52 protein-coding genes, 1 tRNA gene and 1 pseudogene (1 of these 54 only partly in view) are annotated in these 57,184 nt (G+C 59.7%); 22 read left to right on the top strand and 32 right to left on the bottom strand.

Translation table 11 applies throughout. From position 1 onward, the window contains the following. On the bottom strand, window positions 1-1,251 hold the 5' portion of the coding sequence (locus tag BN77_RS18610) for a hypothetical protein (protein ID WP_007534722.1). The gene continues 567 nt to the left of window position 1, outside the view; the window shows 1,251 of its 1,818 coding nt (coding positions 1-1,251); it begins with the start codon at window positions 1,249-1,251; the stop codon falls past the left edge of the window. Between the two features lie 77 nt (window positions 1,252-1,328). Next, window positions 1,329-2,066, bottom strand: a complete 738-nt coding sequence (locus BN77_RS18605; RefSeq protein ID WP_007534721.1) for a ribonuclease T2 family protein — start codon at window positions 2,064-2,066, stop codon at window positions 1,329-1,331. A 157-nt stretch (window positions 2,067-2,223) separates the two neighbouring features. Between BN77_RS18605 and BN77_RS18600 the strand changes: the two genes are divergently transcribed. From BN77_RS18600 to BN77_RS18585, 4 genes are read left to right on the top strand one after another with little or no spacing between them, the layout of a single operon-like run. After that, window positions 2,224-3,153 (top strand): alpha/beta fold hydrolase, encoded by a 930-nt coding sequence (locus BN77_RS18600; RefSeq protein WP_007534718.1) that lies wholly within the window; start codon window positions 2,224-2,226, stop codon window positions 3,151-3,153. Between the two features lie 16 nt (window positions 3,154-3,169). Further along, window positions 3,170-4,126, top strand: coding sequence for a DMT family transporter (locus BN77_RS18595; protein ID WP_007534714.1), 957 nt, complete (start codon window positions 3,170-3,172; stop codon window positions 4,124-4,126). Between the two features lie 18 nt (window positions 4,127-4,144). Next, window positions 4,145-5,347, top strand: coding sequence for a succinate--glutarate CoA-transferase (gene caiB / locus BN77_RS18590; RefSeq protein WP_007534711.1), 1,203 nt, complete (start codon window positions 4,145-4,147; stop codon window positions 5,345-5,347). Beyond that, entirely contained in the window at window positions 5,344-7,002 is a 1,659-nt protein-coding gene (locus BN77_RS18585) for a thiamine pyrophosphate-binding protein (RefSeq protein ID WP_007534709.1), read from the top strand. The genes caiB and BN77_RS18585 overlap by 4 nt, the downstream gene beginning before the upstream one ends. A 39-nt stretch (window positions 7,003-7,041) precedes the next feature. Here the strand turns inward: BN77_RS18585 and BN77_RS18580 are convergent, their stop codons facing one another. The 3 genes from BN77_RS18580 to BN77_RS18570 all read right to left on the bottom strand — a co-directional run bounded on the left by BN77_RS18580 (window position 7,042) and on the right by BN77_RS18570 (window position 8,707). Beyond that, window positions 7,042-7,386 carry a RidA family protein gene (locus BN77_RS18580; RefSeq protein WP_007534707.1) on the bottom strand — a complete coding sequence of 115 codons (345 nt, stop codon included), beginning with the start codon at window positions 7,384-7,386 and terminating at the stop codon, window positions 7,042-7,044. Between the two features lie 73 nt (window positions 7,387-7,459). After that, entirely contained in the window at window positions 7,460-7,798 is a 339-nt protein-coding gene (locus tag BN77_RS18575; protein WP_007534704.1) for a protein tyrosine phosphatase family protein, read from the bottom strand. A 69-nt stretch (window positions 7,799-7,867) separates the two neighbouring features. Next, on the bottom strand, window positions 7,868-8,707 hold the full coding sequence (locus tag BN77_RS18570) for a DUF4432 family protein (protein ID WP_007534701.1): 840 nt from the start codon (window positions 8,705-8,707) through the stop codon (window positions 7,868-7,870). A gap of 209 nt (window positions 8,708-8,916) precedes the next feature. Between BN77_RS18570 and BN77_RS18565 the strand changes: the two genes are divergently transcribed. Then, window positions 8,917-10,266, top strand: coding sequence for a L,D-transpeptidase family protein (locus BN77_RS18565; RefSeq protein WP_007534699.1), 1,350 nt, complete (start codon window positions 8,917-8,919; stop codon window positions 10,264-10,266). 67 nt (window positions 10,267-10,333) lie between these two features. Here the strand turns inward: BN77_RS18565 and BN77_RS18560 are convergent, their stop codons facing one another. The 6 genes from BN77_RS18560 to BN77_RS18535 all read right to left on the bottom strand — a co-directional run bounded on the left by BN77_RS18560 (window position 10,334) and on the right by BN77_RS18535 (window position 17,886). Further along, window positions 10,334-11,047 (bottom strand): ParA family protein, encoded by a 714-nt coding sequence (locus tag BN77_RS18560; RefSeq protein ID WP_007534698.1) that lies wholly within the window; start codon window positions 11,045-11,047, stop codon window positions 10,334-10,336. A 228-nt stretch (window positions 11,048-11,275) separates the two neighbouring features. Then, window positions 11,276-12,427 carry an iron-containing alcohol dehydrogenase gene (locus tag BN77_RS18555; RefSeq protein ID WP_007534696.1) on the bottom strand — a complete coding sequence of 384 codons (1,152 nt, stop codon included), beginning with the start codon at window positions 12,425-12,427 and terminating at the stop codon, window positions 11,276-11,278. Next, window positions 12,424-13,809 (bottom strand): aldehyde dehydrogenase family protein, encoded by a 1,386-nt coding sequence (locus tag BN77_RS18550; RefSeq protein ID WP_007534693.1) that lies wholly within the window; start codon window positions 13,807-13,809, stop codon window positions 12,424-12,426. Before BN77_RS18550 ends, BN77_RS18555 begins: the two co-directional genes overlap by 4 nt. A gap of 109 nt (window positions 13,810-13,918) precedes the next feature. Continuing rightward, window positions 13,919-15,286, bottom strand: a complete 1,368-nt coding sequence (locus BN77_RS18545) for a glutamine synthetase family protein (RefSeq protein WP_007534692.1) — start codon at window positions 15,284-15,286, stop codon at window positions 13,919-13,921. Window positions 15,287-15,432: 146 nt separating this feature from the next. Next, window positions 15,433-16,986, bottom strand: coding sequence for an amino acid permease (locus BN77_RS18540; RefSeq protein WP_007534691.1), 1,554 nt, complete (start codon window positions 16,984-16,986; stop codon window positions 15,433-15,435). A gap of 126 nt (window positions 16,987-17,112) precedes the next feature. Continuing rightward, window positions 17,113-17,886: an N-formylglutamate amidohydrolase gene (locus BN77_RS18535; RefSeq protein ID WP_007534690.1), complete on the bottom strand. Its 774-nt coding sequence runs from the start codon at window positions 17,884-17,886 to the stop codon at window positions 17,113-17,115. Between the two features lie 179 nt (window positions 17,887-18,065). Here BN77_RS18535 and BN77_RS18530 point away from each other — a divergent pair, with 179 nt between their 5' ends. From BN77_RS18530 to BN77_RS18510, 5 genes are all read left to right on the top strand, one after another. Next, window positions 18,066-18,938, top strand: coding sequence for a MurR/RpiR family transcriptional regulator (locus BN77_RS18530; RefSeq protein ID WP_007534689.1), 873 nt, complete (start codon window positions 18,066-18,068; stop codon window positions 18,936-18,938). 193 nt (window positions 18,939-19,131) lie between these two features. Further along, window positions 19,132-20,214, top strand: a complete 1,083-nt coding sequence (locus BN77_RS18525; protein WP_425280242.1) for an ABC transporter substrate-binding protein — start codon at window positions 19,132-19,134, stop codon at window positions 20,212-20,214. A gap of 74 nt (window positions 20,215-20,288) precedes the next feature. Beyond that, window positions 20,289-21,182 carry an ABC transporter permease gene (locus BN77_RS18520; protein WP_007534687.1) on the top strand — a complete coding sequence of 298 codons (894 nt, stop codon included), beginning with the start codon at window positions 20,289-20,291 and terminating at the stop codon, window positions 21,180-21,182. After that, a complete protein-coding gene (locus tag BN77_RS18515) occupies window positions 21,179-21,967 on the top strand; it encodes an ABC transporter permease (RefSeq protein WP_007534685.1) in 789 nt (262 codons plus the stop codon). Before BN77_RS18520 ends, BN77_RS18515 begins: the two co-directional genes overlap by 4 nt. A 14-nt stretch (window positions 21,968-21,981) precedes the next feature. Next, window positions 21,982-23,043: an ABC transporter ATP-binding protein gene (locus BN77_RS18510; RefSeq protein WP_007534683.1), complete on the top strand. Its 1,062-nt coding sequence runs from the start codon at window positions 21,982-21,984 to the stop codon at window positions 23,041-23,043. Window positions 23,044-23,208: 165 nt separating this feature from the next. On the opposite strand, the gene BN77_RS18505 is transcribed toward BN77_RS18510, so the two are convergent. The 5 genes from BN77_RS18505 to BN77_RS18485 form a co-directional block, all read right to left on the bottom strand. After that, a complete protein-coding gene (locus tag BN77_RS18505; protein ID WP_007534681.1) occupies window positions 23,209-24,225 on the bottom strand; it encodes an ABC transporter ATP-binding protein in 1,017 nt (338 codons plus the stop codon). Window positions 24,226-24,237: 12 nt separating this feature from the next. After that, window positions 24,238-25,320: a Gfo/Idh/MocA family protein gene (locus BN77_RS18500; RefSeq protein ID WP_007534678.1), complete on the bottom strand. Its 1,083-nt coding sequence runs from the start codon at window positions 25,318-25,320 to the stop codon at window positions 24,238-24,240. Then, a complete protein-coding gene (locus BN77_RS18495) occupies window positions 25,317-26,156 on the bottom strand; it encodes a carbohydrate ABC transporter permease (RefSeq protein ID WP_007534676.1) in 840 nt (279 codons plus the stop codon). Before BN77_RS18495 ends, BN77_RS18500 begins: the two co-directional genes overlap by 4 nt. Window positions 26,157-26,168: 12 nt before the next feature. After that, the gene (locus tag BN77_RS18490; protein WP_007534674.1) at window positions 26,169-27,116 is read right to left on the bottom strand and encodes a carbohydrate ABC transporter permease; all 948 of its coding nucleotides are present in this window, start codon (window positions 27,114-27,116) and stop codon (window positions 26,169-26,171) included. Between the two features lie 237 nt (window positions 27,117-27,353). Beyond that, entirely contained in the window at window positions 27,354-28,613 is a 1,260-nt protein-coding gene (locus BN77_RS18485; RefSeq protein ID WP_007534672.1) for an ABC transporter substrate-binding protein, read from the bottom strand. Between the two features lie 523 nt (window positions 28,614-29,136). Here BN77_RS18485 and BN77_RS18480 point away from each other — a divergent pair. From BN77_RS18480 to BN77_RS18470, 3 genes are read left to right on the top strand one after another with little or no spacing between them, the layout of a single operon-like run. Then, window positions 29,137-30,021, top strand: a complete 885-nt coding sequence (locus tag BN77_RS18480) for a glucosamine kinase nucleotide-binding domain-containing protein (RefSeq protein ID WP_007534670.1) — start codon at window positions 29,137-29,139, stop codon at window positions 30,019-30,021. Beyond that, window positions 30,018-30,782 (top strand): GntR family transcriptional regulator, encoded by a 765-nt coding sequence (locus tag BN77_RS18475; RefSeq protein ID WP_007534668.1) that lies wholly within the window; start codon window positions 30,018-30,020, stop codon window positions 30,780-30,782. Before BN77_RS18480 ends, BN77_RS18475 begins: the two co-directional genes overlap by 4 nt. Window positions 30,783-30,830: 48 nt before the next feature. Next, window positions 30,831-31,706, top strand: a complete 876-nt coding sequence (locus tag BN77_RS18470; RefSeq protein ID WP_007534666.1) for a PP2C family serine/threonine-protein phosphatase — start codon at window positions 30,831-30,833, stop codon at window positions 31,704-31,706. A gap of 90 nt (window positions 31,707-31,796) precedes the next feature. On the opposite strand, the gene metH is transcribed toward BN77_RS18470, so the two are convergent. Continuing rightward, entirely contained in the window at window positions 31,797-35,570 is a 3,774-nt protein-coding gene (metH, locus tag BN77_RS18465; RefSeq protein WP_007534664.1) for a methionine synthase, read from the bottom strand. A gap of 172 nt (window positions 35,571-35,742) precedes the next feature. Here metH and BN77_RS18460 point away from each other — a divergent pair, with 172 nt between their 5' ends. Both BN77_RS18460 and BN77_RS18455 read left to right on the top strand, forming a co-directional pair. Continuing rightward, complete coding sequence (locus tag BN77_RS18460; protein WP_007534661.1) at window positions 35,743-37,002, top strand: AGE family epimerase/isomerase; 1,260 nt, start codon at window positions 35,743-35,745, stop codon at window positions 37,000-37,002. A gap of 157 nt (window positions 37,003-37,159) precedes the next feature. Next, on the top strand, window positions 37,160-38,422 hold the full coding sequence (locus tag BN77_RS18455; protein ID WP_007534660.1) for a D-arabinono-1,4-lactone oxidase: 1,263 nt from the start codon (window positions 37,160-37,162) through the stop codon (window positions 38,420-38,422). Between the two features lie 98 nt (window positions 38,423-38,520). On the opposite strand, the gene BN77_RS18450 is transcribed toward BN77_RS18455, so the two are convergent. From BN77_RS18450 to BN77_RS18420, 7 genes and pseudogenes are all read right to left on the bottom strand, one after another. Further along, window positions 38,521-39,006, bottom strand: coding sequence for a heme-degrading domain-containing protein (locus BN77_RS18450; RefSeq protein ID WP_425280241.1), 486 nt, complete (start codon window positions 39,004-39,006; stop codon window positions 38,521-38,523). A 92-nt stretch (window positions 39,007-39,098) separates the two neighbouring features. Then, window positions 39,099-39,710, bottom strand: coding sequence for a flavin reductase family protein (locus BN77_RS18445; RefSeq protein ID WP_007534656.1), 612 nt, complete (start codon window positions 39,708-39,710; stop codon window positions 39,099-39,101). Window positions 39,711-39,713: 3 nt separating this feature from the next. Next, a complete protein-coding gene (locus BN77_RS18440; RefSeq protein ID WP_007534653.1) occupies window positions 39,714-40,454 on the bottom strand; it encodes an aspartate/glutamate racemase family protein in 741 nt (246 codons plus the stop codon). Window positions 40,455-40,458: 4 nt separating this feature from the next. After that, entirely contained in the window at window positions 40,459-41,280 is an 822-nt protein-coding gene (locus BN77_RS18435) for an ABC transporter permease (protein ID WP_007534651.1), read from the bottom strand. A 1-nt stretch (window position 41,281) separates the two neighbouring features. Continuing rightward, window positions 41,282-42,118: pseudogene (locus BN77_RS18430) on the bottom strand (ABC transporter permease); the annotation flags it as partial. A 151-nt stretch (window positions 42,119-42,269) separates the two neighbouring features. Continuing rightward, window positions 42,270-43,568, bottom strand: coding sequence for an ABC transporter substrate-binding protein (locus BN77_RS18425; RefSeq protein WP_007534647.1), 1,299 nt, complete (start codon window positions 43,566-43,568; stop codon window positions 42,270-42,272). Window positions 43,569-43,597: 29 nt separating this feature from the next. Further along, window positions 43,598-44,680 carry an ABC transporter ATP-binding protein gene (locus BN77_RS18420; protein ID WP_007534645.1) on the bottom strand — a complete coding sequence of 361 codons (1,083 nt, stop codon included), beginning with the start codon at window positions 44,678-44,680 and terminating at the stop codon, window positions 43,598-43,600. Window positions 44,681-44,947: 267 nt separating this feature from the next. Between BN77_RS18420 and BN77_RS18415 the strand changes: the two genes are divergently transcribed. After that, window positions 44,948-45,661 carry a GntR family transcriptional regulator gene (locus tag BN77_RS18415; protein WP_007534644.1) on the top strand — a complete coding sequence of 238 codons (714 nt, stop codon included), beginning with the start codon at window positions 44,948-44,950 and terminating at the stop codon, window positions 45,659-45,661. 52 nt (window positions 45,662-45,713) lie between these two features. Here the strand turns inward: BN77_RS18415 and BN77_RS18410 are convergent, their stop codons facing one another. Together BN77_RS18410 and BN77_RS18405 are read right to left on the bottom strand one after the other, a co-directional pair. Further along, window positions 45,714-46,097 carry a BRA0787 family protein gene (locus tag BN77_RS18410; protein ID WP_007534643.1) on the bottom strand — a complete coding sequence of 128 codons (384 nt, stop codon included), beginning with the start codon at window positions 46,095-46,097 and terminating at the stop codon, window positions 45,714-45,716. A gap of 247 nt (window positions 46,098-46,344) precedes the next feature. After that, window positions 46,345-47,088, bottom strand: coding sequence for an SIMPL domain-containing protein (locus BN77_RS18405; protein ID WP_007534642.1), 744 nt, complete (start codon window positions 47,086-47,088; stop codon window positions 46,345-46,347). 155 nt (window positions 47,089-47,243) lie between these two features. Here BN77_RS18405 and BN77_RS18400 point away from each other — a divergent pair. Beyond that, window positions 47,244-47,319, top strand: a tRNA-Ile gene (locus BN77_RS18400). A gap of 178 nt (window positions 47,320-47,497) precedes the next feature. Next, on the top strand, window positions 47,498-49,669 hold the full coding sequence (locus BN77_RS18395) for an adenylate/guanylate cyclase domain-containing protein (RefSeq protein ID WP_007534641.1): 2,172 nt from the start codon (window positions 47,498-47,500) through the stop codon (window positions 49,667-49,669). A gap of 13 nt (window positions 49,670-49,682) precedes the next feature. Here the strand turns inward: BN77_RS18395 and BN77_RS18390 are convergent, their stop codons facing one another. Together BN77_RS18390 and BN77_RS18385 are read right to left on the bottom strand one after the other, a co-directional pair. Beyond that, window positions 49,683-50,180, bottom strand: a complete 498-nt coding sequence (locus tag BN77_RS18390; protein ID WP_051177200.1) for a YHS domain-containing (seleno)protein — start codon at window positions 50,178-50,180, stop codon at window positions 49,683-49,685. A gap of 13 nt (window positions 50,181-50,193) precedes the next feature. Beyond that, window positions 50,194-50,790, bottom strand: a complete 597-nt coding sequence (locus tag BN77_RS18385; protein ID WP_007534638.1) for an ankyrin repeat domain-containing protein — start codon at window positions 50,788-50,790, stop codon at window positions 50,194-50,196. A gap of 157 nt (window positions 50,791-50,947) precedes the next feature. Between BN77_RS18385 and BN77_RS18380 the strand changes: the two genes are divergently transcribed. Continuing rightward, window positions 50,948-51,763, top strand: coding sequence for a dienelactone hydrolase family protein (locus tag BN77_RS18380; protein ID WP_007534637.1), 816 nt, complete (start codon window positions 50,948-50,950; stop codon window positions 51,761-51,763). Window positions 51,764-51,831: 68 nt separating this feature from the next. Here the strand turns inward: BN77_RS18380 and BN77_RS18375 are convergent, their stop codons facing one another. Next, on the bottom strand, window positions 51,832-52,818 hold the full coding sequence (locus BN77_RS18375) for a sensor histidine kinase (RefSeq protein ID WP_007534635.1): 987 nt from the start codon (window positions 52,816-52,818) through the stop codon (window positions 51,832-51,834). A gap of 328 nt (window positions 52,819-53,146) precedes the next feature. Here BN77_RS18375 and aac(6') point away from each other — a divergent pair, with 328 nt between their 5' ends. Then, window positions 53,147-53,617: an aminoglycoside 6'-N-acetyltransferase gene (aac(6'), locus tag BN77_RS18370; RefSeq protein WP_007534633.1), complete on the top strand. Its 471-nt coding sequence runs from the start codon at window positions 53,147-53,149 to the stop codon at window positions 53,615-53,617. Window positions 53,618-53,821: 204 nt separating this feature from the next. Then, entirely contained in the window at window positions 53,822-54,709 is an 888-nt protein-coding gene (locus BN77_RS18365; RefSeq protein WP_007534631.1) for an aldo/keto reductase, read from the top strand. Between the two features lie 366 nt (window positions 54,710-55,075). Here BN77_RS18365 and BN77_RS18360 read toward each other — a convergent pair whose 3' ends face one another. Together BN77_RS18360 and BN77_RS18355 are read right to left on the bottom strand one after the other, a co-directional pair. After that, window positions 55,076-55,555 carry an SRPBCC family protein gene (locus tag BN77_RS18360; RefSeq protein ID WP_007534630.1) on the bottom strand — a complete coding sequence of 160 codons (480 nt, stop codon included), beginning with the start codon at window positions 55,553-55,555 and terminating at the stop codon, window positions 55,076-55,078. Further along, the gene (locus BN77_RS18355) at window positions 55,539-55,895 is read right to left on the bottom strand and encodes an ArsR/SmtB family transcription factor (protein ID WP_007534629.1); all 357 of its coding nucleotides are present in this window, start codon (window positions 55,893-55,895) and stop codon (window positions 55,539-55,541) included. Before BN77_RS18355 ends, BN77_RS18360 begins: the two co-directional genes overlap by 17 nt. 146 nt (window positions 55,896-56,041) lie before the next feature. Here BN77_RS18355 and BN77_RS18350 point away from each other — a divergent pair, with 146 nt between their 5' ends. Further along, window positions 56,042-56,683, top strand: coding sequence for a dihydrofolate reductase family protein (locus BN77_RS18350; protein WP_007534628.1), 642 nt, complete (start codon window positions 56,042-56,044; stop codon window positions 56,681-56,683). Between the two features lie 322 nt (window positions 56,684-57,005). Here BN77_RS18350 and BN77_RS34865 read toward each other — a convergent pair whose 3' ends face one another. Then, window positions 57,006-57,140, bottom strand: coding sequence for a VOC family protein (locus tag BN77_RS34865; protein WP_425280240.1), 135 nt, complete (start codon window positions 57,138-57,140; stop codon window positions 57,006-57,008). Window positions 57,141-57,184: the final 44 nt, after the last annotated feature.

Genomic DNA, 57,184 nt, shown 5'->3' with positions numbered 1-57,184 from the left:
AGGAAAGCGAATGTTTCGTGTCGTCAAAAATGTCAGTGCGAGAGCCGTGACCGCCATACAAAAAGCGATGAGTGGCCCAACCTCGCCGCGCCTGAGTTTTGCCGCGATCATGGGTAGCGCAAAGACCGCCGAACACGTCGTCACCGCAACCACCGCCAAGAGATCGAATCGACCATTCTCATAGAAATAGAGAATGCTGCGCTCCTGCCAGATACGGTCAAACCAGAGTTCCCGCGACAACGGGTCGATGATGCCGTAAGGACCGCCAGCGCACGGTCGAAACAAGAACGCTGCAACTCCGAGGAGAAGCAGGCCGGGGGCGCCGATAATCAGTGCCCTGAACATTGGTGTCGACGGTCTGCGGCGCGCGACAACCGCACCGATTGCGAGAACAACGGAAAATCCGATCAACAGAAATATGTACGGAGCCGAGAAAGCGTCGCACTGGGTCGACAGTGCCATCGTCGGGCCGATGAAAGCAAACATTGCTGCCATGGTGGTACCGACCATTGCAAGCGACGCAAAGAAAAGAACGTCATTTGCCCTTTTGGTACCGAGAATAAAGCTAACGACAAGGCCGGCATAGGCAGCTGCGAGAAACGGCAAGCATTCGAGGCCGATTACCACCGAGACCGCGCTCCCGGCTCCGATCATTGCGCCGCCGACCCGATCCCATCTGACGAGGCCCGCCATGATCGTCATCATCGCAACAATCTGCGCATTGTGGTGATCGATCCGGCCCGGCGCAAACTCCGCAATGCCAAACGTCATGAGAAGTGTCATCAGCACCAGCAGCCCCGCAAACGAAGGCCCTTTCAGGTGCACGCTGCCCATCAGGCGCCGCACCAATGACGCGGTCAGAAGGCACAACAGCGCCAGCATCATCGGCGGCCAAACATAGAAGGCGTATCGAACAGCGTCATCCAGCGGAACGAAAGGCTGCAAGAGCTTTGTGATCAGGACGTAGGGAAGATCGATCAACCGTGACCATGGTGAGACGTATGGTTCGGGCATTAAAAGCGACGGCAACGTCAAATCGAACCAGCGACCATGAATGGACAGGAGGTGGCGAATTTGCACCTCCCGCATCTGATCGTCCACGTCCCGAGCGAAACTGGTGCCATCCATCAGGTCAAGGGCGAGGAGCGCAAGCGACGTGACATAGATCAAAAGAAAGACTTCAAATAGGGAGGCCTTGCCAACGGAGCGAGATCTTCCTTCCGAAGGAACTACATTCGTATCCAACTGCATCACCTCGATTGAAGGAGAATCACGCGATCAATAATTGAAAGATCAACCAGCAACAGCAACGGCAGAACGATACCGGATCAAAATCCTGCGGCATCGACGAGGCCTTCGTTACAGCCAGCCGATGTCGGCCCCGCCCCGCCAATCAGGTCGTGAAGGCCGGCTGCATCATTCGAGGTTGCTTGCGCAGACAGACCGATCGTGAGCTCACTGATGAGGCGATCCCCATCGCCATTACGTCGGCAACTCAGCTTGACGCGGTTTCCGGCACCTGGTCCAAAACTCTTGTCGAACGCCGCGCGGATTGCTTCTGATGTCAACGACTTGCCGATATTGGCCGCGAAGAGATCGCGGACCGCCGAAGCATTCAGCTCCCCGATCAGGCGAACCGACGTCGCAAAATAATCGTCGGCACTCATCTTGGTGCAAGTGCCGTGCTTGATCCATTCGTGCCTCTCAAGGCCGGATTGCGTTCCGGGCATTGCCTTGTCGAGCGCAGCCTTGGTTTGCGCCGAAAGCCCCACCTCGGGCAGCCTGCGCCAGTCACCCTTCTTGTCGGCGGTCCGCAGGTTGGCGGGGACGTCGCAATAGTCCTTGCGCATCGGCCACAGCCCGTGGAGCGAAAAGTTGGTCGCATCGAACCTGTCGCTCGTCTGGCTGCTGCATTCGGCCTTGCGCCGGTTGGTCTCGCAGAAGGCTGGCTGCCAGCTGACGGCGAGAATGAACCGCGTCTGTCCACCCGCATCCTGCGCTGTCGCAACGCCAGCAGCCGCTGTTGCAACCAGGAATATGGCTGCTCGTATAAACGGATTGCTCATGCTCGTCCCCAGAAAGAACAATTCATGAACAGGAAATCATGCGGAATTCCTTTCCGCAACCTCCAATTGACAGGAAGCGAAAATCCCGTCGCATAAATATTGGGATGTGTTGCATTTCGCGACCAATCTGCTCTTCTCCCGGCAGCGGGAGGAGATAATGTTCGCAGATACGCAACGCCTAGGGACGGCGAATGCTTCGCTTGGCTTTCATCATCAGGCGTCACAGGGAGAGCCGCATGGAATCATCCTTGTATCTCACGGACTAGCCGAGCATTCGAAGCGCTACGCTCGTTTCGCAGCAGCCATGGCCGCTCGCGGTTACCATGTCTTTGCGTTCGATCACCGCGGACACGGTGAAACGATTGCGCCCGACGCGCCGATCGGACGCTTTGCGCGCCGCGGCGGCGTTCTGCAGGTGATCGATGATGTCGTTGCGGTTCGCAACCTTGCTGTAAGTCAATATCCGGGCTTGCCGGTCATCCTGTTCGGACACTCGATGGGGGGCCTCATTGCACTCAACGCGGCAGTCACGCATCCGCAGAAATTCGATGCCTTAGCCGTCTGGAACTCGAACTTCAATCCGGGCATGTCAGGGCGGGCGGCGCAAGCAATCCTGCTTGCCGAACGTGCCCTGAAGGGCTCCGATGTTGCGAGCAGCATTCTACCGAAGCTTACCTTCGGCACCTGGGGCAAATCCATCGACGGTCGTCGAACAGAGTTCGATTGGCTTAGCCACAATCCTGCGGAGGTCGACAAATATATTGCCGATCCGCTGTGCGGCTTCGATGCTTCGGTGTCACTCTGGCTCGATATCTTCGAACTGACGTTTCGCGCACCGCAAACGCCGCATTTGGAACGACTGCCGAAACAGACGCCGATCCACCTTGTCGGCGGCGGCCAGGACCCGGCGACCGATGGCGGAAAAGCGGTGATCTGGCTATCAAACCATTTGAAAGCCCACGGCTTCTCTCGTATCACGACGCAGATATATCAGGACATGCGCCACGAAACGCTGAATGAAATCGGAGCGGACGCGGCCATCGCTGCATTCGCCGACTGGTGCGACGAAGCGATCGCAAGATCCTGAACTGAAGGATTTCGCGATGAGCAATGGCATTTCTACCCGTCCCGCCCCCGTTTCGGAGGTCTCGACCGGCATTTTGCTGATGTTCCTGTCAGTGTTTGTCTCCCCGCTCATCGACATCTTTTCCAAGCTCGCGATCGCCACGATTCCTGCGGCGGAAATCACAGCCGCACGCTTTGTCGTGCAGGCCCTCTGCATGCTGCCGATCGTTGTCTGGCGCGGAAGCTGGAAGAGCTTTTCCTGGCGCGCCAACATCTTTCATGCCATCCGAGGCGCCGTCATAACCCTATCCATGGTCTCCTTTGTCACGACGCTAAAGTACATGCCGGTTGCCGACGCAATCGCGATCTTCTTCGTCGAGCCCATCATATTGACGATCCTGAGCAGCATCTTCCTCAAGGAGACGATCGGTTGGCGCCGCTATACGGCCTGCGGCGTCGGCTTCTTCGGTGCAATGCTGATCATCCAGCCAAGCTTCCAGGAAGTCGGCTATGTCGCGCTCCTGCCTGTCGTCAGCGCATTTTGCATCGCTATCTTCGCTTTGATGACGCGCGTGCTTTCGCACCGGGAAGACCCGTGGGCAATGCAATTTCAGATGGGCATCTGGGGCCTGCTGTTCTGCATCATCCTGCTTGCTGTCGGCAACGGCACGGGTTCCGACGTCTTTGACTCCGTAATACCCGATGCCCGGGGCTACCTCTATTTGCTCGGCGTCGGTGTGACGGCGGCCACTGCCGGCATCTTCGGCGTCTATGCCTACCGCGCAGCGCCCGCCTCGACGCTGGCGCCACTGCAGTATTTCGAGATCGTGTCGGCAACCATCTTCGCTTGGCTCGTCTTTGGCGACTTTCCGGATGCCGTCAAATGGCTCGGCATCGCCATCATCATCGCATCGGGCCTCTACATCATCTGGCGCGAGCGACGCTTTGCATCCAAACCGGTATCCGATACACCTCAATCGGCCCTGGCGCCCTGATCTGCTCGTGGGAGGAACATGACGGACAATCAGCCTCAAAAGCCACCGTTATCCGGCATCCGCGTGATCGAGCTTGCGAGGGTGCTCGCCGGTCCTTGGGCCGGCCAGATGCTGGCCGACCTCGGCGCCGACGTCATCAAGGTCGAAAACCCTGATGGCGGCGATGACACACGGCACTGGGGGCCGCCCTTCGTTGAGGGTGCCGACGGCGAAAATCTCTCCGCCGCCTACTACCATGCAGCCAACCGCGGCAAGCGCTCGATCACTGCCGACCTGAAGCGCAAAGAGGATCAGGAACTGGTCCGCCGTCTTGTCGCCACGGCCGACGTGGTCATCGAGAACTTCAAGCTCGGCGGGCTCGTGAAATACGGTCTCGACTACGAGAGCCTGAAAAAGATCAACCCAAGGCTTGTCTATTGCTCGATCACCGGGTTCGGCCAGACCGGTCCCTATGCCAGCCTGGCGGGCTACGACTATATTGTTCAGGGCATGTCCGGCTTCATGTCGATAACAGGCGAGCCGGATGGACAGCCGATGAAAGCGGGCGTCGCGATCGCCGACGTCTTTACCGGCATCTATGCGGTGGCAGCGATCGAGGCAGCGCTCATCCACGCGCAAAGGACCGGCGAAGGGCAGCTGGTCGACATGGCCCTGCTCGACGTACAATCCGCCGTCCTCGCCAACCAGAACATGAACTACCTGGTCTCCGGCCGCGCCCCGACGCGACTTGGAAACGCACATCCGAACATTTCTCCTTATGAAGTGGTGCCGGCGGCCGACGGCTATCTGATCCTCGCAGTGGGCAATGACGGCCAGTTCCGCCGCCTGTGCGCGATCCTCGGCCTTGAGGGCACCGCCGACGATCCACGATACGCGACGAACAAGGCGCGGGTTGCAAACCGCGACGAGGTCCGAAGGCTCGTTTCGACCGAAACGCTGAAATGGCAGAAAGCCGACCTGTTGAAAGCCTGTGAGGCGGACGCAGTTCCGGCCGGTGCGATCAATACCATCGAAGAAATGTTTGCGGATCCGCAAATTCAGGCGCGCGGACTGCGGGTAGATCTTTCCGACGCAAGGGGTACGGTCATCCCCGGCGTCAGGACGCCGGTCGTGCTATCGCGGACGCCCCTGCGCTACGAGCGTCCGAGCCCGAGGCTTGGAGAACATCAGGAGGAAGTTCTGGCCGAGCTCGCCGAACTTGAGAGGAAAAGATCATCATGAAGAAAACGGGCGGGGAACTGATCGTCGAGGCCTTGAAAGCGAATGGGGTGAAACGCCTCACCTGCGTGCCCGGCGAGAGTTTCCTTGCCGTTCTCGATGCGCTCTACGACAGCGAGATCGAGGTGATCGTCTGCCGCCAGGAGGGCGGTGCTGCCATGATGGCAGATGCCTGGGGCAGACTGACCGGCGAGCCGGGCATCTGCATGGTTACCCGCGGCCCCGGTGCCACGAACGCCACCGCCGGACTGCACATCGCCCGGCAGGATTCCATTCCGATGATCCTCTTCATCGGACAGGTCCAGCGCGACGCAAGAGAACGAGAGGCGTTTCAGGAGGTCGAGTTCCGCCGCGCCCTGACAGAATTCAGCAAGTGGGTGGGCGAGATCGACGACGCTGCGCGCATTCCGGAATTCGTTACCCGCGCCTTTGCAATCGCAACGTCGGGCCGTCCCGGCCCTGTTGTCTTGTCACTGCCCGAAGACATGCTCCGGGACGAAGTGGAGGCTCCTCGTGCGAAGCGCTTTTCCAGCGTCGAAGCCCATCCCGGCCGCCGCCAGATCGACGACCTTTGCCTTCGCCTACTGAAAGCGGAGCGACCGATGGTCATCGTCGGCGGCACGCGCTGGGATGCAGATGCGGTTGCCGATCTGAAGACCTTCTCGGAACGCTTCGCTCTGCCGGTCGGCTGCTCGTTCCGTCGGCAGATGCTGTTTGACCATCTGCATCCGAACTATGCCGGCGACGTCGGTATCGGTATCAACCCCGCGCTGGCCAGGGAGATCAAGGAGAGCGACCTGCTGATCCTGTTCGGCGGGCGGATGTCGGAAATGCCATCCTCCGGCTATACGCTGATTAACGTCCCCTATCCGCAGCAATCGCTCGTGCACATTCATCCCGATCCTTCCGAGCTTGGTCGTGTCTACAGACCCGACCTTGCAATCTGTGCGAGCCCGAGTGACTTCGTTGCTAATCTTGCTGATCTTGAGGCACCAAGGGACATCGGATGGGTGGAGCGGACCGAACGGATGCACCAGGCCTACATCGCCTGGTCGACCCCGCCAAAGACCGGTCCCGGTGCAGTTCACATGGGACCGATCATGGAGTGGATCGAGGCAAACACGCGCCCCGACACAATCTTCACCAACGGCGCCGGAAACTATGCCACCTGGCTGCATCGCTTCCATCGATTCCGTCAGTTCAACACCCAGGCGGCACCGGCGTCCGGCTCCATGGGGTATGGTCTGCCGGCCGCCGTGGCGGCCAAGCACCTTTTTCCCGAACGTGAGGTCGTCTGTTTTTCCGGAGACGGTTGTTTCCTGATGCACGGCCAGGAGTTTGCGACCGCTGTGCGCTACAACCTGCCGATCATCGCCATTGTCATCAATAACGGCATGTATGGCACCATCCGCATGCATCAGGAGCGCGAGTATCCGGGGCGCGTCAGCGGCACCGATCTGACCAACCCGGACTTTGCCGCGCTTGCGCGCGCGTTCGGCGGCCATGGGGAGACGGTCGAAACGACGGAAGATTTCGCGGACGCGTTTAAGCGTGCGCGGGCGAGCGGCAAGCCCTCGATCATCGAGGTAAAGCTCGATCGGGAGGCCATTACGCCGACGCGTACTCTTTCCGAAATCGCCCATACAAAAAGCCGGTGAGCGAACCCACCGGCTTTTATGACTGCAAGGCCCGTCGGGTTAGTCGAGGGCGGCCGTAACCGTGAACTCGACCTTGTACTTCGGCGCAGCAAGCTTGGCTTCGCTGGTCGCGCGAGCTGGCGTGTTCGCCGGATCGACCCAAGCTTCCCAAGCAGCGTTCATTTCCGCAAAGTAGGACATGTCGGAGAGATAAATCAGGGTCTGCAGAATCTTCGACTTGTTCGAGCCGGCTGCAGCAAGCAGACGATCGACTTCGGCGAGCGCGGACTTGCACTGTTCCGTGACGCTTTCGCCTTCGCCGACCTGGCCAGCGAGGTAGACGGTGTTGCCGTGGACGACTGCGCCGCTCATACGGGCGCCAACGTCGATGCGCTTGATGGTCATATTTTTCTCCTATTGATGAAATGAAAGACGCCGCTTGAATGGAGCGGCGTCGAAGCTTGCTCGGTGATCGGTATTAAGCGCGGATGTGGTGCGTCTTCTGATAGATCGCGGTCGAGCGGGCGCCGGAGCGGCAGTAGCCGAGCATCGGGCGCGGGAATTCATCGAGCGCGTCGACCATGCCGGCGATCGCTTCCTCGGTGACACCCATCGGGCCGACCGGCACGTGTGCTATGTCAAGGCCGAGTTCCTTGGCGCGCGCTGCTACCAGCGCATAGGGCGTCTGGTCGGGACTTTCATCGTCCGGACGATGGCAGACGATCGATTTGAAGCCCTGGGACTTGATCTGATCGAGATCCTCGACCGAAATCTGCCCCGAAACCGAATACTCGTCGTCGATCTGGCGAATGTCCATCGCTAATCCTCCTGAAATCGTGGGCTGAATGACTACGCCGCCCCATGGCCATCGTCAACCGCAGATCACTCAAACGAAAGCGAAGCTGAGCCCATAATTTCGGCTCTCGCCGGGCGCGAGCATGACGAATTCGCCCGATGCCTCCAACTCGGACCGCGACACCCAACGATGTGATACCGGCTCAATACCCAGCACGTCGGCGGGCGCCTTCTGATTGCGCCAGACCTGCAGGTGCGGCAACGTCTCGGCAAGGACGCGCACTCTGAGGGTCTTGCCGCCGATCGATGCAATTGGGCCAAGACGCACCTCAGCAAAGCTGCCTTCCGTTGCCGGCGCCTCTACGCAGAAGATGCCGCCCGGTTCCTTACCGAAATTCCAGGGAAAACCGCCGCCATCGAGCATCTTGCCTTCAAGACGCGTGCCGGCGTCGAACCATTTCCCGCCTATATTCATATGGTACATCAGGAAGGTCGGCACGATCTGGTCGCTCACGTTGAGGACCTTGTCCTTGAGATTGACCTCGCCAGTCCGCCCGTCAATGAACCAGTGACGCTCGATGCGAGCCGGCAGGCCTTCGACCGTTACGATGTCGATATCCGCCCGGCACTCGGCATTCCCATTCTCGAATTTGGTAAAGAGAATTCTGGCTGCGTGGCCAGGGCCCGAGCCATGCAGGGGATAGACCTTGCCATCAGTACGGCCGGGAACCGGTTCGCGGTGACGGATATGGTCCGGTCCGCAGGTAAACAGGAAGCCTTGCACGGAATGCGAAATGCGTGCATCGCCGTCATCGGGAACCGCCGTCTTGGGCGCGATGTCGACACCGTTGACGATACATCCGCCGATGTCCATCAACGAAGTTTCGTCCAGCATCAATGTCGGCCCTGTGGCGGCGGCAAATTCAATCATCGTTCAACGTCCTCCCGGTAGCGGCCTCTGCAGCGTTATGTCTCGGGCGGGATTTCGTCAATCACGACGGTGCGGGTTGCCACAAACGTATATGACTAAAGGAGAAATCACGGGATTTTTATCTTTTGTTCAGCACGATTTCATAAATTCCACACTAGCGTCAAAATTCGCAGGTGTGTGTCGGCCAAGTCACTGAAGGGTATGAAGACGTGAATCGCTTTGCAATAACGGGATTGTCTGCCGCAGCTGCCCTGCTGGCCATCGCTGTCGCGGCACCCTCTGCCGAGGCGCAGTTTTATAACGCGCGCCGGGGTGAGGTCGTCTTCGTGGCGCCGAACGGTGACATCCTCGACTATGTCCCGTCGGGCGCGGCTTACGCGCGCGATCGACGCGGCAACCGCGTCCTCGTCGATCCCTATGGCAACGTGATCGCAACCGAGATGCGAGCCCGGGGCTATTACCCACGCCCGCCGGTGCGCGACGCCTATAATGGTGATGTCTATTATGGCGACGATCCCTACGGCGATGGTCGTTACGCCGAGCGCGGCGCCGTGACCGGCTCGATCCCGCGCAACGCGCCAATCGACCGCCAGCCGCTCGACGATCAGCCTTACCCGCAGAGCGATGACTATGCATCGATCGAACCGGACCAGCAGCCGCCGGCTGTGATGCAGCCGAAGCCTTCTCAGGAGCCGGTGATCACGCTCAAGAACAAGTCGAAGTCCGAGATCGTCGCCCTGCAGGTTTTCCTGGACCGCGCCGGCATTTCGCCGGGCGCGATCGATGGCCACATGGGCGCAAACGTCACCAAGGCAATCTATGCCTATCAGCAGATGACGGGCGAGACACTTGATCCGAATAACACCGACGCAATTCTAGAGCAGCTGCGCTTGAACGGCGGATTGCCGCTCGTCAGCTACACGATCGCGCCTGCGGATGCCGCCGGCCCGTACGTTGCCGCAATCCCGGAGGATTATGCGCATAAGGCTGCGATGTCATCGCTCGGCTACACATCGACGACGGAAATGCTCGCCGAGCGTTTCCATATGGACGAAGGCTTCCTGAAGGAAATAAATCCGGGCGTGGATTTCACGGTTCCCGGCACGATCATCAAGGTTGTCAATCCAGGCGAAGCGAAGGCTGGATCGGTTGCACGCATCATCGCCGACAAGGGCCGCAAGCAGGTCTTTGCCTATGACAATGCCGGCAATCTGATTGCCGCCTACCCCGCCTCGATCGGCTCCACCGACACACCTTCACCTTCAGGCACGGTGAGCGTCGAGCGCGTCGCCTTCAATCCGGGCTATACCTACAATCCGAAGATCAATTTCCAGCAGGGTGCCAACGACAAGATCCTGAACATTCCGCCTGGTCCGAACGGCCCGGTCGGCACTGTCTGGATGGCCCTTTCCAAGCCGACTTACGGGATCCACGGAACGCCAGAACCATCGAAGATCGGCCGAACCCAGAGCCACGGCTGTATTCGCCTGACGAACTGGGATGCCACCGAACTGGCCAAGATGGTCAAGCCCGGCGTTACGGTCGAATTCACCGACTGATCTTTGCTCGCTATTCCCTCAAGAAAAAATGCGCCGCAAAGGGCGCATTTTGTTTTCTTCAGACACTTTAGGCGGCTGACCGGATCAGCGGACCAGTGCTTCGCGCCGGCTCCGGAAGCTTCACCGGAACCTTGCCCATGATCTCTTCGGCGAAGCAGCGGGCATTCTCCCGCGCCTTGTCGAGGTTGCTGACGCGAGCCGGATCGAGGGAATGCAGCGTGCCGCCGCAATCAAAGAGATCGCGGAAGGCAGACCGCTCGATGATCGCGGTCTCGAGCACTGCAACCTGTCTCTCGCTTAACAGCGCCTTGACGATCGAGAGCGCCCGCGTCGTCACCATCGAGTTGACGCGCGTCAGCACCACCGAGTGCCCGATGCGGATACCCGCCTTCTCATCCAGATATTGCAGCAATTCGAGGACCTGTGCGCCACCGCGTGCGTCCATGGCGCATCCCTGGATCGGGATCAGCACATGGTCGGAAAGCCCGATTGCCGTTGCAAGCAGCGGGTTGCGCGTACCCGGAAGATCGACGATGAAGTAGTCCGTGTTGTGCTTGTTTTCCGATATGTGCAGCGGCAAGGATGCCGACGTGACGAAATCGATCACCGATATGTTCGCCACATGCCCGGACACTTCATGCCATCGCGTAATCCAGTGCTGCGGATCGGCGTCGAGGATTGTCACCCGGTAGCCCTTCTGGGCTAGTTCGGTGGCGAGGAGAAGGACGGCTGTCGTCTTGCCGGCGCCGCCCTTGGTGTTTGCGAAAGTGATGACTGGCATGGTCGGTCCTCGAAGGGATGGTAAGCCGCTCTATGGCTCTGTCGCGCACTCTCGGATGCATCGTGCGGTTAACGCATCCTTTCTAATCATGGTTAATAACTTCTAAACGCAGCCCCTGAAATTGCGGCCCGCATTTCCTTAACCTCTCGCAATCACCAAGCGCACGAACAAAAAAGCCCGGAAAGCCTAGGCTTTCCGGGCCAGTTCAGGTCCGCCGTCTTCTTAAGTTCAGAAGCAATCCTTAAAGAGCGCCTTGGTGTTTTCGAGCGTCATCTTGACCGGATTGCCACCAGCGCTCGGATCCTCGATCGCCATTGCCGAAAGCTCATCGATTCGATCCGGTTTTATCCCCATTGCCGACAGGCTGTCTGGAACACCGAGCTCGGCGCGGAGCTGCAGCACGTAGTCATAGAAGCCGTCGAAACCACCGGAGATTCCGAGATAGGCCGCAGCGCGCGAAATTTTCTCGTCGATTGCCGAGCGGTTAAAGCGCAGCACCGCCGGCATCACGACGGCGTTCGTCATGCCGTGGTGGGTGTTGTAGACCGCACCGATCGGGTGCGACAGCGCGTGGATGGCACCAAGGCCCTTCTGGAAGGCGACCGCCCCCATGGCGGCAGCCGACATCATGTTGGCGCGAGCTTCGAGGTCCGTGCCTTCCTTGTAGGCACGCGGCAGGAACTCCTTGACGAGCCGCATCCCCTCAAGCGCGATGCCTGCTGACATCGGATGATAGAAGGGCGAGGAATAGGCTTCCAGGCAATGCGCGAAAGCGTCCATGCCCGTTCCGGCCGTGATGATCTTCGGCATGCCGACTGTCAGCTCCGGATCGGCGATCACGACGCCGGGCAGGAACTTCGGGTGGAAGATGATCTTCTTCACATGCGTTTCGGAATTGGTGATGACGCTGGCGCGGCCGACTTCCGAGCCGGTGCCTGCCGTCGTCGGCACCGCCACGATCGGCGCGATACCATCGACGCTGGCGCGCGTCCACCAGTCACCTATATCCTCGAAATCCCAGACCGGCCGCGTCTGGCCAGCCATGAACGCCACGCACTTGCCGAGATCGAGGCCCGAACCGCCGCCGAAGGCAACGACGCCGTCGTGGCCGCCATCCTTGAACGCCTTGACGCCAGCCGCAAGGTTCTTGTCGTTCGGGTTCGGATCGACGTCGGCGAAGATGGCGCGGCCGAGGCCGGCGTCTGCGAGAATGTCGAGCGCGGTGTTGGTGATCGCCATGGAGGCGAGGCCACGATCGGTGATCAGCAGCGGCTTCTTCATGCCGAGGCTCTTGCAGGCGTCCGCCAGTTCCTTGATGCGCCCCCGGCCGAGTTTGAAGGCGGTCGGATAGCTCCAGTTGGCTGTGATGTTGCTGCTCATGCTGTGACTTTCTTCAGATGGTAGGATTTCGGACGCGTCAGGTTGTGGAAGCCGATGATGGAGAGAGAACCACCGCGACCGGTTTCCTTGACGCCGGTCCAGCAGAGCGCCGGATCGAGATAGTCTGCGCGGTTCATGAAGACAGTGCCGGTTTCGATCTCGCGACCAAGCCGCCCTGCCCGCTCCGGGTCCTTGGTCCAAAGCGAAGCCGTCAGGCCGTATTGACTGTCGTTCATCAGCGCGATCGCCTCGTCATCGCTCTTCACCTTCATGATGCCGACGGCCGGACCAAAGGTTTCCTCGCGCATGAAGGCCATGGAATGATCGACATTGACGAGGATCTGCGGGGCAAGATAGGCGCCGCCATCGTCCTGTGGAAACAGTGTCGGATCGACCAGCGTCTTGGCACCCTTTGAGACCGCATCGGCAATCTGCTCGCGCACAAGCTTGGCGAAACGCTTGTTCGCCATTGGTCCGAGCGATGTTTCCGGATCCAGCGGATTGCCGAGCTTGTAGTTCGACACCCAGGCGACCGACTTCTCGACGAAGCTGTCATAAAGCGACTCATGCACATAGATGCGCTCGATACCGCAGCAGCACTGCCCGGAATTATAGGTCGCGCCGTCCATCAGCGTGTCAACCGCAGCGTCAAGGTCTGCATCTTCCATGACGTAGCCCGGATCCTTGCCGCCAAGCTCGAGACCGAGGCCGGTAAACGTGCCGGCCGCAGCCCGCTCCATCGAACGACCGCCTTCGACCGAGCCTGTGAAGTTGACGAAATTGAAGCTGCCGGCAGCAATCAGTGCCGACGTCGTGTCGTGATCGAGGAAAACGTTCTGGAAGACGTCTTCGGGAACGCCAGCCTCGACGAAGGCCTGCACCAACCGCTCGCCGACGAGCAGGGTCTGTGACGCATGCTTTAAAACGACCGTGTTGCCCGCCATCAACGCCGGCGCGATCGTGTTGATGGCCGTCATGTAGGGATAGTTCCATGGTGCGACGACGAAGACGACACCATGCGCCTCGCGCTCGATGCGGCGCTCGAACTTGTCGCTCTCTTCGACGACGAGCGGCGCCAGTGCATCGGCCGCGATCGAGGCGACGTAGTTGGAACGCTCGTTGAAGCCCTTGTATTCGCCGCCGTAGCGGATCGGCCGACCCATCTGCCAGGCAAGCTCGGGCACGACGACGTTAGACATTTCATTCAGCCGCGCGACACCTTTCAGCACCAGCTGAACGCGATCTTCCAGCGGCCGCTTCGCCCAGGCCTTCTGCGCCTTGCGCGCACGCCCAACCGCCTCTTTCGCCGCCTCCAGCGAGAGCGCCGGACGCTCGGCGTAGACCGATCCGTCGACCGGTGAAATGCATTGGATCATTCCCATGATCTTCATCCTATTGTTTCTGCGTGCCGAAACCGGCGGACGACGCAAACAATTTCCTTCGGATATGGAAATCGTGTGACAGACGCCTGTCCGGCCTTGGCTATGCCTATTATGCTCTTTCGAAACCGCGCGCCACTTCCCAGTCGGTGATGCGACGATCGTACTCTTCCTGCTCCCACTCGGCAGCACGCGTGTAGTGGTCGATGACGTCGTCACCGAAGGCACTGCGCAGCATCGTCGATTCTGTCATGGCAATCGTGGCTGCACGCAGCGTGCGCGGGATCTCGCGGACACTGCTTGCCCCATAGGCGTCGCCAACGAAAGGCGCCTCCAGCTTCATCTTCTTCTCGATCCCGTCGATGCCGGCGGCAAGCAATGCGGCAAAGGCAAGATAGGGATTGAGGTCGGAGCCGCCGACCCGGCACTCGATACGGATTGCGCGGGTATCGTCGCCGCAAAGGCGATAACCGGCCGTGCGGTTGTCCTTGCTCCAGATCGCCTTCGTCGGCGCAAAGGTGCCCGCCATGAAGCGCTTGTAGGAATTGATGTAAGGCGCGAGGAAATAGGTGATCTCGCTCGCGTGGGAAAGAAGGCCGGCCACGTAGCTGCTCATCAACGGCGACATGCCATATTTGCCTCCCTCATCGTAGAAGAGCGGCGTCTTTCCGTCGGCGCTCCACAAAGACTGATGGATATGCGACGAGCTGCCAGCGGCATTGTAGTGCCACTTTGCCAGGAACGTGATTGCCTTGCCCTTCGACCAGGCGATCTCCTTGCAGCCGTTCTTGATGATGGAATGGCGGTCGGCCATGGTAAGTGCGTCGGCATAGCGAACATTGATTTCTTCCTGGCCGGCCGACGCCTCACCCTTCGAATTTTCGACCGGGATGCCGGCACCCTGAAGACCGGTGCGGATTGCCCGCATGACCTCTTCTTCCTTGGTCGTCTGGAAGATGTGGTAATCTTCGTTGTAGGCGCTGGCGAGCTTCAAGTTGCGATAGCCGGATGCGTGTGCGGATTCGTAGGTCTGGTCGAACAGGAAGAATTCGAGCTCCGAGGCCATGAACGCCTTCATCCCCATGTCTTCCAACCGCTTGACCTGCTTTTTCAGGATCGCGCGCGGTGAGTGCGACACTTCTTCATGCGTGTGGTGGTCGAGAAGGTCGCAGAGCACGAGCGCGGTGCCTTCTAGCCATGGAATACGGCGCAGCGTCGAAAGATCAGGCTTCATCGTATAGTCGCCATAACCCTTTTCCCAGCTCGTCGCCTTGTAGCCGGAGACGGTTTCCATCTCCATGTCGGTGGCAACGAGATAGTTACAGCTATGGGTTTCCTTCCATGCGCTCTCGAGGAAGTATTCAGCCTGAAAGCGCTTGCCCATCAGGCGGCCCTGCATGTCCACCTGGCACGCCAGAACCGTATCGATGCGCCCGTCGGCAACATCCTGCTTGAGATCGTCGAGGGTATAGTTGCTCATATTGAATCCGCCTGAACCTTGAACTGAAACCGGGGCAACGAAAAAGCATGCCGTGAAACGCGCGAGCCGCCCCTGATGCGTTTTCGTTGATCCGGTAAGCGGGGCCGCCATCGCGGCCCCGCAATTGAAGAGGGAAGTCGAAAACCTCAGGCTTCGCCGACGGCCTTTTCGGCAGCCGCAATCTCCGCCTGACGGCGCGCGACTTCTTCGCCGATCGGCGGGCCCTTGAAGCGGCGGCTTTCGAAGCCGAACCATACGATGGCCGTCAGCAAGAGGAAGCCGACTGTCACGAAAAGCGCAGCTTCGTTCGGCGGCTGGATGCCTATGACGAAGATCAGGACCATCGCGATAATCGACAAGACTGCAAACAGCTTGAACATGCCTTCGCCGAGGTTCCACGGCCCCATCTTGTCCCACTTCGAGGTGCCCCACGCGAAGAGACCGAGCGTAATCGGGATCGCGAAGGAGAAGAAGAGGAAAATGACCGTGCACGAGACAACGATCGTGTAAACCGGCGTCTCACCGATCTTCATGAAGTCGAGTGAGGTGAACCAAACGAACAGTACCGATAGGATCGATCCCGTCCAGATGGCCGCGACCGGTGTGCGATGCTTCGGACTGACCTTCGCCAGCGCCTTCGAGGCCGGCAGACCGCCGTCGCGCGAGAAGGCGAAGATCATACGCGAAACCGACGTGACCGTTGCCAGACCACACAGCCACTGGCTGACGAAGATGGCTAGGTAGAGCAGGTCCTTGACGACGGGGTTCACCTGGCTGTCCATGGCCCAGAAAAACACGTTCCAGCCCTGCTTGGCCGCATCGTCCATGTTCGGCAGCATCAGCACGAAGGCGCAAAGCATGATGTAGCCGAAAAGCGCTGACCAAAGGACCGAAGAGACCATGCCGCGCGGCACGGAGTGGGCGGCCTTGACGGTTTCTTCCGAGGTATGGGCCGATGCATCGTAACCGGTAATCGTGTAGATCGGCAGCAAAAGGCCGAGCAGGAAGACCCAGGTGCCCGATGTCGACGGCCAGACGTTGCCGCCCGCTTCGCCTGAGTAGTTGGCGAAGGTGAAAAGGCGGCCGAATTCGTAGGACGGAGCGGCGAGCAAGCACACTGCAGCAAGAGCAATTGCCGTTGCGAAGATGAGATAGCCCGAAAAGTCCGTGAGCTTCGCAGTCAGCCCGATCCCCATGTGATTTACAAGCGCCTGAGCGCCGGTAATGACTACCAGGAAGAGGATGCGAACTGTGGTCGTATCCGTCAGGCCGAAGTAGCTCGTTCCGAAGGAGCCCATGAAGAAGTAATAGGTACCGACGTTGATCGCGCCGAGAACGGTGACGAGGCCGAGTAGGTTGAACCAGGCGGTCAACCAGCCGGTGAAGCGATTGCCGAGGATCGAGCCCCAGTGATAAAGGCCGCCAGCCGTCGGATAGGCCGAGCTGATCTGCGCCATGGCCACGGCGAAAACCAATGACACAAAGCAACCAACCGGCCAGCCGATGCCGATGGCTGCACCGCCCGCACCAGCCGTCGCTTGCGCCAGCGAGTTGATGCCGCCGGAAAGAATGCAGATGATGGAAAACGAGACGGCAAAGTTCGAAAACGAACTCATCCGTCGTTCCAGCTCCTGGGCATAGCCCATGGAGTGCAGGATGTGCGTATCCTGCTTTTTGTCGAGATCCGTGTAGTCGGACATGACTTCCCCCTGTTTAGCGATCAGCCGCGGGATTGCGGACGATCATCCAGTGCCAAAGTGCCCGTGACGTGTTCGCCTACGGGCGGATCGCAGTTAGACTGCTCCCCGGGGTCTTTTTCTTCGTTGTCAGGCGTCCAGGCTTTGCCTGAGAAGCCCCGTCAGATAGTCGACCATGACCCCTTGACCGACTTCGTCTGAGATAAGGTCGTTGCGGACCTCGATCATTACATTGCGCAGCCCATTGGACAGCCCATGCAAGATCAGCGTGTGGGTCACGCCGTCCGCCGGGCCATAGGGCTCGTTGCGTTCGATTTTGTAGAGAGGCAAGCCGGTCGATGCGGCGTTCAACACGCTGTCGGCAAAGCGGCTGTCTTCATCATGCAGTATCCCGATTTCCACGGCCCGCGTCTTGCCATGGTACACCGGAGTGAAGCTGTGGACCGTCGCGATCACCGTCTCCTGCCCCCTCGCCTTGCGATCGCGAATCACTGCGCGAATGGCGTCGTGGAAAGGAATATACAGTGCTTCGGTGCGCGCAAGGCGTTCTTCCGCACTGAGGTGCGCGTTGCCCGGTATGTCGTAGACTTCGCTTCTTTCGGGCATGGCGCCCGGAGACTCGGGCGGCCTGTTGCAGTCGTAGATCAATCGCGAAAATCGCTGATAGACGAGCGTGGCATCGATCGCTTGCGAGATCCCGCGGGCAACGGCCAGCGCGCCGGGATCCCAAGCGATGTGGCTCTTCAAGGCGTCGTCGGACAGGCCAAGCGTGCCGTAGCGCTCCGGCAGCAGCCGGGAAGCGTGCTCACAGATCAAAAGCAGCGGGCTCTTGCCGTTCGGCCGCTCGACCGAAGCACACTCGCCTTCCGCTTCGCTTAGGACCTTGAACTGAGCAGGCACCACTGCCGCACCATCCTGATCATTAATAAAAAATGTAGAAGAAAAGAATTCTTCAGCTTTCAACAGCTGTCAAGCGCGGCCTGAAAATTTCTTTTCATGACAGCAGTTGACATGGATTGTGACAAGGTTGTTAACTTTGCCTGGGAAAGTGGCACAAGACCAATCCCGGGGAGCAAGATCGCGTGACCGCTGCGTCGAAAACAGTTTCGGACGTAATCCATTCGCGTTTTGGCACGCTTACGCGGGCCGAGAAGCAATTGGCCGAGAGCCTCTTGGACAACTACCCTGTCTCCGGACTGGGCAGCATCACGACGATTGCGGAGAATGCCGGCGTATCGACGCCGACGGTTGTTCGCATGGTCCAGAAGCTGGGCTACAAGGGCTATCCGGACTTTCAGGCGCACCTCCACCAGGAGGTCGAGGCGACGATTTCGAACCCCATCACCAAGCACGACCGCTGGGCCTCCAACGCGCCGGGCACACATATTCTCAACCGCTTCGCCGATGCGATCATGGGCAATCTGCGTCAGACGCTGAGCGCGCTCGACACGGCGACGTTCGACAGCGTCGCCTCGCTCCTATCCGATCGCAAGCGCGGCCTGTATTTTGTGGGCGGACGCATTACCGGCGCGCTGGCCGAATATTTCTTTACTCATATGCAGGTCATTCGGCCGAATACCGCGCTGCTCTCCTCCAATTCCAGCAGCTGGCCGCAATACCTGCTCAACATCAACCCCGGCGACCTTTTGGTTATTTTCGATATCCGCCGCTACGAACAGGAAATGGTCAGCCTGGCGACCGCCGCCCGCAAGAGCGGGGCAGAGATCGTCGTTTTTACTGATCAGTGGGGCTCGCCAGCCGCCAAGCTCGCACGCCACACTTTTCGTGTGCAGATCGAGGCGCCATCGGCCTGGGACTCGTCCGTCGTCACTCTCTTCATCGTCGAAGCGCTGATCGAGGCCGTTCAGAGCTCGACCTGGGATGACACGAAAGAACGCATGAAAACCTTGGAAGGCCTGTTCGAACAAACCAGGCTCTTCCGCAAACTTAGTTAGGAGGGAAAATCCGACAGAGAGATGACGAAAGCAAGCATCGTGGCGCAAATGAAACATCGCCGCCAACTGCCTGCTATACAAAGAAAAAGAAGGTCACCAAACTGTCACTAAAGCTTCACGTAACGTCAGTAACAGCATCGCCGGAACACTGAAAACCCGAAGGAGAACAACAGTGATCTCTAATATTTCAAAAATGCTTTCGCTTTCTACTGCAATTGTTGTTGCCTCGACTGCAATTGCAGCCGCCGAACCCAGCGCTGACCTTATCGCTGCCGCCAAGAAGGAAGGCACGCTGACGACGATCGCGCTTCCGCACGACTGGTGCGGCTACGGCGACGTCATTGCCGGCTTCAAGGCAAAGTACGGCCTTGAAGTCAACGAACTGAACCCCGACGCCGGTTCGGGTGACGAAATCGAAGCCATCAAGGCCAACAAGGGCAACACCGGCCCGCAGGCTCCCGACGTGATCGACGTCGGTCTCTCCTTCGGTCCGTCGGCAAAAGCAGACGGCCTGATCCAGCCCTACAAGGTCTCGACCTGGGATTCCATTCCGGCCAGCGCCAAGGATGCCGACGGCTTCTGGTACGGCGACTACTATGGCGTTCTCTCCTTCGTCGTGAATACCGACATCGTCAAGCAAGTCCCGAAGGACTGGGCGGACCTGAAGAAGTCGGACTATGCCAACAGCATTGCACTCGCCGGTGATCCCCGCGCGTCGAACCAGGCCGTACAGGCCGTTTATGCCGCTGGCATCGCATCCGGTGAGAAGGATGCGACCAAGGCTGGTGAGGCCGGTCTTGCATACTTCGCCGAGCTCAACAAGGCCGGCAACCTCGTTCCGGTCATCGGCAAGTCCGCCTCGCTCGCTCAGGGCTCCACCCCGATCGTCGTCGCATGGGACTATAACGGCCTGTCCTGGCGCGATACGCTGAAGGGCAACCCGCCGGCTGAAGTCGTCGTTCCGGCATCGGGCGTCGTCGCTGGCGTTTACGTCCAGGCGATCTCGGCCTTTGCTCCGCATCCGAACGCTGCCAAGCTCTGGATGGAATATCTCTATTCGGACGAAGGTCAGCTTGGCTGGCTGAAGGGTTATTGCCACCCGATCCGCTTCAACGATCTGGCGAAGAACAAGAAGGTCCCGCAGGCACTCCTCGACAAGCTGCCGCCGGCTGCTGCCTATGAGAAGGCCGTGTTCCCGACCCTCGAGGAACAGGCTGCAGGCAAGGCCGCTATCACCACCAAGTGGGACAGCGTTGTCGGCGCCAACGTCAAGTAAGGTCTGACGCTGAACCTCTCCGCCCCCGGTGGCGGAGGGGTTTCCTCTTCGTTGCCCCGATAAGGCTGTCGTTTATGAGCACCGTTTCAACATCCTTCGCCACGCCCACCCCCATCATAAACCGCGACAGGGTCGTAGATTGGCTCGGCATCGCGCCGTTCATGATCTTTGCTGCGATGTTCCTCATCATACCGACGCTCTATCTGGTCGCAGGCGCATTCCTTACTCCGGATGGCGACCTGACCCTCAAGAACATTGCCGACCTGTTCACGCCGTCGATCCTCAGCGCCTACTGGATCAGTATCCGTGTGTCCGTGGCGTCGGCCCTTGGCGGAGCGCTGATCGGCTTCTTTCTCGCCTGGGCGGTCGTGCTCGGCGGCCTGCCGAACTGGGTTCGTTCGGGTCTTCTGACCTTTTCCGGTGTTGCATCGAATTTTGCGGGCGTGCCGCTCGCCTTCGCCTTCCTCGCCACGCTCGGGCGCACCGGCCTTGTCACCGTTCTGCTGCGCGACTGGTTTGGTTTCAATCTCTATTCTACCGGCTTCAATCTGCTGAGCTTTTTCGGGCTTACCCTCACCTACATGTACTTCCAGATCCCGTTGATGGTGCTGATCCTGACGCCGGCGCTCGACGGCATGAAGAAGGAGTGGAAGGAAGCCGCGCTGATCCTTGGTGCGACCAATGGCCAGTACTGGCGCATGGTCGCCTTCCCGATCCTCTGGCCGAGCCTGATGGGCACAACGCTCCTTCTCTTTGCGAACGCCTTCGGCGCAATTGCCACCGCCTATGCGTTGACGGGCAGCTCTCTCAACATCGTGCCGATCCTGCTCTATGCGCAGATCCGCGGCGACGTTCTTCACAACGCCAACCTCGGTTACGCTCTCGCCCTCGGCATGATCGTCATCACCGGCCTGTCAAACCTCCTTTACATCCTGCTGCGCATGCGCGCTGAACGGTGGCAAAAATGAAGACATCACGCCTTGGAGCCTGGATTGCCATCGCAATCGGCGCGATCTACTTCGTCCTGCCTCTCATCGCCACCATCGAGTTCTCGCTGCGCATGCGACGCGGCGCCTACAGCTTCGATGCTTACGCTTCGGTTTTCTCCGATGCGCAGTTCCGCGCAACCTTCGGCTATTCGATGCTGATGGCGCTGCTGACGATCGTGTTCGGCATGCTGCTCGTGGTGCCGACTGCCTACTGGGTGCGTCTGCGCCTGCCGCAGATCCGCCCGGTCGTCGAGTTCATCACCTTGCTGCCGCTCGTCATCCCGGCGATCGTGATCGTCTTCGGCTACCTCAGAATGTACAACTCGTCCTCGATCCTGCCGCTGACGGGCTCGACGACCGGTACCAACATCCTGCTCGTCCTTTCCTACATGACGCTGTCCTTGCCCTACATGTACCGCGCCGTCGACACTGCCATGCGCGCGATCGACGTGCGCACCCTGACGGAGGCAGCTGAAAGCCTCGGCGCCAGCTGGACGACAATCCTGTTCAAGTGCATCTTCCCGAACGTCATGAGCGGCGTTCTTTCTGGCTCATTCATCACGCTTGCGATCGTCATGGGCGAATTCACCATGGCCGCCCTCCTCAACCGTCCCGCTTTCGGTCCCTACCTGCAGCTGGTCGGCGCAAATCGCGCCTACGAGCCGTCGGCGCTGGCCGTCATTGCCTTCTCGATTACCTGGCTCAGTATGGGCCTGCTGCAACTCGTCTCCCGCTTCCACAAAGCCGCTCCGGCCAAGTCGTAAGGTATCCGGTTTCCATGGCCTTTCTCGAACTTTCAAACCTCAAGAAATCCTTCGGCGCAACCCAGGTCGTGCATGACTTCAACATGCAGATCGAGAAGGGTGAATTCATCTCGTTCCTTGGCCCTTCGGGCTGCGGCAAGACGACGGTCCTGCGCATGATCGCAGGCTTCGAAGCGCCCTCGGCCGGTCGCATCGCCATCGGCGGCAAGGAGCAAAACAATCTGAAGCCCAACAAGCGCAACATCGGGATGGTCTTTCAGGCCTATGCGCTTTTTCCGAACATGACGGTTCGCGACAACGTCGCCTTCGGCCTCAAAGTCGCCGGTGAGCAGGCGACGGAAATCGATCAGCGCGTCAAGGAAATGCTCGGGCTCATCAAGCTCGATCATCTCGCCGACCGCTATCCCTACCAACTCTCCGGTGGCCAGCAGCAGCGTGTTGCCCTTGCGCGCGCGCTTGCGGTGCGCCCGCAGGTCCTGCTGCTCGATGAGCCGCTGTCTGCCCTTGACGCCAAGATCCGCGTGTCGTTGCGCGAAGAAATCCGCGCCATTCAGCAGAAGCTCGGCATTACGACGGTCTTCGTGACGCACGACCAGGAAGAGGCTCTGTCGATCTCCGACCGCATTGTCGTCATGAACGCCGGCCGCGCCGATCAGATCGGCACGCCGTTCGAAATCTACAACACGCCGGCCACCCGCTTCGTCGCCTCCTTCGTCGGCACCCTCAACATGATCGAGGCGAAGATCGTCGATCCCTCGGCCAACCGTATCCAGATCGGCGATCAGGGCGTCACGCTGAAGCAGTCCGTCGCCGCCTTCAAGGCAGGCGATACGGTCTCGCTGGCGCTGCGCCCGGAAGCCGGATCGTTGGCCGAGAGCGCGCCGTGCGACACCAAGCTGACCGGTCAGGTCGTCTCCGCGCACTTCCTCGGCTCGGTCATCCGCACCCGCATGAACGTCGGCGGCAACGTCATTTCCTTCGACATGTTCAACAGCCCCGGGGTCACGCCGCCACAAGCCGGAGAAACCGTAACGCTCCGTTTCATGGCAGCCGACCTGCTCGTCATTCGCGACTGATCGGACCGGCCCCTTGCTGTAAGAATAGCAAAGCGAAAGCCCCGCTCGGATGGTGGGGCCTAACGGCTTGCGGTCGGCCCAAAACACGAGGCGATCTTTGAGATTCGCTTGTCGCGCTTTCGTTCATTTTATTTACGCATGCTTAGGCCGAAACCGGTTCCCGCTTTAGGGAGACATGCTTTGGCGGATCGCCTGGTCATTGGCATCGAACCGATGCATGTGAGCCGCATCAGGCGTCGCATAGACGATCTCGTCGGGCTCGTACTTATGCTCGCCGAAGAGGCGTGCGGTGATGAGGCCGCATTGCTCGGATTCCAGATAGATGATCGTGTCGGCCCCGAGATGCTCGACATGAACGACCTTTGCCCGCCAGGTCCCCTGCTCGCGCGAAAGGGTCAGATGCTCCGGTCGCACGCCAATGGTCTTTGCGCCGGCATCGGCAACCTTGTCGCCCGGAATGAAGTTCATCATCGGCGAACCGATGAAACCGGCGACGAAGATGTTTGCGGGACGGTTGTAGAGTTCCATCGGCGAGCCGACCTGTTCGATCGCACCGGCATTCAGCACAACGATCTTGTCGGCGAGCGTCATCGCCTCGACCTGGTCGTGGGTAACGTAGATCATGGTCGCCTTGAGGCTGCGGTGCAGGCGCGCGATCTCGAGACGGGTCTGGACGCGCAGGGCCGCGTCGAGGTTGGACAGCGGCTCGTCGAAAAGGAAGAGCGCGGGCTCGCGCACGATTGCCCGGCCGATGGCGACACGCTGGCGCTGGCCACCGGATAGCTCCGCCGGGCGCCGGGCCAGATAGGGCTCCAGCGACAGCATCGAGGATGCCTTGGTCACCCGCCTGTCGATCTCGTCCTTCGGCGTGCCGGCCTGTTTGAGCCCGAGGCCCATATTGTCCTTGACCGTCAGATGCGGATAGAGCGCGTAGGATTGGAATACCATCGCAATACCGCGCTTGGCGGGGGGCGTCAGCGTCTCATCCTTGCCGTTGATGAGAACGGCGCCCGACGTGACGTCCTCCAGCCCGGCAATGCTGCGCAGAAGGGTTGACTTGCCGCAGCCGGAAGGTCCGACGAAAATGACGAACTCGCCGTCCTTGACCTCCAGGTCGATGCCCTTCAGCACCTCATGCGTGCCGTAGGCCTTGCGGATGGATTTGAGTTGAAGCGATCCCACTAGTCGTATTCCTTACAGTTTGACCGGCTCTTGGAGCCTGACGGCCTGGCCAGTACGCACGCTTTCGTCGGCGGCGAGACAGATACGCAACGAAGCGACGGCATCTGCCATGTGGCGGTTGAGGTCGATGTTCTCGCGAATGGCCCTCAGCATGAAGGCCTGCTCGCGGTCGCAGAGTTCCTGATGGCCGGGCTCGCCCGCCATCGTCATGTCCTCGTCCGGTCGGACGAACTTGCCGTCGGGTCCAGTCTCAGCCGTGTGCAAACGAATGACCGACGTCTTGGTGTGAGCGTCGATGTCGTCGGACTTTGCGCTCGGATCCATGACGATCGAGACAGACCCCTTCGGGGACATGATATCCTTCACGAAGAACGCCGTTTCCGAAATCATCGGGCCCCAGCCGGCCTCGTACCAGCCAACGGAACCATCCTCGAAAAGCACCTGGAGCTGGCCGTAATTGTACATATCGGGCGCGATTTCGTCGGAAAGCCGCAGTCCCATGCCGCGCACTTCAAGCGGCTTGGCATCGGTGATCTGGCACATGACATCGACATAATGCACGCCGCAATCGACGATCGGCGAGGTGGTCTGCATCAGCGACTTGTGCGTCTCCCAGGTCGGACCGCTGGACTGCTGATTGAGATTCATGCGGAAAACATAGGGCCCGCCGAGCTTGCGCGCCTCTTCGATCAACCGCATCCAGGAGGGATGGTGGCGAAGGATATAACCGATCACCAGCTTGCGTCCTGCCATCCTCGCCGCCGTCACCACGCGCTCGGCATCCGCAACCGTTGTCGCGAGCGGTTTTTCGACGAAGACGTCGCAACCGGCCTCAAAGGCGGCGACCGCATAGTCGGCATGGGTGTCCGAATAGGTGCAGATGGCACAGAGATCCGGATTGAGCTCGGCAAGTGCTGCTTTAAAGTCAAAATGGACTTTATAGCCTTGCAGCTCGATCGGCAGATCAGGCGTTGAGCGGTTTACCAGCCCGACAATCTCGAAGCCGGGATTGTTATGGTAGGCCAGCGCATGGCTGCGCCCCATGTTGCCGAGACCGGCGACCAGAACGCGGATTGGCTTGTCGGGCGCACTCATTTGACCGCTCCCGAGGTGATGCCGCGTATCAGCTGCCGCGAGAAGATGACATAGAGGACGAGGACGGGCAGGATCGCGAGCGACAGCGCCGCCAGCACCGCGTTCCAGTTGGTGACGAACTGACCGATGAAGATCTGCGAACCGAGGGTGACCGTCTTTGTAGCCTCGCTCGGCGCCAGGATCAGCGGGAACCACAGGTCGTTCCAGATCGGGATCATCGTGAACACCGCAACCGTTGCCATGGCGGGGCGCACGAGGGGCAGGACCAGGCGGAAGAAGATCGCATATTCCGACAGTCCATCAATGCGGCCGGCATTCTTGAGGTCGTCGGAGACGGTGCGCATGAACTCCGACAGGATGAAGATCGCCAGCGGAATGCCCTGCGCCGTATAGACGAGGATGAGCGCCGTCAGCGTATTGACGAGGTCGGCTGCGACCATTCCCTGCAGGATTGCAACGGTCCCGAGCCGGATCGGGATCATGATGCCGATCGCCATGTAGAGACCCGTCAGCGTGTTGCCTTTGAACTTGTATTCCGAGAGCGCAAAGGCTGCCATCGCGCCGAACAGAAGCACGAAGAAGATCGAGGCAACCGTGACGATGACGCTGTTTTGGAAGTAGGTGGCGAAGTCACCCTGCCCCAGCACCGTCTGGTAGCCGATGAGGCTGAAGGAGGACGGGGTCGGGATTGCGAGCGGTGCCCGGAAGATCGAGTTCCTGTCCTTGAAGGAATTGATGATCGTCAGAAACACCGGAAAGAGTGCCACAAGCGTATAGGCGATGAGCGCCAGATGCACGAAGCCGGAGCGGACGAGAGATGTGCGTGCCTTGGACATGGACGTCGCCCCTCAGAACTGGTAGCGGCGGATGCGCCGCTGAATGACAAAGAGATAGAGCGAAACGCCCGCGAGAATGATGAGGAACATCACGGTCGCCACGGTCGCGCCCATGGAACGGTCGCCAAGCTGCAGCTGGAAACCGAAGAAGGTGCGGTAGAGCAGCGTTCCCAGAATGTCCGTCGACATGTCGGGCCCGGCAAGCGCCCCCTGCACGGTGTAGATCAGGTCGAAAGCATTGAAATTGCCGACGAAGGTCAGGATGGAGATAATGCCGATTGCGGGTAAGACGAGCGGCAGCTTGATCTTCCAGAATTGGCTCCAGCCGGTGATGCCGTCACATTCGGCGGCTTCGATGACTTCTTCCGGAATGTTGAGGAGCGCGGCATAGATCAGCATCATAGGAATTCCGACATATTGCCAGACGGAGATCAGCGACACGGCGATCAAGGCGCTTCCGGGCTTGCCGAGCCAGGGTGAAAACAGTGACTTCATGCCGACAAGGTCCATGATCCAGGGCGCGACACCCCAGATCGGCGACAGGATCAGCTTCCAAATGAAACCGACGATGACGAAGGAAAGCAGCGTCGGCAGAAAGATCGCGGTCCGGTAGAAGGTGACGAAACGCAGCTTCGGAATGGAAAGCATCGCCGCGAGTGCAACGCCGATCGGGTTTTGCACGCACATGTGGATGATGAAGAAGATGAGGTTATTCTTCAGCGCGTTCCAGAAGTCGTGCGCCCACCGGGCATCACCGAACAGGACCTTGTAATTCGCGAGACCGACGAACGCCGACTGGCCGTCGACGATATTGTAGAAGGACAGCCGAAGCGTCTCGATCAGCGGCAGGATCATCACCGCCGAATAGACGACGAATGCCGGGAACAGGAAGACCCCGATATGCCAGCGCACCGGGCGGCTGATCGGAACCACATTGGCAGCGAGTTGGGCTTCGCTCATGGCGTTTTGCCTATTGTTATTGGCTGAGCCAAAAGGCGCAGCACAGGTGGAAATAGGGATGGCAACGAGGAAGGCTGCTCATCCGCCCTAGCCGGGCGCCCGCTCCCTTCACGGGAGAAGGACTGGCAGCACCTCCCGCTCAACGTCGGCGGGCCGCATGACCCTCCCCCCGCCTGCGGGGAGAGGGCTTGAGATAAGAGTAATCGCAGGCTCAACGCCGTCGATTATCGCGGACCATCACTTGGCCGGCTTGTACCAGCTGTCGAGGCCCTTCTGCAGCTTTTCGGCAGCAGCCTGCGGCGTGTCGGTACCGTTGATGACGTTGGCCGATTCAACCCAGGTCTCGTTTTCGAGGTTAGGCGTGCCGCGCGACAGGATCTTGTAGGTCGAGCGGATCGTCGGCTTGCATTTCTCGCGCCAGGAGACGAATTCCTGGGCCAACGGGTCGTTCATCTTTACCGGCGTCGAATTCAGGCTGAAGAAGCCCGGCAGCGAGTTGGCATAGATATTGGCGAATTCCGGCGAGGCAACCCAGGAAAGGAACTTCTTGGCTTCTTCGGCGTGCGTGCTCTTGGTGTTGAGGCCGATGCCGATGTCGTTGTGATCGGAGATGTAGCAGGTGTCACCGGCATTCTTCACCGGCGGCGGGAAGGCGCCCATCTTGAACTGGGCCTGCGTGTTGAACAGGCCGATTTCCCAGGAGCCGGCCGGATAGATGGCAGCACGCCCGAGTGTGAAGAGGTTCTGGCTATCGGCATAGGTCTGGGCCTCGAAGCCGTCGCCGAGATAGGGCTTCCACTTGGCAAGAACTTCGAAGGGCTCGACCCACGGCTTGTCCGTCAGCTTCTGCTCGCCCTTGATGAGGGCAGTGCGGCCCTCCTCGCCCTTCCAATAGGTCGGGCCAATGTTCTGGTAGCCCATGGTTGCGGCTTCCCAGAGGTCCTTCGTGCCCATGGCCATCGGGATGTAGGTGCCGTCAGCCTTGATCTTGTCGAGGGCTGCGAAGAATTCCGCCTCCGTCTTCGGAATGGAGATGCCGAGCTTGTCGAAAGCATCCTTGTTGTAGATGAAGCCGTGGATGACCGAAGCCATCGGCACGCAGAAGGTGGTCTTGCCGTCGTCGGTCGTCCAGGCGGACTTGGCAACCGGCGTGAAGTTCTCCATGCCCGGAAGATCGTTCAGGCTCGCCAGGTGCCCCTTTTCGAACACTGCGAGCGAGGGGTCGAACGGACGGCAGGTGATGAGGTCGCCCGCGGAGCCAGCGTCGAGCTTGGCGTTCAGTGCGGCGTTGTATTCAGTCGGCGCGGTCGGCGAAAAGACGATCTTGATGCCGGGGTTCTTGGCTTCGAATGCCGGGATGATCTTTTCCTGCCAGATCTGCAGGTCGTCGTTGCGCCAGCTTTCGACCGTCAGCGTGACGTCGGCGGCATGAGCAAAGCCGACTGATGTCAGCAGGCTTGAGGCCAGCAGGAAGCCTTTCAGTGCAGTGTTCTTCATTTCCCTCTCCTGTTTTGAGCGCCGGTGGGGCGCTGTTCTTGACCTGAAAACGAGCGGTTGCACGCATGAACCGACACCACCGCTCCTCTTTCGGGCCGCCAGCAACTGCCGGCCCGAAAGCTCAACTCGGTGCGACGGCAAAAACACCCGTCGACCAGATGGCGCGCCCGACCGAGCCCGGTCCGGCACAGCGACGAAAGGGGAAGCTGATCGCGACATACGGCCTGAGAGCGACAAAGCCGCCACGGCCGGATCCCGGTTTCATCGAGTGGCCCGGCTTATCTTTGTCCTGCCGGTTTGACGCCCGATGCGCTGTTCCCTTTGATGGAATTAAGGCCAAAAAAATACCAATTGTCCAGCCAATTTTAACTCTTTGCCGACAGAAAAGCATCATAAAAAATTTTATCATGTAAATTCAATTAGATAAAAAGATGGCATTTTGTTCCTCTCAGGGCTTGGTAAATGGTATTTTTTTGGTATTGTATTGAAAACGAGGGAAATGAGCAGGATTTTCGGTGGTTCAATGACAGAACTTACGATCGGCATCGACGGCGGCGGCTCCAGCTGCCGGGCCGCGGTCGCGGATGCTACGGGACGTATCCTCGGCCGCGGCACGGCGGGTCCGTCGAACATTCTGTCCGACCTCGAAAACTCTCTGGTCAATATCGTTGCCTCGGCGAAAAACGCACTGAGCGATGCCGGTCTCTCACCTGAAACCGTTTCCAGCGTTTCGGCCGTCATTGGTGTCGCCGGCGCAAATGTCGGCGACTATGGCGAGCGGATCGAGCGCGCCCTTCCCTTCGCCAGACGCCGGGTCGTCACCGATGCGACGACAGCACTCCAAGGGGCGCTTGGCGATGGCGACGGCGTGATCGGCGCCTTCGGCACAGGTTCGGTCTACAATGCACGCCACAACGGACGACTGTACGGCATCGGCGGCTGGGGGTTCGTTGTCGGCGACCAGGCAAGCGGTGCCCGCCTCGGCCGCGACCTCTTGGAGCAGTCTTTGCTGGCTCATGACGGCGTGCTCCCGTCCTCGCCCGTCACCCGAACCGTATTGGCCGAGTATGGCGACGATCCCGAACGCCTTGTCGAGTTTGCCCATGTCGCCCGTCCCAATGACTTCGCCCGCTATGCACCGATCGTCTTTCAGGCTGCCGCCGAGGGCGACCCGGTTGCAACGGCGATCGTAAAGAACGCGATAACCTCGATCGGCGAGAGCCTCGATGCACTGCTCTGGCCGGAATGCGACGCGATCTGCCTGCTCGGCGGTCTGGCAAAGGCCTATCGTCCGTGGCTTTCAGAACGCCACGCCGCCCTGCTTCGCGAGCCGAAGGGCGACGTCCTGCAAGGTGCCATCGATCTCGCAATCAAGTTTTTGCGCGAAGAAGGAAAGGGCGCGGCATGACCGACGATTTTGCAAGCCTCCTTTCCCCCGAGCGCCTCCAGGCCGGCGGCACAGGCCCGCTCTACGTCAAGCTTCGGCGCACGCTGGAAGATGCCATTCGCACCGGCACGCTCAGCCATGGTGATGCCCTGCCGCCCGAGCGCGACATCGCCGAATATGCGACAGTCAGCCGCGTCACTGTGCGCAAGGCGATCGATGAGCTTGTAGCCGACGGTCTGCTCGTCCGCCGCCACGGCTCCGGGACCTTCGTCGCCAAACCGGTGTCGAAGGTAGAGCAGCGCCTCTCGCAGCTCACCTCCTTTACCGAGGATATGGCCCGTCGGGGCATGACCTCGCGCTCTGAATGGCTGCACAAGGGCATCCACACGCCCTCGCCCGATGAAATGATGATCCTTGGCCTCGCGACAGATGTGAGGGTCTCGCGCCTCAGCCGTCTGCGCATCGCCGACGACCAGCCGCTCGCAATCGAAAACGCCAGTGTATCCGGCGAATTCCTGCCCGATCCCTTCGTCGTGACGACGTCGCTCTATGCGGAACTGGAACGTCGTCAGGTCCGGCCGGTGCGCGCCGTGCAGCGGATTTCGGCGACCAACATGAAAGAGGTCGATGCCCATCTTCTCGGCGTCCCGGTCGGCGCCGCAGGGCTGTCGATCGAGCGTATCTCCTATTTGAGCTCCGGGCGCGCGGTCGAATTCACCCGCTCGCTCTACCGCGGCGATGCCTATGACTTCGTCGCGGAATTGACGATCGGTACGTCGTAAATCCTTGCCGCATTGAATGGATGGCGATCAGCGTCTATTGAAGGCACCATGACAAGTCGCATAACGATCCTCGACACCATCTCCGATCCCGGAAATCCGACGAAGCCCAATGACGACAGCTTCGGCCATAACGACGCCTGTGCCTTCGTCATCGACGGCGCGACGGGTCTTGGCGATCGCCAGTATATGGATGAGACAGGCAGCGACGCCGCCTGGATCGCCCGGCACTTCGCCCGCGGCTTTGAGAAGGAGATCACCCGTGACAGCAGCGTCGCCGACGTGGCGCGCAGCCTGTCCTTGGCAGCCCGCACGGAGTTCCTGGGCCGCAACGAGAGCGTTCCGCGCTACGCATGGCCGCTCAGCGCCTTTGCAATGTTACATCAAAGGCCGGACGGTTTTCACTTCGTCGGCCTTGGCGACTCGTGCCTGTTTCTGCTCCAAGAAGACGGCGCAGCGGCGATGTACATGGCGATCCCCGGCGCTTATCAGCATGAACAGAACCAGGCGCGAAAACATATTGCTCGCACGGGCGGGATCACCAGGGAAGGTGGCGCGCTCGGCAATTCAGAAACGCTCGCCTTGTTGCGACAACACCGCGAGCAGCAGAATTCGCCTGCAAGCGGGGTCTGGACCTTGGGCCTCGTGCCGGAGGCTGCCGACCATCTGGTTTCAAAGCCCCTTCCCATTCAAGGCAAGGCGCATGCCATCGTCTGCAGCGACGGTTTTTCGGACCTCGCGGTGCTTTACGCGACCTATGATCCGGAAAGCCTGGTGCGCACCGCATGCACGAAGGGCCTGCGGCCGATGCTTGACGAACTTCGGCGTTTCGAACGCGAGATCGATCCGGAGGGGCTGCGCTATCCGCGTTATAAGCAGAGCGACGACACGACGGCGTTGCTGGTCGAGCTGACGCTGGGTGCCTGAGACAGTTTTTCCAATAAAATTCAGTGCGTTGAAACCAGGACCTGAATCAACATATCCGGCCCTTGAATCAAAGACTGAAGACGCAGCCGATCATGCCGCGTCCTCGATTTCCTCTTCGCGCTTGCGCGGCACGTAGTTGAGAACCGGACCAAGCCAACGCTCGACTTCGGCAATATCCATGCCCTTGCGAGCGGCATAGTCTTCGACCTGATCGCGCTCAACCTTGGCGACCCCGAAATAGTAGGAATCGGGGTGAGCGATGTAGAGGCCGGAAACGGAAGAGCCCGGCCACATTGCGTAGCTTTCGGTGAGCTTCACCCCGGCCGCCTTCTCGGCATCGAGCAAGGAAAACAGCGTCTTCTTCTCGGTGTGATCGGGCTGCGCCGGATAGCCCGGCGCCGGGCGAATACCGGCATATTCCTCGGTGATGAGCTCTTCGTTGCTGAGATGCTCGTCTCTCGCGTAGCCCCAATATTCGCGACGCACCTGTTCGTGCATGCGTTCAGCAAAGGCTTCCGCAAAGCGATCGGCGAGCGCTTTTACCAGGATCGACGAATAGTCGTCGTTAGCGCGCTCGAAGCGTTCCGCAATCGCAATCTCCTCGATACCGGCCGTAACGACGAACCCGCCGACATAGTCCTGAACGCCGCTTTCGGCAGGCGCAACGAAGTCCGACAGCGCAATGTTTGGCCGGCCATCTCGCTTGGAAAGCTGCTGGCGCAGCGTGAAGAAGGTGGCAAGCTCTTCCTTCCGGCTGTCATCCTTGAAGAGGCGGATGTCGTCGCCGATTACGTTTGCCGGCCAGAAGCCGATGACAGCACGCGGGTGGAACCACTTCTCGTCGATTATCTTCGTCAGCATCGCCTGCGCATCGGCCCAAAGCTGGCGAGCCGCCTCGCCCTGCTTCTCGTCTTCCAGAATGGCCGGAAACCGGCCACGCAGCTCCCAGGTCTGGAAGAATGGGGTCCAGTCGATGTACCTGGCGATCTCTGCGAGATCGTAGCCGTCGAACACCTTGGTTCCGAGGAAGCTCGGCTTGGTCGGCTTGTAGGCCGCCCAATCGACCTGCTGTGCGTTTTCGCGTGCACGGGCAAGCGGCAGGCGTACCTTCTCGGCCTCACTTCGGGCGTGGGCTGCCGCAACCTTGGCGTATTCGGCGCGGATATCGGCCACGTAGCCGTCGCGGCCATCAGGCGACAGCAGCGACGAGACGACACCGACCGCGCGGCTGGCATCCGTCACATAGACCGCCTGGCCCTTGTTATAGCCTGGATGGATCTTGACTGCGGTGTGGACACGGCTCGTCGTTGCACCGCCGATAAGCAACGGCAGGTCCAGTCCCTGGCGCTCCATTTCGGCAGCGACATGCACCATCTCGTCAAGGGACGGCGTGATCAGGCCGGAGAGACCGATGACATCGACCTTCTCGGCAACGGCCGTCTCGAGGATCTTCGTTGCCGGCACCATGACGCCGAGATCGATGATCTCGTAATTGTTGCAGGCGAGCACGACGCCAACGATGTTCTTGCCGATATCGTGGACGTCACCCTTCACGGTTGCCATCAGGATCTTGCCGGCAGCCTTGCGATCATCACCGCCATTGCGACGCTTTTCTTCCTCCATGTAAGGCAAAAGCACCGCGACCGCCTGCTTCATCACGCGAGCCGACTTGACGACCTGCGGCAGGAACATCTTGCCGGAACCGAAGAGATCGCCAACCACGTTCATGCCGGCCATCAGCGGGCCTTCGATGACATGCAGCGGCCGCTCGGCCTGCTGACGGGCCTCCTCGGTGTCGGCCTCGATATATTCAGTGATGCCGTTGACAAGCGCATGCTCCAGCCGCTTGGCGACCGGCCATTCGCGCCAGGACAGATCCTGCGCCTTTGCTTCCCGGGTGCCGGCACCACGGAAGCGTTCGGCCACCTCAAGCAGCCGCTCGGTTGCGTCAGCGCGCCGGTTCAGCACCACGTCTTCGCAGGCCTCGCGCAGTTCCGGATCAATCTGATCGTAAACTGCAAGCTGCCCGGCATTGACGATACCCATATCCATGCCCGCCTGGATGGCGTGGTAGAGGAACACGGCGTGCATCGCCTCGCGCACCGGCTCGTTGCCGCGGAAGGAGAAGGAGAGGTTCGAGACGCCGCCCGAAATATGCACCAGCGGCATCGTCTTGCGGATCGTCCGGGTCGCCTCGATGAAGTCGACGCCGTAATTGTTGTGTTCTTCGATACCGGTTGCGACCGCAAAGACGTTCGGATCGAAGATGATGTCTTCGGGCGGAAAGCCCGCCTTTTCGGTCAAGAGCTTGTAGGCGCGCGCGCAGATCTCGACCTTGCGCTCGTAGCTGTCGGCCTGTCCCGTCTCGTCGAAAGCCATGACCACGACAGCCGCGCCATAGGCACGCAAGAGCTTTGCCTGGGAAAGGAAATTCTCCTCGCCCTCCTTAAGCGAAATCGAGTTGACGATCGGCTTGCCCTGGACACGCTTCAGGCCGGATTCGATGATCGAGAACTTCGAACTATCGATCATGACAGGCACGCGCGCGATATCGGGCTCGGCGGCGATCAGGTTCAGGAACTCGACCATCGCCTTTTCGGAATCGATCAGGCCCTCGTCCATGTTGATGTCGATGATCTGCGCGCCGTTCTCCACCTGGTCGCGCGCCACATCGAGCGCTGCCGTGTAGTCGGCATTGGTGATCAGCTTGCGGAACTTCGCGGAGCCCGTGACATTGGTGCGCTCGCCGACGTTGACGAAGGGAATATCCTTGGTCAGCTCGAAAGGCTCGAGGCCTGACAGCGACATGAAGGGGCGATGTTCGGGGATCGGACGCGGCTTGTGCTTGGCGACGACCTCAGCGATCGCCTTGATGTGCTCCGGCGTCGAACCGCAGCAGCCGCCGACGATGTTGACGAGGCCCTCGCGGGCAAACTCATCGATCTGGGCTGCCATCAGTTCCGGCGTCTCGTCATACTGGCCGAACTCGTTCGGCAGGCCGGCATTCGGATAGGCGCAGATAAAGGTATCGGCAACGCCTGACAGCTCCTGCAGGTGCGGACGCATGGCGTTGGCGCCGAGTGCGCAGTTCAGGCCGATCGTGAACGGATTGGCGTGGCGAACCGAGTTCCAGAAAGCGGACGGCGTCTGGCCGGACAGCGTGCGGCCGGAAAGATCGGTGATCGTGCCTGAGATCATGACAGGCAGGCGGATGCCTTTGGCCTCGAAGCGCTCTTCGCAGGCAAAGATCGCCGCCTTGGCGTTTAGCGTGTCGAAGATCGTCTCGATGAGGATGATATCAGCACCGCCGTCGATCAGGCCGTCGATCTGCTCGGCATAGGCCGCACGCAGGTCGTCGAAGGTGACGGCGCGGAAACCCGGATTGTTGACATCAGGTGAAATCGACGCCGTACGGTTCGTCGGGCCGATCGCGCCGGCGACGAAGCGACGACGGCCATCCTCGCGCTCGGCGCGGACTGCCGCACGACGCACGATCTCGGCACCTTCCTTGTTGAGAGCGTAGACTTCGCCTTCCATCGCGTAGTCGGCCTGGGCAATCCGCGTCGACGAGAACGTATTGGTCTCGAGAATGTCGGCGCCGGCCTTGGCATACTTGTAATGGATCTCTTCGATCGCATCCGGCTGCGTCAGGATCAGAAGATCGTTATTGCCTTTCTGGTGACAGGCACAACCGATGAAGCGGTCACCACGGAAATGGTCCTCATCGAAGCCCAGCCCCTGGATCTGCGTGCCCATGGCACCGTCAAGAACGAGGATGCGTTCGCTGGCGGCTTTCTTGAGCGCAGCAAAGACTTCACTGCCGTCGCGCTTTGCCCCTTCAGAACCAAACAGAGTATCAAACACGGGCGGACTCCTTGACGTCGTTGCGGACCAACTGACCAAATCACATAAAGATATCTTTATGTCAATATATGCCCACCATGTGGCGGCTTTGCGGCGCTAGACGGATGACAGACTCGGGCGGCCCCTATATAGGCGGTTGCGAAGGACTTGTGCACGAAATCGGAGGAGTATCATGGCACCTGCAAACGGCGACGCCTTGCTCGGAAACTGGACCACCCGCGCCTACCACCGCAACTGGCTTCTTGCGCAGGCAAACGGGCTCTTCGATTTCTTCCAGCACAACTCCGTCAACCAAAAGGGCGGCTTCTTTGATCTTAATGACACCGGCAAGCCACTCAACGCGGCAGGCCAGGTCCGCCCGATCCACATAGCCTCGCGCGCCGTTCACTGCTTTGCCATCGGCACCCTGCTTGGTCGTCCGGGTGCCGGCGACGTCGTCGATCACGGCATGCAGTATATCTGGCACAAGCATCGCGATATCAAGAACGGTGGCTACTTCTGGTCGCTCGACGACAACGGCCCGGTCGATTCCAACAAGCAGGGCTACGGTCACGCCTTTGTCCTGCTCGCAGCGTCCTCCGCAAAAACAGTCGGCCATCCGCTTGCCGACGCCATGCTTGCCGACATCACGGATGTCCTTAACACGAAATTCTGGGAAGCCGCGCACGGCGCCATCGCCGAAGAGTTCACCGCCGACTGGCAGCCTCTCGACGGCGGCAACTACCGCGGCCAGAACTCCAACATGCACTTGACCGAAGCGCTGATGGCAGCCTTCGAGGCAACCGGTGACCGCGACTATCTCGCCAAGGCCGAGAGCATTGCCGACCTCGTCATTCGCCGGGCCGCCGGTTCCGTCGGCTGGCGTGTGGCTGAGCACTTCAGCATCGATTGGGACCTCGACAAGGACTACTATCATCCGAACGAAATGTTCCGCCCTGCAGGCACCACTCCCGGCCATTGGCTGGAATGGGCGCGCCTCATTCTTCAGCTGTGGGTCCTTGGCGACAAGAAGCATGACTGGATGCCGGATGCAGCCAAGAGCCTGTTTTCGCAGTCGATCGCGCTGGGGTGGGACGATGATAAGGGCGGCTTCTTCTATACGCTCGACTGGCAGGACAGGCCATCCAAGCGCAACAAGCTGTGGTGGCCTGCTTGCGAGGGTGCCGGTGCTGCGCATTTCCTCAACGAACATCTCCCCAGTGACTACCACGAGGAACACTACCGCAGGATCTGGAACGTGATCGAACGCTCTTTCATCGATCACGAGAATGGCGGCTGGCATGAGGAGCTGACGGAAGACCTCGTGCCTGCCCACACGATTTTCCCTGGCAAGGGCGACATCTACCACGCCCTGCAGGCGTGCCTGATCCCCCTCTTCCCGGCAACCGGCAGCCTGACGAAGGTCATTGCGGAAGCCGACGGCAGGATTTGACTTTAAGCGCGCGCCACCTCAGTGGCGCTCGACCATCATTTCGAGTGATATTGCGCGGCGCCGGACTGGACTGGCAGACGCGACGCACCGGCATAAACGACGAGCAGTCGTTCAAGTAGCTGTGCGGTAGAAAACAAGTCGGTGCGAGGTTTTGTCTATGACGCGGATTCCAACGACCAACTGGGCGGCAAGCTTTCACTATGGCTTTCAAGACTGCCTCTATCCATCGTCGGTGGATGCGGTTTGCGACATCGTGGTGCGATCGGCAAAGATAAAGGCGGTAGGTTCAGGCCACTCGTTCAATGCGATCGCCGATGGGGATGTTGCCCTGTCGCTTGCCGAGCTGCCGATCAACCCCGTCATCGAAGGCGACGGAACACGGGTTAGCGTCGGCGCTCATTGCACCTACGGAGAGCTTGCGCTTTTCCTGCATCGGCATCATCTCGCCGTTCATAATCTCGCCTCCCTTCCGCATATTTCGATTGCCGGAGCAATTGCCACGGCAACGCATGGATCGGGCAACCGGAATGGCAACCTGGCGACGGCGGTTTGCGGGCTCGAAATCGTTTCAGGGGACGGCCGCCTCGTCAAGGTGACACGCGGCGATGCCGATTTCGCGGGTATGGTGGTGCATCTCGGCGCCCTTGGCATCGTCACGCGTGTGACGCTTGACGTCCAGCCGGAGTTTCAGGTCGCACAGTCCGTCTACGATGGATTGGCGTGGGACAAGCTGTTGACCAACCTCGATGACGTCATGGCGCTGGGCTACAGCGTCAGCGTTTTCACAAAATGGGGCCAAGAGGCAGGTTCGGTTTGGGTCAAGAGAACAGCATCCAACGATGATTTTCCCGCGGCCATCCATGGCGCAACGCGCGCAACGGAAAACAGGCATCCGATAAGCGGATTGGATGCGCAAAACGCCACGCAACAATTGGGGCAGTATGGTCGATGGTCCGACAGGCTCCCGCACTTCAAGATGGGATTCACGCCGAGCAACGGCGAGGAGATACAGTCAGAATTCCACCTTCCACGGAAACATGGAGCCGCCGCCATAGAGGCGTTGCTTTCGATCCGCGATAAATTTGCCCATCTGCTGCAGGTGGGCGAACTGCGCACAGTCGCGGCCGATGACCTGTGGCTCAGCCCTCAATATCGCCGCGACACCCTGTCGATCCATTTTACCTGGGTTCGGGATCAGGAAGCCGTCAACGCAGCTGTGGAGCACATCGAACAGGCGCTGTCGCCTTTTTCGGCCCTGCCGCATTGGGGAAAGGTCTTCACCGGGCGCCACATCGGGGCCAAATACGAAAAGCTTGCCGAATTTGCTCGCCTTCGAGACCGGATGGATCCAGATCGGGCGTTCTCCAACGCGTGGTTGGAAGAGGCCATCTTCGGCTCGAGTGAAACCCAGGGGTTCTAGCAGACGACGTTTGTCTGTCCAGGCTTGCCCGAGCGACAGCCGCGTCCTTTCCGGCAAGACTGCGAGAGCGTAGGCAAAACACGCCAGGCAACGCGCGATCAGGCCAGACGCAACGCATCGAGATCCTTCGCCAGCATCAGTGCCAGCGCCTCGACCGCAAGATTGTGGTCGTCGCGTTGAGGCAGGCCAGAAACGGTAACCGCGCCGATGCACCCGGTGCCCTTCACAGTGATCGGGAAGCTGCCGCCATGCGGTGCATAATCGGCATCGGCAAGGCCGTTGTCGGCGACCGTCTTTCCCTTCTGCTTGAGATCGAGGCCGATGGCGTAACTACTTCTGAAGTAGCGCAGCACCAGATTGCGCTTGCGCCGCACCCACTGGACGTTATCGGGCGTAACACCAGGCAGTGCCGCATAGAAGACGGGCATCGAATGCAGCGTGATATCGATCGCGATACCGAGGCCGCGTTCGGTTCCAAGCTCCTGCAGGAGTCTGCCGAGCTGCCATGCAGTCGTCAGATCGAACGTGTCGAAACTCAGCACCCTTTCCTGTTCTGCGATCCGCTTGAGGTCTTCGTCGGGCATGGTCACGGGGCATCCTCTCCTGCAATGTTTTGTCTGAACAAAAGCAAGCGGAGGGGAAAAGTAAAGCAGAATTGTTGCGAGTGCGCGTGCGCCTACAATTTGGGCGTCAGCATTTCGAAGCGGTCGCGGATCGTCGAACAGGTATCACCGCCAAGGCGCGCAATGGCGTCGACTTCTGCGGGATCGACACGGAGCCGTTCGGTGTCGACAACGCCGTCACGATAATGCGCATAGACGATTTCGCCCATGATGATCTGCCGGGACCTCCCGAGCTCCAGCGTGACGTGGCGCCTGCATTCGAAGGCTGCCGGCGCCTCGGCAATCCATGGTGAGGCAACCTTGTGACCAGGCATGGCCGTCAGGCCGGCTTCCTTCAGTTCATCGACGCCCCGCGGATATTTCGAGCCACAGACATGCATTGCCTCAGCAATGGCAAAGGATACGATGTTGACCGTGAACACCTCGGTCATGCGGATGTTGTGGCCCGTGTCCTTGAAGGACATGTCCGGGTTGTTTTCAACGCCGAGCGCAAGAATTGGTGGATCGGCGGAGAGGCAATTGAAGAAGCTGAACGGAGCGGCGTTGAAGCGACCATGTTCGTCGACCGTCGTCACGAGCGCTATCGGCCGCGGAATGATGGTGCCGATCATCAGCTTGTAGCGATCCCGCTCGCCAAGCGCCTTAAAATCGAACGAAACGGTCATCAATCAGCCTGCTGCCCGCAGCGGCGCAAAGGCGCTCATCGCCCCGGTGAAGGGCTTGGCCAGTGGCGATGCATAGGAGCCGCGCTTGCTGGTCGATAGTCCGAGCGACACCAGTGCTTCCGCCTGCTTGACCGCCGCGGCCACCCCGTCAACGACAGGTACGCCGTAGATATCCTGGAGCTCGCGCGCCAGATCGGTCATGCCGGCGCAGCCGAGTACGATCGCTTCGGCTCCATCTTCAAAAAGCGCCCGTTCGATTTCGGCGCGCAACTTGCCGATGGCGCCCGAGGCGGGATCCTCGAGCTCAAGAACCGGTATATCGGAGGCACGCACTTTGACGCGTCCACCCATCCCGTAACGTCGCACGAGATTGTCGATCAGGACACGCGAGCGTTCGAGCGTCGTCACGACAGTAAACCTCTGCGCCAAGAAGCCGGCCGTGGCGACCGCAGATTCGCAAAGCCCCACCACCGGCACGTCGACAAGGCTGCGCGCCGCATCAAGCCCCGTATCGTCGAAGCAGGCGATGATGGCGGCATCGTATGCGCCATTGCGCTCTTTGAGTTCATTGAGCAGCCCGGGGACGGCGAGTGCCCCGTCATAGTGTCCCTCGATCGAGGCCGGCCCCATACGAGACGTCGCAGCGATGATGTCGGTACCTGAGGCCATAACCGCGCGGGCGGCGACGGCCGCCTTCTCGGTCATGGACGCTGTCGTATTCGGATTGACGAGGAGAATGCGCATGAAATCAGCTTATCTTTGCCTGCCGCCGGCGCAGCATCAGCATGATGCCGAGCGCGACGAGGATGATGGTGAAGGAAAACAGTGTCGTCACCGTGCCGAGCGCATAGAGCACCGGCGTCGTGACGTTGGTCGTCATGCCGTAGATTTCGAGCGGCAGCGTGTTGTAGCTGCCTGATGTCATCAGCGTGCGGGCGAACTCGTCATAAGAGAGCGTGAAACCAAACAGTCCGACGCCGATCAGGCTCGGTGAAATCATCGGCAGCACGACGTGGCGGAAGGTCTGCCAGGAGGTCGCTCCAAGATCGCGCGCCGCCTCTTCGTAAGCAGGCGAAAAGCGGTTGAACACGGCGAACATGATCAGCACGCCAAATGGCAGCGTCCAGGTCAGATGCGCCCCAAAGGCAGAGGAATACCAGGCAGGCTTGAGGCCACCTTGCTGGAACACCACGCCGATGCCGAGCGATATGATGATCGACGGCACGACGAGGCTGGCGACGGTGGCATAGAAAAGCACCGTCGAGCCACGGAAGCGGCGGCGAAACGCCAACCCGGCGAGCAGCGAGACGACGACGGTGACGACCATCACCATCAGCCCCAGTGTGAAGGACCGGCGGAAGGACGCGCCGAAGTCCCCGACGGCCTGCTTCTCGAAAAGGTTATAAAACCAATGCAGCGAGACGCCGTTCAGCGGGAAGGTCAGGCCACCATCCGGCCCCTGGAAGGACAGGATCAGAATGGCTGACAACGGCCCATAGAGGAACAGCACGAACACGAGAAAGAAGGCTGCGAGCACATAGAATTCGAAGGTACGCTTCTCGTGGTTCATCTCAAAGCTCCTTGCGAATATCGACGACGCGCAGGATCGCGGCGACCATCATGAGGACGACCACCAGCAACACCACGGCATTGGCGGCAGCGGCAGGGTACTGCAGCAGCGACATCTGGTTCTTCATCATCAAGGCGACCGAGGCGCTCTGGCCGCCTGACATGACCTGAACCGTCGAGAAGTCGGCCATGACGAGCGTGACGACGAAGATCGAACCGATTGCCATGCCGGGCTTTGCCAGTGGGACGACCACGTTCCAGAGGATCTGCCAGCCGCTGGCGCCGGCGTCGCGCGCTGCCTCAAACAGCGAGCGGTCGATCCGCATCAGCGTGTTGAAGATCGGCGTCACCATGAACAACGTGTAGAGATGCACCATCGCAAGAACGACGGCGAAATCGGAGTAGAGAAGCCATTCGATCGGCTGCGGCACGATGCCCATCTGCACGAGGGCGGAATTGACCAGACCGTTGCGACCGAGCACCGGGATCCAGGAAATCATACGGATTATGTTGGAGGTCATGAACGGTACGGTGCAGACCAGGAACAGGATCATCTGCGTGGTCGTCCGGCGGATGTGAAAGGCAAGGAAGTAGGCGACCCAGAAACCGATGAAGAGTGTCAGCCCCCAGACAATCACCGTGAATTTCAGCGTGTTGAGATAGGTTTTCCAAGTAACCCATGAACCGAGCGTATCAGTGTAGTTCATGGTCAGGAACGCCGGATAGAGACCGGCGAAGTCATAGTCCCAGAAACTCACGATGGCGATCATGACGATCGGCAGGATGAAGAAGAACCCCAGGATCAGGATCAGCGGCATCGCCTGCAGATAGGAGGCAGCCCATGCCGGCCATCCGATCCGTCGAGGGCGTATCTGCTCCAATTGTTGGTCGGCCTTTAAAGACGCGATCGTCGCCATGTTCGGGTCTCTCCTTTGTCGATGCCCTCCCCCCAAAGGAACTGGGGAGAGGGCCAGGCAGAAGCGGTGCTGTTTAAGCGGCGATGAATTCGTTCCAGCGGCGAACCATGTAGCGGTCTTCGTCCATGACGGAGTTCCAGCACGCGACATGGCCCATGCGCTCTTCGAATGAGCCGCCGTCGCGAACCGCACCGGCCTTCTCCATGACCTTGCCTTCCGGCGAGAGGATATCGCCCTGCGCCGGCTTGCCTTCGATCCAGTAACCCCATTCATCGGCAGTCATGAAGTTCTTGGCTGTATCCATGCAGGCCGAATAGTAGCCCTGGCGGTTGAGATAGCCGCCGACCCAGCCGGACGTGTACCAGTTGATGTACTCGTAAGCGGCGTCGAGCTGCGCGCCCTTAAGGTGCGAGGCAAGGCCGAGACCGCCACCCCACGAACGATAGCCTTCCTTGAGCGGCTGATACTTGCAGGCGATGCCCTTCGAGCGCACGGCGGCAACGGCCGGCGACCACATCGACTGGATGACGACCTCGCCCGAGGCCATCAGGTTGACCGACTCGTCAAAGCTCTTCCAGAAGGCGCGGAACTGGCCGTCGTGCTTTGCCTTGATCAGGAACTCGATCGTCTTGTCGATCTCTTCCTTGGTCATGTTGCCCTTGTCGGCGTATTTGATGTTGCCGAGCGCTTCCATGATCATAGCGGCATCCATGATGCCGATCGATGGGATATTGAGGATCGAGGTCTTGCCCTTGAACTTCGGATCCATGATATCGGCCCAGGTGGTGATATCGCGGCCGACGAGGTCGGGACGAATGCCGAGCGTATCGGCATTGTAGATCGTCGGCATCATCGTGAAGAGTTCGGTCTCGCCCTTGGCGAAGGTCTTGGCGCTCGCGCTTTCGACGTAGCCGACGGTGTGGGGCGCCGTGCCCTGCGCGATAACGCTGTCAGGCTTCAGCTTGCCGTTCTTGAACAGCGGAACGACCTTGTCGTAGTACTTCAGCTTCTTGACGTCCATCGGCTGGATCACGCCGGTTGGGTAGACCTTCTTCAGGATCCAGTATTCGATGTCGGCAATGTCATAGCTGTCAGGCTGCGTGACGGCGCGCTGTGCGGCGGCATCGGAATCGGTCGCCGTCATCTCGAGTGTGATGCCGAGGTCCTTCTTGCACTGCTCGGCAATGGCGTTGATGTTGGAAACACCGGTGCCGAACTGGCGAAGCGTGATGGTCGACTGCGCCCAGATGGTCGGGAAGCCGGTGATCAGGCCGGAGCCGGCGGCAGCACCGATGGCCGCAGCACCGGTCTTGAGCAGGCTGCGGCGGGAAATACCCGCTGCCGTTTTGGTCGTCTTCTGTTCAATCGTCATGTCAGTTCCCCTTTTTTTGGTGGTGAGGTTCATGCACGGCCAAGGAGGACCGCGTCCTCCAGGGCCCAACTCAGAGACACCGCATCGCCGACCGATACGGGTTTGGCGAAGTAATCGTTGTCATTCGCGATGACCGTGAAGTCGTCACTGCCCGCGCCGGCAACGGTGATCTTCACCGAGGCGCCGCGATATTCGATGTTGGAGACGACGCCGTTGAAGCCGAGCGTCTTGTCGCTTGCGACATTTAGGCGGACCCGGTCCGTGCGAACGCCGATGTCGACAGCTTCGCCGACCGTCTTGCCGTTGCCGCGCACCGAGAAGGTCTGGCCTTCCGGCACCTCCAGCGTGGTAACGCCGTCTTTTGAGGCGACGACGCGGCCGGACAGGACGTTGTGATCTCCCATGAAGCGAGCGACGAAGGCGGTGGCTGGCTCCTCGAACACCTTGCGGGGCGTTGCTGCCTGCTCGATCCTGCCGTCATTCATAATGACGATGATATCGGCGAGCGCCATCGCCTCTTCCTGGCTGTGGGTGACATGGACGAAGGTGATGCCCAGCGTCTTTTGAAGCTTCTTCAGCTCGGCACGCATGCGTATCTTCAAGAACGGGTCGAGTGCCGACAGAGGCTCGTCGAGGAGCAGCGCTTCCGGATCGGTAATAAGGGCGCGCGCCAAAGCCACGCGCTGCTGCTGGCCACCGGAAAGCTGCGCCGGCCGCCGCGTCGCATAGGCGTCCATTTGCATCAGTTTCAACATCTCCAGCGCCTTGACGCGACGCGCTTCCTTTTCGACACCCTTCATCTTCAGGCTGAAAGCGACGTTTTCGACGAGGTCGAGATGCGGGAAGAGCGCGTATGATTGAAACATCATCGCCGTGCCGCGCTTTGCCGGTGGAAGGTCGGTGACGACAGCATTGCCAAGCCGGATGTCGCCTGAGGAAATGCTCTCGTGCCCAGCAATCATGCGCAGCGTCGACGTCTTCCCGCAGCCCGAAGGGCCGAGAAAGCAGCAGTACGAGCCAGCCGGAATCTTCAGGCTAATGGAATGGACCGCCGTCGTGGCGCCATACACCTTGGAAACGGATACGATATCGATCTCTGCGGCTTTCGACATTGGTCTTCCCCTGTTTGAGAAAGACAATGCATCTGCCATGCCAGTTCCTATTGCGGCGCATCAAGCAGCGGCAAATCAAGGACTTGCCACCAGGATGCGGCAGATGTGAAAAATCAGGCGGCCCAAAAATATGCACATAAAATAGGCTATCGTCTGCAATTCGTGCAGATTATCGTATACAATTTAGCCTGAACTTTGCGCGCAAAATCTATTTAACTTTTGCGCGAAACGCAGATATCATTTCCCGGTCAAAAGGTATCCGACTTTATGAAGCCCACCGCAACTGCCCTGCAGACCGCAGAGGAACCAGCCGATACAGGCGCACAACAGATCCGCGACGCGATCCGCGATGCGATCGTGGAGCGACGCCTTTCGCCTGGAACGAAATTGTCAGAGAGCGATGTCGGCAATCTGTTCAATGTCAGTCGTACGCTTGCTCGCGCCGCCTTGCAGGCTCTTTCCTACGAGGGGCTGGTCAACGTCGAGAAGAATCGCGGCGCGTTCGTCGCCTACCCCTCGCCCGAGGAAGCGCGGCAGATCTTTGCCGCCCGTCGTCTCGTCGAGCCGGGGATCTTGCGCGAGGCCGCAGCCAGAATTACGCCTTCACAGATCCAGCACCTGAAGCAATTGCTGCTCGAGGAAGGCCGCCTCATGGGCGAGCGCGGCCAGACGGCGCGACGCGCCGAGATCAAGGCGTCGGGCGATTTTCACCTGACGCTTGCCGCAATATCCGGCAACGCCATCATGCAGCGTTTCATGGATGAGTTGGTTGCCCGCTCTTCGCTGGTGATCGCCCTCTATGGCCAATCGACCATTTCGAGCTGCGGTCACTCCGAGCACGGCGACGTCGTCGCCGCGATCGAGCGGAATGATCTCGATGAGGCATGCCAGTTGATGCTGCACCACATCGCACATATCGAAGCCGATCTCGATCTGCGGGAACGCAAGAGTGTCGGTCTCAAGGAAGCCTTCGAACTATAGCTTTTTTTCACGCGGGAAGCGGGATTGCGGCCAATGACCGCAATCCGCCAGCTCAATTCTCCGAGTGGTGCTCGGCGGTGCGTTCTGCAACGGCGACGATGTCAGCCGTGCCATTTGCAAGCAGGCGCTTGCGCACGAGGACACCCATAACGCGGGCGGCGGTCTTAAAACTCATCTGGTCGAGCGGTCCTTCACCCTCCCAAGGTTTGGTAAGCCTTTCGGTGACGGCTCCGACGATATTCATCGGAACGATATCGTCGCAGTGACGCATTGCTTCGAAGACCTGGCTGATTGGTACAACGCGTCCCTCGAAGGTGACGATCGGTTCCGTAAGTTCCGTGTCCCACTCTTCGAAGGCATAGAGTGCTTCGCGGAAGAGTTCCTGAAGGGTGAACGGGGCGTGTCCATTGTGAAGCGGCGGCAAGGCATTCGTCATGTCTGTCTCCTCTTTAGGGCTAGTGCCATTCCTCCTCTTCGACCCGCAGCAACGTGGGAAACAGAACTCAGAATTCCCCTGTGGGCCGAAAACACGATCAATGTTATAGTGTAATATATGCGTGATAAAGCTTTTTATCGCCCGCAGGAATCCACCACATTCGATAAGAACGATTAGGCCATTGATATTAAAAGGATATCAATGGCCGTTCACTATCGAATTAACCGCTGGTCACACGAGCTTACGATCACTGCGCGATCGAAAACGTCACGTTGACGGTAACATTGTAGCTGGTTTCACCGCCCTGAATCGGCACGGCTGAGTCTGCCGCCTCCTTCATCATGGCGGCCCGAAGGACCGGTACCGGCTGCGGACGGGGCGACGTCTCGCTGATCTCGATCACCCGCCCGATCTTGACGTCGGCAGCCGCAGCCAGCGTCTTTGCCTTTTTGATCGCATCGGCAACTGCATTCTTGCGCGCCTCTTCCATTGCGGCCTGTGGCTTGTCGTTGGTGAACTGAATGTCGCCGCCCTGGTTGACGCCGAGCGTTACAGCTTCGTCGAGAATCGCTCCGAGTTTGGACAGGTCGCGAACGCGTACGCTCAGCGAGTTGGACACTTGGTAGCCGACCAACTGCGGCGGCTGCTGTTGACCATCGTTGGACTGCGGGAAGTTAAATTGCGGCTGCACCGAAAAACCAGAAGTCTGCAGATCACGCTCTGCAATCCCGGCCTTTTTCAAGGCCGCAAGCACGTCGCTCATCGCCTTGTTGTTTTCATCGAGCGCCTCACGTGCCGTCTTTGCCTGCTTCACGACGGAAAGGTTAAGCACCGCCATGTCGGGTGCGACGCTTGCCTGCCCCTCGCCGCTGACGGAAATTGCCGCCTCGCGCTGCTGCGAATCGGCGGCCAGCGCCGGCAGTCCCATGGCAGTCGCGGCCGGAAGGCCAAGCAGAAGGCTGAAGGCGATTGTTCTGGTGTTCGGCAGCACGGTGTTTCACTCCCTGATTGTGAAGTCTCGACCGTCGTCTTGCCGATTGATTGTGAAGCTATTGCGGCAGTCCCTTGTGAGCGCTGAAGAATTGCGTTAGAGCGGATCCCGTTCCGGTGAACCATTGCGCCGGACACGGCAGCCGAGCTGCTGCAGGGCCTGTAGCTCAATGGTTAGAGCCGGCGGCTCATAACCGCTTGGTTGGGGGTTCGAGTCCCTCCGGGCCCACCACTTTTTCCAGGGTTTTGCGCCGTGCGGCCCGTGAGGAGGCCTTTAGAGATATGGCTATCAACGCCGCGTCTCGCACGATTGCTCATGTGGACACAGGTAACCAACCGGCTCTGGTGTGCCTGTTTGCCCTCGTCGTGGTAATATCCCCTCGCTCCCCCTATCAAAAGGCGGGCAGAGGATGGAAAGGCGTCTCACCGCAATACTTTCCGCTGACGTGGTCGGCTATAGCCGTCTCATGGGGTTGGACGAGTCCGCCACGTTGGAACGGCTGAAGGCCTGTCGTCGCGAGCTGATCGATTCCACGATCGAGAAACACCATGGGCGTATCATTAAGCTGATGGGCGATGGGGCACTCGTCGAATTCCCGAGCGTCGTGGATGCGGTCCAATGCGCGGCCGTTATCCAGCGGAAAATGCCCGATCGCGACCACGGCGTTTCGGAGGACAAACGCATTCGGTTTCGCATCGGCGTCAATCTTGGCGACATCATTGTCGAAGGTGACGACATCTATGGCGATGGCGTCAACATAGCCGCCCGTCTACAGGGAATTGCAGAACCTGGCGGTATTCTCATTTCCGGCACTGCGTTCGACCATGTGGCGCATAAGGTCGATGTTGGCTTCGCGGCTCTAGGCGAGCAGCGGTTAAGGAACATAGCGGACCCGGTTCGCGTCTATCGGGTTCTGCTTGATCCGGCCAAGACCGGCACGGTCATCCTCGCCCCTCGACCAACGCGGGTCGTGAAGTTGTCAGCAATCGCAGCACTCGCAACGCTATTCATCGCTGTCGCTGCGGCTTTCGTCTGGCAATGGACCGCCTCAGCACAACGGCCATCTTTGGCAGTGCTGCCCTTTGCCAATTTGAGCGACGACCAGACTCAGGACTACTTCGCCGATGGCATCACGGACGATCTGATTACCGATCTCGCAGCGCTTTCGAACCTTGACGTCATCTCCCAGAATTCCGTGTTTCCCTACAAAGGCAAGTCCCACGACCTGAAGCAGATACGGCATGACCTTGGCGTCCGCTTCGTCGTCGAGGGCAGCGTGCAGCGGAGCGGCGACTTGATCCGCGTCAACGCGCAACTGATCGATACCTCCAGCGGAAACCATCTGTGGGCGCATCGGTTTGACGGCGGCGCGGCAGACGTGTTTCAGGTGCAGGACGAGATGGGTCGGCAGATCGCCGATGCCCTCGGATTGAAGCTCACCCGTAGCGAGAGCGAACGCATCTCGCGTCCTCCGACCGCAAATCTCGAAGCCTATGACTACTATCTGCGTGCCGAGCAGGCGGCCCGTACCGGACGCCGTTCTCGGATGCTCGAGGCCCTGGCGCTTTTTGACAAGGCGGAAATATTGGACGGCAGCTTCGCGGAAGCGTTCGCGGCCGATGCGCACGCAAGCGCCTTCGTTTGGCGGATGACATACGACGACGTGCTTCAGAGCGCGCTGGCGCGCAAAAGGGCCTATGACAAGGCAAGCCGCGCCCTAGCGCTCGATCCCGAGCTTCCGTCGCCGTATGCTGTCCTCGCCATCATGCAGGCTGTGGACCGCCGATACGAGCAGGCGATCGCCTCGGCGCAGAAGGCCGTCGCCCTTGGACCGGCAAATTCCGAGGCTCATATGGCGGTCGCATATGTTCAATTGGTCTGGGGCAAGCACGCCGACGCCGCCGCTGCTGTCGAGACAGCTCTAAGGTACGATCCGAATCCCTCCGCCATCGACAGATACACATCCGGAATGGTGTATTTTTTCCAGCATGACTACGAGAAGGCGACCGATAGCTTCCAACGCGCCCGTGATAGCTCCGAGAACAACAGCGACTTCATCACTCCCCTCGTCATGGCATATGTCCGCGCTGGCCGGATCGAGGATGCCCGTGCGACTGTTAAGGAACTATCACGGCTACGGGGCGGCCGCGAGTGCCTCGCCGGATGGCGGATCGCAAATGCCAATTTGAGAAGTGAGGATCTTGCGTTTACCGTGGACGCGCTGCGCGATGCTGGTCTGCCTGAGTGGCCGTTCGGCTTCCATGGAGACGAGCAATCGCGGCTGATGGGCGGGGAAATCGCTTCCACCGTCATGGGCAAGGTCCTTCGCGGAAATACCGAGCCGTCTAAAAGCCCAGCGATCATGCAGGTCCAGATGGACGGCAAGGCCGCATTCCGCTCGCCAACCCAGATGATGACCGAGACGGTTTCCGTCAAAGGCAACCTTCTTTGCGAGCAAAGCGAAAACGCCTTCGGCCAGCCCTCCTGCGGTCCGGTCTATAGACACGCCAATCCCGCCGACGGAACGAGCTACGCCTACGTGAACTCGACCAAGGTCTTTTACTTTTCGGCCTCTGACTAGCTGTCGCTCGGTATCAGTGATACTGATCTCGCTCGAGATCGGCGGCGATCTTCGGCCATTTGGCATCGGCCTTTGCCACAATATCCGCCGGATGGGCGGCAAAGCCCTCCGCGTCCGTCTTGTCATACATCAGGTAAAGCTTGCCGTCGACGATCTTAAAGGCTTCAGGGTCGACGTTGACTGTGACTGAGCCGTCGCTAACCTCGCCCGTGCAGTAGCCGCCGTACTGAGGCGCGTATTTCAGCGGCTCGCTCATGAACATCTCGCGGTGCTTTGAATTGGCGAAATGCCACGGTGTGCCCAGCCAGTCGTAGGTGAATTTATCCGAGCCTTTTGTCGCTTTGCCTTCGGTGAAGTAGGCGACCGTGTCGTAACCCATGATGGCAACGCCGCCGAAGTAGCCCGTGTTTACCGAGTCGTCCGCCACCGCCGGCGATTCCCCGACAGCCCATGCAGCGAGGCCGACGGTTGCCAAAAACCGAAGGCATTGTGTTACGCTTCGTGAGTGCATCTTCGCCTCCTCTTCAATCATGGATTTCCATGCATTTCTTATAAAATTCCTCGACCCGTAAAACGCTGACCGGGGGACACGCGACGCCATGCCGCTTATAGAGCCTGACGATGTCGACGTTGCCCTTCCAAATGGCCCTGGCGATTGGTGTGTAACCGTGGGACTCGGCGTGTTCTGCATCGGCCCCCTTGGCCAACAGGAACTCGGCAAGGGCGACGTGGTTCTCTTCGCCCGCGATCATCAGCGGCGTTACCCCCGCTTTGTTGGACGCATCGTCGAGAACCGCTCCGTGGTCAAGGAGCAGCTTGCTGATCGGTATGCTTCCCGAATACGCAGCTGCATGAAGAGCGGTGAAACCGCCAGCGTTCCGGGCCATGACGTCGGCGTGCTTGCTGATCAGCAAGTCCACGATAGCGAGCTGGTCGCCGAGCGCGGCATTGATAAGGGGTGTTGCCTGATCTCTCGTTCGGCTGTCGACATTAGCCCCTGCCGCCAGTGACCGCTCAACGGCCATGGCGTTTCCTTCCGAGACGGCGTCGAATAAGGGGTCGCCCGCAGCCGTTACTGTCGCTGCGAAAAACAACGCAACCGATACAAGCAACCGGCGCATGGCTTCACCTCGGTGTTTCGCGATATAATACCACAGCGCCCACTCATAGGATAGGCGGACGCTCGTGGTGGTCGATTTATAGCGATCGCAAGCCGCACGCGGTGGTTACTGCGTTAGGAAGTTTGCGCTAGTATATCGTGGGCGGAGATCGACGCACATGAAGCGCCGGACGTTTCTTGTAAAGACGGCGGAATACGTGGCCGGCATGGCAGCCATGGCAACGCTGCCCTCCCTTGTTGCCGAGGAATTTGCGAGAGCGGCCCAAATCCCCAGCGACGTCCGGCGACTGCACACCGAAAGACTAGCTCTTGATACGGATTGGGGCCAACTTGATTGTTATCTTGCCCGCCCCGACGACACCGCGCCTCATCCTGGTGTACTGGTGCTTCACGACAAGTTGGGTCTGACGCCGCACTTCGAGGAAGTCACCAGGCGTTTGGCACTCGATGGTTTCGCTGCTTTGGCACCTGACTATGCATCGCGTTTTGGAGGGACTCCGACTGAGCGCGGCCCCGCCCTCGAAACGGTGGAAATGGAGAGCAGGTCGAATATGCTCGCCGATACTCGGTCGGCCTTGGGCTGGCTGAAATCCAACGGCGTTAGCAACGGGAAGATTGGCGCGATCGGCTTTGGCCTGGGCGCGACTGCGATAGATGACCTCGTCACCAACGGAACCGATCTCGATGGAGCGGTCATCTTCTATGGACACCCGCCGTCGATCACGGATGCTGGCGCTTTCAGGACCCCCCTTCTGCTCAACCTGGCCGGTAAGGACCAATTCGTAGATCCCGAGATTCCGGCGTTTGTCGATCTGGTAAGGAAGACTGGGCTGAAGGCAGAGATATTCACCTATGAGAACACGGAGCGCGGCTTTGACGACGACAGCGACGGCGCCCACTATTCAGCCGGAGCAGCAAAGCTAGCCTGGTCGCGTACGATCGAGTTTATAAAGGTGAATTTGCAAGTGTCTTGAACGAGCATCGCTAGCAACGACCCGCCGGCCGCGAACCTCGGACATGGAAGTCGTGTGAGCACACAATATCAGCCACCGGGCGACGACCTCAGCCTGACGTCGATACGGCACCCCTTCTCCGAAGGATGCCTGATCACCTCGCCATCGAACTGCGCCGCCATCAGCTTGACGAGTTTCGATCCGATGCCGTCGCCAAGGTCGGGCGGGCACCCTGCCCCGTTGTCTGCCACGGTGAGGAGGATGTCCGCTCCTTCCGAGGTCAGCGTGATCTCCACGCTCCCGCCATCGTCGTTCGGGAAGGCGTACTTAAAGGCGTTCGTCACCAATTCGTTGACAATCAGGCCGATGGACGAGGCCTCATTGGAGGGAACGAGTAGGTGCGGGCTCCTAACCCTGAGGGCGATTGGCCTCACGTCGCGCAGCAAATCGGCCAGCCCTTGGGTCAGCTCTTCCAGGTAGTCGGCGATGTCGACCGCCGCGCCGTCATTGTGGCTTTCCTGAAGATGGCGGTGCACGTGCGCGATGACGTTCAGCCGCGAAACCGCATCGTCCAGGGCGGCCCGGGCCGGACCTTGTTCCAGTGCCCGTGCCTGAAGGCGTAGAAGTGAGGCCAAAGTGGCCAGATCGTTCTTGGTGCGGTGGCCGAGTTCTTCCAACTGGACGGCCCTCGCCTTCTCCAACCGGGCCAGATTTGTGACGGCGTGCCTGAGGCTCTCGGTAACTGCTGTAATTCCGAAACCGATCACGACGAAGAGGAAGAGTGGGAGCCATTGATCAGCCCGGATAGCCACGCTCCACTTGGGAGCAATGAAAATCCATGTGGCGATCACGGCGCTCAAAACGGTGGCGAGATAACCGGAGCCTCGGTCGCACAACAAGGCGGCCAGGAAGACGGCGGGTACGAACAGAAGCAACTGATAGTTCTGCAGAGGTGCGTCGAGCGCCGCTCGCAGAAGCGTCGCCGAAGCCACGATGCCAATGGTGACCGAGTATCGCACCAGCGTCGAAGTTTGCGTTCTGGACAGCACCGCAAGGAGGAGATTTTCCATGGCCATCGAAACTCTCTTCACAGGACAAGGTTCCCTGTTGGGCGGAAGGCAGCAGCTGTCATAACCGCATGGCGGTACGCCTTCCGGTCATGGCTTCTGGGACCTAAGTCCCGGCTCCGAATTGGCTTCGCGCTGTTTCCTTCGTATCACGACGGCGGACGTCGTCATCGACGTTATCCGGAAGGCCGCTGCCGCAGTCGCGAATCGGTAACTCAAGCCAAGCTTACAGTTTGGGGCCGCTGCTCGACGGTCCTTGCCTTACACCGCTAATACAGGACATTGAGATCGCTCCCCACACGCGTATTGTGAGCGAAAACAAGCTGCGAGGAGTTCAATGCGAAAAGAGCCGGGCCTTCCAGTAGCAACCGTGCGTGGTTGCGCCGACCATCTACGTGAGTGGTCTCGGCTGAGAGCGGCATTATGGCCCAGCCACTCCAGCGGCTATCATGCGGACGAACTCGATACAATGATAGCCCGAAATTCGGACGAGATGTTTGGGATTGTCGCCCCACTACCCGATGGTGTTTTGGCTGGGTTTGCCGAAGCTTGCCTTCGTCATGACTATGTGAACGGGTGCTCGTCCTCGCCGGTCCTCTTCCTCGAAGGAATTTACGTCGAGCCAGCCTATCGACGGCAGGGGATCGGAAGAGCACTGTTCGATGCGGTCAGATCAGCAGGAAAAGCGCTTGGGTGTGTGGAATTCGCATCTGATGCTTCCATCGATAACATTGAAAGTCACTTGTTTCACAGGGCGCTCGGGTTCGAGGAGGCTGAGCGCGTTGTTTTTTTCCGCCAGTCCTTATAGTTGGTCGCATAGCGCATCCGTTTGTGCCATGAGCGCGCTCGGCGGCAGCTTTGGTTTCGTCCCCGATTGTGAGCCTTAATCCGGCGCAATCGAATTTTGTCGAAGAACAGTTTTGCGGTCCTCTGGAAGAGACTGCGGGGTGATCAAAATACAATCCTAACTTAAGCGATTTCTTACTCTTCGAACATTGAGAAGGTGGATACAATGCAGTACGCAAATCTCGGTCAAACTGGCCTTGTCGTGTCCCGGCTCGCTTTTGGCGCCATGACTTTCTCCAGCGGCAACAAAGACATCGCTTCGGTCTACAAGGTCGGCGCGAACGATGCCGACGAACTCGTCGGAGCGGCCCTAGACGCGGGCGTGAACCTCTTCGACACCGCAGACGCCTATGCTGGCGGCCAGTCCGAGGAGCTTCTCGGTGCTGCCCTGAAGGCCCGGCGCTCGGAAGCAGTCATCACGACAAAAGTAGGCTTCCGTTCAGGTGCCCCGATCACTCAGGCGGGTCTCTCCCGCCGCCATATCATGTGGTCCGTTGACCAAAGCCTGAAGCGTCTGGGCACCGACTGGATCGATGTCTACGTCGTTCACAAGGAAGACCCCTTCACCCAGCTCGACGAGACCCTTCAGGCGCTAGACGACATCGTTCGCGCGGGAAAAGTGCGCTATCTCGGTTTCTCGAACTGGTCGGCTTGGAAGGTAGCCTCCGCACTGGAACTTCAGAAGGCGAATGGCTGGGCGAAATTCACGCATGGACAGGTGAACTACTCGCTTCTCGGCCGCGATGTCGAGCGGGATATAATCCCGATGATGAAGCATTTCGGTCTCGGGATGACGGTTTGGAGCCCCCTCGCCGCAGGATTCCTCAGCGGAAAATACACGCGCGAAAGCCTTCAGGATTCTGACAACCGCCTCTCCGGTTTCGACATCCTGCCGACAAACAAGGAACTGGGATTTAAGCTCGTCGAGGACATGCGAATGATCGCAGATCGCCACGCAGCGAGCGTCGCTCAGGTCGCGATCGCCTGGCTTCTGTCGAAGACAGGCAGTAACCTCCGTCCTCCTCGGATCGAGCAAGCTTTCGCAGCTCAATGACAACCTCAAGGCTGCGGACGTTCATCTCGCTCCAGAAGAGCTTTCCGCACTCGACCAAGCCACGGCGCTTTCTCCTGTCTACCCGAACTGGTTCGTGGACGGGCTGGTCGATCAGCCGACCATTCAGGCCTTAGCTGCCAAGACCTGAAGCCGTCAGCCTCGGCGATCTGGCGCTTCCATTTGGATGGCCCGCAGCCTACCCGGGCAGCGTTCGACATGCTTGAGCGCATTGGTGAAATGAGAACGGCCGAGTTCGAACGCTCACCCGATCGGACATGTGCATTCGTTAAACGTCGGTATCGCCTACCGGCTTCGGCATCGTCAAAACCGGCAAGGCAACACGGGCGCTTCTAATGGAATATGTCCTCATCCATCCAGCCAGGCGGCGAGGCCGTCCAGCGTCTGCAGCCCGTATTCCACGGCACCGAAGCCGATAACCACCTGACGCCGCTTTGCGCTGGGGTGGAGCTGGCGCATGGTCAGCACGGTCTTGCCGTCGGCCTGCTCATCGAAGGTCACCGTGGCGCGGAAACGGTCGGGGTCGTTGGGATCAGGCGTGCCATAGTCCATCACGATCCGCTCGTTAGGAACGATCTCCAGAAAGCGCATGAGGTTCGGGAAACGCTGCTCTTGGCCCTCGAACACGCCAACCATGTCGAACCGCCAGAGTCCGCCCTCGCGTATGTCCGCCTCGTAGCTCTCGATCTTCAGGCCGGCCGGACCGTACCATTCGGCTAGAGCCCCAGGGTCCATCCAAGCCGCAAAAACCTTGTCGCGCCGGTGATTCAGAATTTTCACCAGCACGATCTCTCGATCGAGCGACCATGTATCAAACGGGTTTGCCATTGCCTTCGCCATCCTCTTGTGTGTTGTCCAAATAGAGTTCCAGCCGATCCAACCGCTCGGTCCAGCGCCGGCGCTCCGCGTCCATCCAGTCCGCCGCCTCATCGAAACGCGCCTGCACCAGCCAGCACCAGCGGCTGCGCCCGCGCTTTTCGCTAGCGATCAGCCCGCAATCTTCCAGCACCTTGAGATGCTGGGCGAAGGATGGCAGCGCCATGTCGAAAGGCTCGGCCAGGACGCTGACTGGTACTTCGCCGGTAGCCAGGCGCGACACCACCGCGCGGCGAGTCGGATCGCTGAGAGCGTGAAAGGCGAGGTCGAGGGGCGTCGAGTGGTAAGGCATGTGGCCTATTAAAACGCGACAGAAGGTCAGTCAAGGATAATAAGGCACTTGCCTTAGTATTTGACCCTCGATACAAAGGCAGATGCCTTAGTATCTGACTCTAAAGATGGAGGCTGATGGTGCAACCGCTCGCAAGGAGAACAACAGTGGTAGTTCGTGTCGATCTCATGATTTCGCTCGATGGTTTCGCGACAACGACGGACCAGACGCCGGACGTCCCGTTCGGCGAGGACTGGTCGCGTCTCGTCGGCGCGTATGTAGCAACCCGCACGTTCCGCGAGCGCGTGTTCAAGGATACCAGCGGGGCTGGGACTACAGGCGTCGACGACGACTACGCGAAGTCGTACTTCGAAAATGTCGGAGCCGAGATCATGGGCGCGGGCATGTTCGGTCTGCACAACTTTCCCGAGGATCCGAACTGGCGTGGCTGGTGGGGCGACGAGCCGCCGTTCCGGTGTCCGGTTTTCGTTCTCACCCATAAGCCACGCCCCTCCCTGGAAATGGCCGGCGGGACAATTTTCCATTTCCTCAGCACCACGCCTGCCGATGCGCTGCAGCGGGCAGTCAGTGTGGCGGGCGGCAAAGACGTGCGTGTTGGCGGTGGCGCTACCGTTGCTCGCGATTTCCTTAAGGCAGGCCTTGTCGATCGCCTTCACGTGGCGATCGCTCCGATCTTGCTCGGGCGCGGAATACGCCTGTGGGACGATCTGCGCGGCCTGGAAGCCGGCTTCGAGGTCAAGACGGAAACGGCACCGAGTGGCACCATTCACCTGACTTTCCAACGCTAGGCACTTGCTTGCGACTTAATCGATCATGGGCTGTCCACAGGTGGTCCATGATGTCGGCTTCAGTCCAGCTGCTTATAGTCTGCTGTCCCTGTTCAACTCGAGGCAAATCTCCGCTTCTGAGGCTATCGGCCCTTAGAGAACTTTCATCGGGCAATCAGTGCTGGCAGCTACAGCACGGTCTCACCACATTGATAGGGCACTTAGCTATTGCGAACGCGATGGCGGACGCTGGGATTACGGCTTTCAAGCCCACTTCCACTTGCGTCCGTATCACCGGGTCGGTGCGACGGTCAGGGTGACATCGTCTGTGTGGACGCACCTTCTATTGGTTTGTTGGGACGGTATGCGCCGTTATTGTATAGCCAAATGGATCGACGAAGGCGAAATAACGTCCGAACGGGCCGTCCTTCGGCGGAAAAGCTATCCGCACGTCGCGCTCGCAGAGATGAGCGTGCAATTGGTCAGCGTCGTCGCAGCCAAACCAGATTGCGATTCCACCCC

Origin of the sequence: Rhizobium mesoamericanum STM3625, from assembly GCF_000312665.1 — a bacterium.
In the GTDB taxonomy this organism is placed as follows: Bacteria; Pseudomonadota; Alphaproteobacteria; order Rhizobiales; family Rhizobiaceae; genus Rhizobium; species Rhizobium mesoamericanum.
This window is presented reverse-complemented; position numbering and strand designations above follow the sequence as displayed.

What these genes read in the sequence shown, in the direction of transcription:
- BN77_RS18605 (WP_007534721.1), bottom strand. Translation starts at nt 2,066, where the DNA reads ATGAGCAATCCGTTTATACGAGCAGCCATATTCCTGGTTGCAACAGCG.
- BN77_RS18600 (WP_007534718.1), top strand. Translation starts at nt 2,224, where the DNA reads ATGTTCGCAGATACGCAACGCCTAGGGACGGCGAATGCTTCGCTTGGC.
- BN77_RS18595 (WP_007534714.1), top strand. Translation starts at nt 3,170, where the DNA reads ATGAGCAATGGCATTTCTACCCGTCCCGCCCCCGTTTCGGAGGTCTCG.
- caiB (WP_007534711.1), top strand. Translation starts at nt 4,145, where the DNA reads ATGACGGACAATCAGCCTCAAAAGCCACCGTTATCCGGCATCCGCGTG.
- BN77_RS18585 (WP_007534709.1), top strand. Translation starts at nt 5,344, where the DNA reads ATGAAGAAAACGGGCGGGGAACTGATCGTCGAGGCCTTGAAAGCGAAT.
- BN77_RS18580 (WP_007534707.1), bottom strand. Translation starts at nt 7,386, where the DNA reads ATGACCATCAAGCGCATCGACGTTGGCGCCCGTATGAGCGGCGCAGTC.
- BN77_RS18575 (WP_007534704.1), bottom strand. Translation starts at nt 7,798, where the DNA reads ATGGACATTCGCCAGATCGACGACGAGTATTCGGTTTCGGGGCAGATT.
- BN77_RS18570 (WP_007534701.1), bottom strand. Translation starts at nt 8,707, where the DNA reads ATGATTGAATTTGCCGCCGCCACAGGGCCGACATTGATGCTGGACGAA.
- BN77_RS18560 (WP_007534698.1), bottom strand. Translation starts at nt 11,047, where the DNA reads ATGCCAGTCATCACTTTCGCAAACACCAAGGGCGGCGCCGGCAAGACG.
- BN77_RS18555 (WP_007534696.1), bottom strand. Translation starts at nt 12,427, where the DNA reads ATGAGCAGCAACATCACAGCCAACTGGAGCTATCCGACCGCCTTCAAA.
- BN77_RS18550 (WP_007534693.1), bottom strand. Translation starts at nt 13,809, where the DNA reads ATGGGAATGATCCAATGCATTTCACCGGTCGACGGATCGGTCTACGCC.
- BN77_RS18545 (WP_007534692.1), bottom strand. Translation starts at nt 15,286, where the DNA reads ATGAGCAACTATACCCTCGACGATCTCAAGCAGGATGTTGCCGACGGG.
- BN77_RS18540 (WP_007534691.1), bottom strand. Translation starts at nt 16,986, where the DNA reads ATGTCCGACTACACGGATCTCGACAAAAAGCAGGATACGCACATCCTG.
- BN77_RS18525 (WP_425280242.1), top strand. Translation starts at nt 19,132, where the DNA reads ATGCTTTCGCTTTCTACTGCAATTGTTGTTGCCTCGACTGCAATTGCA.
- BN77_RS18520 (WP_007534687.1), top strand. Translation starts at nt 20,289, where the DNA reads ATGAGCACCGTTTCAACATCCTTCGCCACGCCCACCCCCATCATAAAC.
- BN77_RS18515 (WP_007534685.1), top strand. Translation starts at nt 21,179, where the DNA reads ATGAAGACATCACGCCTTGGAGCCTGGATTGCCATCGCAATCGGCGCG.
- BN77_RS18510 (WP_007534683.1), top strand. Translation starts at nt 21,982, where the DNA reads ATGGCCTTTCTCGAACTTTCAAACCTCAAGAAATCCTTCGGCGCAACC.
- BN77_RS18500 (WP_007534678.1), bottom strand. Translation starts at nt 25,320, where the DNA reads ATGAGTGCGCCCGACAAGCCAATCCGCGTTCTGGTCGCCGGTCTCGGC.
- BN77_RS18495 (WP_007534676.1), bottom strand. Translation starts at nt 26,156, where the DNA reads ATGTCCAAGGCACGCACATCTCTCGTCCGCTCCGGCTTCGTGCATCTG.
- BN77_RS18490 (WP_007534674.1), bottom strand. Translation starts at nt 27,116, where the DNA reads ATGAGCGAAGCCCAACTCGCTGCCAATGTGGTTCCGATCAGCCGCCCG.
- BN77_RS18485 (WP_007534672.1), bottom strand. Translation starts at nt 28,613, where the DNA reads ATGAAGAACACTGCACTGAAAGGCTTCCTGCTGGCCTCAAGCCTGCTG.
- BN77_RS18480 (WP_007534670.1), top strand. Translation starts at nt 29,137, where the DNA reads ATGACAGAACTTACGATCGGCATCGACGGCGGCGGCTCCAGCTGCCGG.
- BN77_RS18475 (WP_007534668.1), top strand. Translation starts at nt 30,018, where the DNA reads ATGACCGACGATTTTGCAAGCCTCCTTTCCCCCGAGCGCCTCCAGGCC.
- BN77_RS18470 (WP_007534666.1), top strand. Translation starts at nt 30,831, where the DNA reads ATGACAAGTCGCATAACGATCCTCGACACCATCTCCGATCCCGGAAAT.
- BN77_RS18460 (WP_007534661.1), top strand. Translation starts at nt 35,743, where the DNA reads ATGGCACCTGCAAACGGCGACGCCTTGCTCGGAAACTGGACCACCCGC.
- BN77_RS18455 (WP_007534660.1), top strand. Translation starts at nt 37,160, where the DNA reads ATGACGCGGATTCCAACGACCAACTGGGCGGCAAGCTTTCACTATGGC.
- BN77_RS18450 (WP_425280241.1), bottom strand. Translation starts at nt 39,006, where the DNA reads ATGCCCGACGAAGACCTCAAGCGGATCGCAGAACAGGAAAGGGTGCTG.
- BN77_RS18445 (WP_007534656.1), bottom strand. Translation starts at nt 39,710, where the DNA reads ATGACCGTTTCGTTCGATTTTAAGGCGCTTGGCGAGCGGGATCGCTAC.
- BN77_RS18440 (WP_007534653.1), bottom strand. Translation starts at nt 40,454, where the DNA reads ATGCGCATTCTCCTCGTCAATCCGAATACGACAGCGTCCATGACCGAG.
- BN77_RS18435 (WP_007534651.1), bottom strand. Translation starts at nt 41,280, where the DNA reads ATGAACCACGAGAAGCGTACCTTCGAATTCTATGTGCTCGCAGCCTTC.
- BN77_RS18425 (WP_007534647.1), bottom strand. Translation starts at nt 43,568, where the DNA reads ATGACGATTGAACAGAAGACGACCAAAACGGCAGCGGGTATTTCCCGC.
- BN77_RS18420 (WP_007534645.1), bottom strand. Translation starts at nt 44,680, where the DNA reads ATGTCGAAAGCCGCAGAGATCGATATCGTATCCGTTTCCAAGGTGTAT.
- BN77_RS18415 (WP_007534644.1), top strand. Translation starts at nt 44,948, where the DNA reads ATGAAGCCCACCGCAACTGCCCTGCAGACCGCAGAGGAACCAGCCGAT.
- BN77_RS18410 (WP_007534643.1), bottom strand. Translation starts at nt 46,097, where the DNA reads ATGACGAATGCCTTGCCGCCGCTTCACAATGGACACGCCCCGTTCACC.
- BN77_RS18395 (WP_007534641.1), top strand. Translation starts at nt 47,498, where the DNA reads ATGGAAAGGCGTCTCACCGCAATACTTTCCGCTGACGTGGTCGGCTAT.
- BN77_RS18390 (WP_051177200.1), bottom strand. Translation starts at nt 50,180, where the DNA reads ATGCACTCACGAAGCGTAACACAATGCCTTCGGTTTTTGGCAACCGTC.
- BN77_RS18385 (WP_007534638.1), bottom strand. Translation starts at nt 50,790, where the DNA reads ATGCGCCGGTTGCTTGTATCGGTTGCGTTGTTTTTCGCAGCGACAGTA.
- BN77_RS18380 (WP_007534637.1), top strand. Translation starts at nt 50,948, where the DNA reads ATGAAGCGCCGGACGTTTCTTGTAAAGACGGCGGAATACGTGGCCGGC.
- BN77_RS18375 (WP_007534635.1), bottom strand. Translation starts at nt 52,818, where the DNA reads ATGGCCATGGAAAATCTCCTCCTTGCGGTGCTGTCCAGAACGCAAACT.
- BN77_RS18365 (WP_007534631.1), top strand. Translation starts at nt 53,822, where the DNA reads ATGCAGTACGCAAATCTCGGTCAAACTGGCCTTGTCGTGTCCCGGCTC.
- BN77_RS18360 (WP_007534630.1), bottom strand. Translation starts at nt 55,555, where the DNA reads ATGGCAAACCCGTTTGATACATGGTCGCTCGATCGAGAGATCGTGCTG.
- BN77_RS18355 (WP_007534629.1), bottom strand. Translation starts at nt 55,895, where the DNA reads ATGCCTTACCACTCGACGCCCCTCGACCTCGCCTTTCACGCTCTCAGC.